44 protein-coding genes and 1 pseudogene (1 of these 45 only partly in view) are annotated in these 41,777 nt (G+C 71.8%); 18 read left to right on the top strand and 27 right to left on the bottom strand.

What is annotated here, in order from left to right; translation table 11 throughout:
* Nucleotides 1–116 precede the first annotated feature (116 nt).
* The 4 genes from ABT360_RS12300 to ABT360_RS12285 form a co-directional block, all read right to left on the bottom strand.
* Nucleotides 117–1,073 (bottom strand): chlorinating enzyme, encoded by a 957-nt coding sequence (locus tag ABT360_RS12300; RefSeq protein ID WP_344357303.1) that lies wholly within the window; start codon nucleotides 1,071–1,073, stop codon nucleotides 117–119.
* A gap of 253 nt (nucleotides 1,074–1,326) precedes the next feature.
* Entirely contained in the window at nucleotides 1,327–3,039 is a 1,713-nt protein-coding gene (locus ABT360_RS12295) for an amino acid adenylation domain-containing protein (protein ID WP_351814190.1), read from the bottom strand.
* A gap of 315 nt (nucleotides 3,040–3,354) precedes the next feature.
* Complete coding sequence (locus ABT360_RS12290; protein ID WP_351814188.1) at nucleotides 3,355–4,104, bottom strand: thioesterase II family protein; 750 nt, start codon at nucleotides 4,102–4,104, stop codon at nucleotides 3,355–3,357.
* Nucleotides 4,101–5,120, bottom strand: a complete 1,020-nt coding sequence (locus ABT360_RS12285) for a DMT family transporter (protein WP_351814186.1) — start codon at nucleotides 5,118–5,120, stop codon at nucleotides 4,101–4,103. Before ABT360_RS12285 ends, ABT360_RS12290 begins: the two co-directional genes overlap by 4 nt.
* 70 nt (nucleotides 5,121–5,190) lie before the next feature.
* Here ABT360_RS12285 and ABT360_RS12280 point away from each other — a divergent pair, with 70 nt between their 5' ends.
* On the top strand, nucleotides 5,191–5,691 hold the full coding sequence (locus ABT360_RS12280; protein WP_351814184.1) for an Lrp/AsnC family transcriptional regulator: 501 nt from the start codon (nucleotides 5,191–5,193) through the stop codon (nucleotides 5,689–5,691).
* A gap of 5 nt (nucleotides 5,692–5,696) precedes the next feature.
* Here the strand turns inward: ABT360_RS12280 and ABT360_RS12275 are convergent, their stop codons facing one another.
* Nucleotides 5,697–6,863: an acyl-CoA dehydrogenase family protein gene (locus ABT360_RS12275; protein ID WP_351814182.1), complete on the bottom strand. Its 1,167-nt coding sequence runs from the start codon at nucleotides 6,861–6,863 to the stop codon at nucleotides 5,697–5,699.
* An 83-nt stretch (nucleotides 6,864–6,946) separates the two neighbouring features.
* On the opposite strand from ABT360_RS12275, the gene ABT360_RS12270 reads away from it, so the two are divergent.
* Nucleotides 6,947–8,080 carry a thiolase C-terminal domain-containing protein gene (locus ABT360_RS12270; RefSeq protein ID WP_351814180.1) on the top strand — a complete coding sequence of 378 codons (1,134 nt, stop codon included), beginning with the start codon at nucleotides 6,947–6,949 and terminating at the stop codon, nucleotides 8,078–8,080.
* 95 nt (nucleotides 8,081–8,175) lie between these two features.
* Here ABT360_RS12270 and ABT360_RS12265 read toward each other — a convergent pair whose 3' ends face one another.
* Nucleotides 8,176–8,370 carry a hypothetical protein gene (locus tag ABT360_RS12265; RefSeq protein ID WP_351814178.1) on the bottom strand — a complete coding sequence of 65 codons (195 nt, stop codon included), beginning with the start codon at nucleotides 8,368–8,370 and terminating at the stop codon, nucleotides 8,176–8,178.
* Nucleotides 8,371–8,521: 151 nt separating this feature from the next.
* Here ABT360_RS12265 and ABT360_RS12260 point away from each other — a divergent pair, with 151 nt between their 5' ends.
* A complete protein-coding gene (locus ABT360_RS12260; RefSeq protein ID WP_351814176.1) occupies nucleotides 8,522–9,175 on the top strand; it encodes a pyridoxine/pyridoxamine 5'-phosphate oxidase in 654 nt (217 codons plus the stop codon).
* Nucleotides 9,176–9,402: 227 nt separating this feature from the next.
* Nucleotides 9,403–9,975: a hypothetical protein gene (locus ABT360_RS12255; RefSeq protein WP_351814174.1), complete on the top strand. Its 573-nt coding sequence runs from the start codon at nucleotides 9,403–9,405 to the stop codon at nucleotides 9,973–9,975.
* A gap of 109 nt (nucleotides 9,976–10,084) precedes the next feature.
* Here ABT360_RS12255 and ABT360_RS12250 read toward each other — a convergent pair whose 3' ends face one another.
* Together ABT360_RS12250 and ABT360_RS12245 are read right to left on the bottom strand one after the other, a co-directional pair.
* Nucleotides 10,085–10,354 (bottom strand): transcriptional regulator, encoded by a 270-nt coding sequence (locus tag ABT360_RS12250; protein ID WP_351814172.1) that lies wholly within the window; start codon nucleotides 10,352–10,354, stop codon nucleotides 10,085–10,087.
* A gap of 37 nt (nucleotides 10,355–10,391) precedes the next feature.
* The gene (locus ABT360_RS12245; protein WP_351814170.1) at nucleotides 10,392–10,805 is read right to left on the bottom strand and encodes a hypothetical protein; all 414 of its coding nucleotides are present in this window, start codon (nucleotides 10,803–10,805) and stop codon (nucleotides 10,392–10,394) included.
* A gap of 187 nt (nucleotides 10,806–10,992) precedes the next feature.
* Between ABT360_RS12245 and ABT360_RS12240 the strand changes: the two genes are divergently transcribed.
* The 3 genes from ABT360_RS12240 to ABT360_RS12230 are packed head-to-tail and all read left to right on the top strand — an operon-like array spanning nucleotide 10,993 to nucleotide 12,705.
* The gene (locus ABT360_RS12240; RefSeq protein WP_351814168.1) at nucleotides 10,993–11,655 is read left to right on the top strand and encodes a GOLPH3/VPS74 family protein; all 663 of its coding nucleotides are present in this window, start codon (nucleotides 10,993–10,995) and stop codon (nucleotides 11,653–11,655) included.
* Between the two features lie 21 nt (nucleotides 11,656–11,676).
* Nucleotides 11,677–11,982, top strand: a complete 306-nt coding sequence (locus tag ABT360_RS12235; RefSeq protein WP_351814166.1) for a hypothetical protein — start codon at nucleotides 11,677–11,679, stop codon at nucleotides 11,980–11,982.
* A gap of 57 nt (nucleotides 11,983–12,039) precedes the next feature.
* Nucleotides 12,040–12,705, top strand: coding sequence for a hypothetical protein (locus tag ABT360_RS12230; RefSeq protein ID WP_351814164.1), 666 nt, complete (start codon nucleotides 12,040–12,042; stop codon nucleotides 12,703–12,705).
* Nucleotides 12,706–12,715: 10 nt separating this feature from the next.
* On the opposite strand, the gene ABT360_RS12225 is transcribed toward ABT360_RS12230, so the two are convergent.
* Together ABT360_RS12225 and ABT360_RS12220 are read right to left on the bottom strand one after the other, a co-directional pair.
* Nucleotides 12,716–12,949, bottom strand: coding sequence for a DUF397 domain-containing protein (locus ABT360_RS12225; protein WP_351814162.1), 234 nt, complete (start codon nucleotides 12,947–12,949; stop codon nucleotides 12,716–12,718).
* Nucleotides 12,946–13,722 carry a helix-turn-helix domain-containing protein gene (locus ABT360_RS12220; RefSeq protein WP_351814160.1) on the bottom strand — a complete coding sequence of 259 codons (777 nt, stop codon included), beginning with the start codon at nucleotides 13,720–13,722 and terminating at the stop codon, nucleotides 12,946–12,948. Before ABT360_RS12220 ends, ABT360_RS12225 begins: the two co-directional genes overlap by 4 nt.
* A gap of 123 nt (nucleotides 13,723–13,845) precedes the next feature.
* Between ABT360_RS12220 and ABT360_RS12215 the strand changes: the two genes are divergently transcribed.
* A complete protein-coding gene (locus ABT360_RS12215; protein WP_351814158.1) occupies nucleotides 13,846–14,253 on the top strand; it encodes a hypothetical protein in 408 nt (135 codons plus the stop codon).
* A gap of 13 nt (nucleotides 14,254–14,266) precedes the next feature.
* Entirely contained in the window at nucleotides 14,267–14,698 is a 432-nt protein-coding gene (locus tag ABT360_RS12210) for a pyridoxamine 5'-phosphate oxidase family protein (protein WP_351814205.1), read from the top strand.
* 458 nt (nucleotides 14,699–15,156) lie between these two features.
* On the opposite strand, the gene ABT360_RS12205 is transcribed toward ABT360_RS12210, so the two are convergent.
* The 3 genes and pseudogenes from ABT360_RS12205 to ABT360_RS12195 all read right to left on the bottom strand — a co-directional run.
* Nucleotides 15,157–15,471 carry a chaplin gene (locus ABT360_RS12205; RefSeq protein WP_351814156.1) on the bottom strand — a complete coding sequence of 105 codons (315 nt, stop codon included), beginning with the start codon at nucleotides 15,469–15,471 and terminating at the stop codon, nucleotides 15,157–15,159.
* A gap of 390 nt (nucleotides 15,472–15,861) precedes the next feature.
* Nucleotides 15,862–16,335, bottom strand: a complete 474-nt coding sequence (locus tag ABT360_RS12200) for a Zn-ribbon domain-containing OB-fold protein (protein ID WP_351814154.1) — start codon at nucleotides 16,333–16,335, stop codon at nucleotides 15,862–15,864.
* 11 nt (nucleotides 16,336–16,346) lie between these two features.
* Nucleotides 16,347–16,421: pseudogene (locus ABT360_RS12195) on the bottom strand (DoxX family protein); the annotation flags it as partial.
* Between the two features lie 155 nt (nucleotides 16,422–16,576).
* Here ABT360_RS12195 and ABT360_RS12190 point away from each other — a divergent pair.
* The 3 genes from ABT360_RS12190 to ABT360_RS12180 are packed head-to-tail and all read left to right on the top strand — an operon-like array spanning nucleotide 16,577 to nucleotide 20,197.
* Nucleotides 16,577–18,799, top strand: coding sequence for an acetate--CoA ligase family protein (locus tag ABT360_RS12190; RefSeq protein ID WP_351814152.1), 2,223 nt, complete (start codon nucleotides 16,577–16,579; stop codon nucleotides 18,797–18,799).
* Nucleotides 18,800–18,807: 8 nt separating this feature from the next.
* A complete protein-coding gene (locus tag ABT360_RS12185) occupies nucleotides 18,808–19,587 on the top strand; it encodes an enoyl-CoA hydratase/isomerase family protein (RefSeq protein WP_351814203.1) in 780 nt (259 codons plus the stop codon).
* Nucleotides 19,588–19,606: 19 nt separating this feature from the next.
* Nucleotides 19,607–20,197 (top strand): flavin reductase family protein, encoded by a 591-nt coding sequence (locus ABT360_RS12180; RefSeq protein ID WP_351814201.1) that lies wholly within the window; start codon nucleotides 19,607–19,609, stop codon nucleotides 20,195–20,197.
* Nucleotides 20,198–20,350: 153 nt separating this feature from the next.
* On the opposite strand, the gene ABT360_RS12170 is transcribed toward ABT360_RS12180, so the two are convergent.
* The 4 genes from ABT360_RS12170 to ABT360_RS12155 form a co-directional block, all read right to left on the bottom strand.
* Nucleotides 20,351–21,628 carry an MFS transporter gene (locus ABT360_RS12170; protein ID WP_351814150.1) on the bottom strand — a complete coding sequence of 426 codons (1,278 nt, stop codon included), beginning with the start codon at nucleotides 21,626–21,628 and terminating at the stop codon, nucleotides 20,351–20,353.
* 114 nt (nucleotides 21,629–21,742) lie between these two features.
* Nucleotides 21,743–22,795 carry a Zn-dependent alcohol dehydrogenase gene (locus ABT360_RS12165; RefSeq protein ID WP_351814149.1) on the bottom strand — a complete coding sequence of 351 codons (1,053 nt, stop codon included), beginning with the start codon at nucleotides 22,793–22,795 and terminating at the stop codon, nucleotides 21,743–21,745.
* Nucleotides 22,792–23,928, bottom strand: coding sequence for an acyl-CoA dehydrogenase family protein (locus ABT360_RS12160; RefSeq protein WP_351814147.1), 1,137 nt, complete (start codon nucleotides 23,926–23,928; stop codon nucleotides 22,792–22,794). The genes ABT360_RS12165 and ABT360_RS12160 overlap by 4 nt, the downstream gene beginning before the upstream one ends.
* Before the next feature lie 7 nt (nucleotides 23,929–23,935).
* Complete coding sequence (locus ABT360_RS12155) at nucleotides 23,936–24,847, bottom strand: SDR family oxidoreductase (RefSeq protein ID WP_351814144.1); 912 nt, start codon at nucleotides 24,845–24,847, stop codon at nucleotides 23,936–23,938.
* 90 nt (nucleotides 24,848–24,937) lie between these two features.
* Between ABT360_RS12155 and ABT360_RS12150 the strand changes: the two genes are divergently transcribed.
* On the top strand, nucleotides 24,938–25,864 hold the full coding sequence (locus tag ABT360_RS12150) for a cyclase family protein (RefSeq protein ID WP_351814142.1): 927 nt from the start codon (nucleotides 24,938–24,940) through the stop codon (nucleotides 25,862–25,864).
* 259 nt (nucleotides 25,865–26,123) lie between these two features.
* On the opposite strand, the gene ABT360_RS12145 is transcribed toward ABT360_RS12150, so the two are convergent.
* From ABT360_RS12145 to ABT360_RS12130, 4 genes are all read right to left on the bottom strand, one after another.
* Nucleotides 26,124–26,597, bottom strand: coding sequence for an ATP-binding protein (locus tag ABT360_RS12145; protein WP_351814140.1), 474 nt, complete (start codon nucleotides 26,595–26,597; stop codon nucleotides 26,124–26,126).
* 377 nt (nucleotides 26,598–26,974) lie between these two features.
* On the bottom strand, nucleotides 26,975–27,883 hold the full coding sequence (locus ABT360_RS12140; protein ID WP_351814138.1) for an acyl-CoA dehydrogenase family protein: 909 nt from the start codon (nucleotides 27,881–27,883) through the stop codon (nucleotides 26,975–26,977).
* A 2-nt stretch (nucleotides 27,884–27,885) separates the two neighbouring features.
* On the bottom strand, nucleotides 27,886–29,019 hold the full coding sequence (locus ABT360_RS12135) for an acyl-CoA dehydrogenase family protein (RefSeq protein ID WP_351814136.1): 1,134 nt from the start codon (nucleotides 29,017–29,019) through the stop codon (nucleotides 27,886–27,888).
* The gene (locus tag ABT360_RS12130) at nucleotides 29,019–30,209 is read right to left on the bottom strand and encodes an amidohydrolase family protein (protein WP_351814134.1); all 1,191 of its coding nucleotides are present in this window, start codon (nucleotides 30,207–30,209) and stop codon (nucleotides 29,019–29,021) included. Before ABT360_RS12130 ends, ABT360_RS12135 begins: the two co-directional genes overlap by 1 nt.
* 133 nt (nucleotides 30,210–30,342) lie before the next feature.
* Between ABT360_RS12130 and ABT360_RS12125 the strand changes: the two genes are divergently transcribed.
* A complete protein-coding gene (locus tag ABT360_RS12125) occupies nucleotides 30,343–31,839 on the top strand; it encodes a class I adenylate-forming enzyme family protein (protein ID WP_351814132.1) in 1,497 nt (498 codons plus the stop codon).
* A gap of 3 nt (nucleotides 31,840–31,842) precedes the next feature.
* Here the strand turns inward: ABT360_RS12125 and ABT360_RS12120 are convergent, their stop codons facing one another.
* Together ABT360_RS12120 and ABT360_RS12115 are read right to left on the bottom strand one after the other, a co-directional pair.
* Nucleotides 31,843–32,361 (bottom strand): EF-hand domain-containing protein, encoded by a 519-nt coding sequence (locus ABT360_RS12120; RefSeq protein ID WP_351814130.1) that lies wholly within the window; start codon nucleotides 32,359–32,361, stop codon nucleotides 31,843–31,845.
* A 31-nt stretch (nucleotides 32,362–32,392) separates the two neighbouring features.
* Nucleotides 32,393–32,767, bottom strand: a complete 375-nt coding sequence (locus ABT360_RS12115) for an STAS domain-containing protein (protein ID WP_351814128.1) — start codon at nucleotides 32,765–32,767, stop codon at nucleotides 32,393–32,395.
* A gap of 217 nt (nucleotides 32,768–32,984) precedes the next feature.
* On the opposite strand from ABT360_RS12115, the gene ABT360_RS12110 reads away from it, so the two are divergent.
* Together ABT360_RS12110 and ABT360_RS12105 are read left to right on the top strand one after the other, a co-directional pair.
* A complete protein-coding gene (locus ABT360_RS12110) occupies nucleotides 32,985–33,548 on the top strand; it encodes a sigma-70 family RNA polymerase sigma factor (protein ID WP_351814126.1) in 564 nt (187 codons plus the stop codon).
* Nucleotides 33,545–34,765 (top strand): zf-HC2 domain-containing protein, encoded by a 1,221-nt coding sequence (locus tag ABT360_RS12105; protein ID WP_351814124.1) that lies wholly within the window; start codon nucleotides 33,545–33,547, stop codon nucleotides 34,763–34,765. Before ABT360_RS12110 ends, ABT360_RS12105 begins: the two co-directional genes overlap by 4 nt.
* 451 nt (nucleotides 34,766–35,216) lie before the next feature.
* Here the strand turns inward: ABT360_RS12105 and purU are convergent, their stop codons facing one another.
* Both purU and ABT360_RS12095 read right to left on the bottom strand, forming a co-directional pair.
* Nucleotides 35,217–36,068, bottom strand: a complete 852-nt coding sequence (gene purU, locus ABT360_RS12100; protein ID WP_351814121.1) for a formyltetrahydrofolate deformylase — start codon at nucleotides 36,066–36,068, stop codon at nucleotides 35,217–35,219.
* A gap of 46 nt (nucleotides 36,069–36,114) precedes the next feature.
* On the bottom strand, nucleotides 36,115–36,561 hold the full coding sequence (locus ABT360_RS12095) for an SCO4402 family protein (protein WP_351814199.1): 447 nt from the start codon (nucleotides 36,559–36,561) through the stop codon (nucleotides 36,115–36,117).
* Nucleotides 36,562–36,730: 169 nt separating this feature from the next.
* On the opposite strand from ABT360_RS12095, the gene ABT360_RS12090 reads away from it, so the two are divergent.
* Nucleotides 36,731–38,008 carry an ABC transporter substrate-binding protein gene (locus tag ABT360_RS12090; RefSeq protein WP_444852226.1) on the top strand — a complete coding sequence of 426 codons (1,278 nt, stop codon included), beginning with the start codon at nucleotides 36,731–36,733 and terminating at the stop codon, nucleotides 38,006–38,008.
* A gap of 15 nt (nucleotides 38,009–38,023) precedes the next feature.
* Here ABT360_RS12090 and ABT360_RS12085 read toward each other — a convergent pair whose 3' ends face one another.
* Together ABT360_RS12085 and ABT360_RS35385 are read right to left on the bottom strand one after the other, a co-directional pair.
* Nucleotides 38,024–39,373 (bottom strand): hypothetical protein, encoded by a 1,350-nt coding sequence (locus ABT360_RS12085; protein ID WP_351814118.1) that lies wholly within the window; start codon nucleotides 39,371–39,373, stop codon nucleotides 38,024–38,026.
* Between the two features lie 169 nt (nucleotides 39,374–39,542).
* Nucleotides 39,543–40,925: a transcriptional regulator gene (locus ABT360_RS35385; RefSeq protein WP_444852224.1), complete on the bottom strand. Its 1,383-nt coding sequence runs from the start codon at nucleotides 40,923–40,925 to the stop codon at nucleotides 39,543–39,545.
* A 368-nt stretch (nucleotides 40,926–41,293) separates the two neighbouring features.
* Between ABT360_RS35385 and ABT360_RS12075 the strand changes: the two genes are divergently transcribed.
* Nucleotides 41,294–41,777 carry the 5' portion of a bifunctional DNA primase/polymerase gene (locus tag ABT360_RS12075; protein ID WP_351814116.1) on the top strand. 194 nt of this gene lie beyond the right edge of the window, so 484 of the gene's 678 nt are visible here — the first part of the coding sequence; it begins with the start codon at nucleotides 41,294–41,296; its stop codon lies beyond the right edge, outside the window.

The following is a 41,777-nucleotide window of genomic DNA, read 5'->3' as shown; positions in this document are numbered from 1 at the left end:
GGTGCCGTGCATCGCAAGGCGGAGGAGGGAGCCACTGCGGAGCATTGGCGCGGCGACAACGCCGCGAGGTGCGGTGTCCAGGCGCCACGAGCCCAGCAAGATCCGAACGAGAGGCCCTAGTGGCCGGCGGGCGGCGCGAACTCCTCACCGCGGTTGTTCTGGGTGCGCAGCCGGTTGTGCCCGAAGCGGTCCTCGCCGGAGACCAGGACACTGCCGTACTTCTCGAGGTTGAAGTGGGCGCCGTGGGCGGTGAAGCCGTCCTGGTCGGGGTAGACCCGCACGTGGGTGGGCACGTAGCGGCCGGCGATGGCGAACCGCGTCTCGCGCTCGGTGGTGTTGGGCAGGGAGCCGTGGACGCAGTTGGCGGTGAAGATGACGGCCTCGCCCGGCTTCATCTCCAGTTCGACGACGTCCTCCTCGGCCGGCTTCCAGCCGGGCTCGATGGAGAAGTCGGAGAAGTCGTAACCGAAGAAGTCGGTGTCGACGGCCGTCACGTCGTAGTCGCCGTCGCGGCCCTGCTTGGTGTGCTTGCGCTCGTCGAAGTACCAGTTGCGGTGCGAGCCACGGACGAACCGCATGCACCCGGTGTCCTTCGTCGCCGGCGTGAACGTCGTCCACACCGTGATGTCGATGAAGGCGTTCCACTCGGACTCCGTCGGCAGCAGCTGCGGCTTGCCGTTGGCGTAGCTGTAGTCGCGCACCTGGTGCCACTCGGTGCCGCTGGAACCCGGGAACTTCGGGAAGAACTCGGTGCGCCACAGCAGGACGTCCGGACCGAGGATCGCCGTCAGGTACTTGATGATCGTCGGGTGCATGATGTGGCTGGACAGGTGCGAGATGTCGTAGTGACGGTCGTAGTTGACGCTGTTCGGGTAGAGCGCCTTGGACCGGTCCTGGTTCTGGATACGGATCTCGCGGATGATCTCCGCGGCCTCCTCGGGCTCGTAGAGCTTGATCGGGCCGACGAATCCGTTCTCGGTGAAGCTGCGGATGTCGTCCTTGATGTCGTCGGGGACGATCGCGTTTCCTGCCACCTGTGCGTGGGGCAGCGGGAGCGGAGCGGTTTCCGTCATGGTGAGAGCAACTTCCTTGAGTGGGTGGATGGATACGCGCGGTCACGCGGACCGTGCGTGGGGTACGGACCCGGGTCCGGAACCGGACGGGGTAAGGACCCGGAGTTGGTGGGTGCGGTTGGGGCTCTTTTGGCCTCCGCACGATGAACGGCACTTTGGCTATGGAGCCGAAATCCATTCGGCTACAAGGACCTGGTGCCGATAGTGGGGGTGACTGGTCGTCAGGTCGGCCGCGGGCGCACTGGCGCGCGGCTCATCCGGCGCGCCGCGCCAGCGCCCGCCGGTCGACCTTGCCGTTGGGGCTGAGGGGGAAGGCCGGCACCGCCACGAACGCCTTGGGCACCAGATGGCGCGGGTGGGCGGCCAGGAGCTCGGACCGCAGGGCGCGGCTGTCCAGTTCGGCGGGGCGGCCCCCGGCGCCCGGCTCCGGCAGCACGAAGGCCACCAGGTGGGCCTCCTCGCCGCCCGGCTCGCCGCCGGCGACCAGGGCGACCGCGTCCTGGACCCCGCGGCAGGAGCGCACCGCGTTCTCGACCTCTCCCAGGTCGATGCGCATACCGCGGATCTTGACCTGCGCGTCGACACGTCCGACGCACATCAGCTCGCCGTCGTCGCGGACATAACCCATGTCGCCGGTGCGGTAGAGCGCCACGTCCCGCCCGTCGCCGAGGCGTGCGGTGATGAACCTTTCCGCGTTCAGCGCGGGAGCGTTGAGATACCCGGCGCCTATGCCGGCGCCCGCGATGCATATCTCCCCGGTCTCCCCGGTCGCCACGCTCCGGAGTTCCTCGTCGAGGATGTACAGGTCAGTATTGTTCACCGGCCGGCCGATGGGAACACCCCGGACAGCATAATCGGGATAGTCCGTCAGCACATGGAAAGAGGAAACGTCCGTGCATTCGGCCACGCCGTAGACATTGACAATTTTCCCTGAGCTCGAGTAATTCTTGGCCCAGTTTTCCATACGGCTCACCGTGAACGGCTCGCCGCCGACGAATGCATGCTGAAGCGGGTCGAGGATTTTCCCGCCCGATTCCTCATCGCGCTGGAGAAGCAGATAGAGCGCGCTCGGCGCACAGTGCAGGGTGCGGATTTTCTGTTCCCTGATGATCCGGGAGGCCATCAGGACGTCGAAGCTGCGACTGGGCAGCAGATGCAGCGTCGCGCCCGAGAACAGCGGCGCCATGAGGCTTCGTTGACTGATGTCGAAGCCGAAGGAGCTGATCATCAGGTTGCTGGAGTCGGCGTCGAGGCCGAATTCGCCGGTGAGCCACTCCAGCAGGTTGTACCAGCCACGATGCCGTACGGCGGTGGCTTTGGGAGCACCGGTGGAACCCGACGTGAACACTACGTAGCAGACCGCGTCGACGTCGACGTCGACCTCGGGCGCCGTGGCCGGGAAGCCGTCCAGGTCCAGAGCGGCGATGTCCACGCGCTTGTCGGCGCAGTGCTCCACGAGGGACGTCGTCGCAGGTGAGACGGCGATCAGGTCGGCGTGGGCGAGCTGCTCCGTCATCAGCCGGAGCCGCTCTGCCGGGTAGGAGGGGTCGAGCGGCGCGTACCCGGCGCCGACCTTGAGTGCGGCGAGCAGGGTGAGCACGAGTTCCGCGGAACGGTCGAGGCACAGGCCCACGACCGAGCCGGGGCCCACACCACGGGCCAGCAGGAAGTGCGCCAGCCGGTTCGCCCGTTCGTTCAGCTCCCCGTAGGTGTAGGACACCTCGCCGCACACGAGCGCCGGCCGCTCCGGCCGGGCCTCGGCATGGGATTCGAACACCTGATGGACGGGGGTTGCGGGGGATGTCGTCAAGCGGCCCTGAAGTCGCATTGTCTTTCTCTCAGCTAGTTCCTGAAAAGGGATGAGCTCAGTGCAATGGATTCCAAGCCGGGCACTTGGTGTCGCCCTGCGTTCAAAGCTGATCACAGCCCAGAAGCGGGTGTCAATCAGTTCCGGTTCGCCGGGCAACCGGTTGCACTACGCTCCGTAATGGTCAATAGAGCCCTTGCTGTTGGCATAGGCCGTCGGCTGACACGCTGTGTGAAAAAGGCGCCCAGCGGGCCGCTGAAATCGTCCCGGCAACTCTCACATTTTGAGACCGGCCCGGCCGTGAAGGATCACACGGGACAGGAATGCGTCCGTCCGGCATGTTTCCGGGCATAGCCATGACGCAATACACCACATTGAATTCAGCCACGATTCATGACCGAAATCGGCCGGGCAGCGCCCTGGCGGCGGGCGCGTCCGCCGCCAGGGCGAACACGCGCCGGTGCCCCGCCGGCGTCAGGCCCGCAGGGCCTCCGCGATCCAGCCATGGACCCGCTCCGCCTGCTGGAACACGGCGAAGTGCCCCCCGCGGAGGGTGTGCCAGGTGAAGGCAGCCGTGGTCTGGTGCTCCCACGCCGCCGCCTGGTCCAGGTCGGCCCGTGGGTCCTCGTCGGCGGCGAAGACGGTTATCGGACAGTCCAGCGGGGGCTCGTGGACGTAGTGGTACGTCTCGTTCACCGCGAAGTCCGCGATCAGCAGGGGATGCAGCATGCGCAGCAGGCCCGGATCGGACAGGACCTGTTCCGGAGTGCCCCCGAGCCGGCGCAGCACGTCGGCCAGCTCCGGGACGGAGAGGCCGCGCAGCCGCGTCTGGTCCATGGGTATCTGTGGCGCCCGGCGGCCCGCGACGAACAGGTGGACCGGTGGTGGCGCGTGCATCCTGCGCAGCTGGCGGCACAGCTCGAAGGCCGACAGGGCCCCGGTGCTGTGGCCGAACACCGCGTACGGGGTGAGGGGTTCCTGGGACAGCGAAGCCGCCAGGTCGGCGACCAGGGGGCCGACCTGTGTCTCCGGCGGCTCCCGGCGCCGGGTCTCACGGCCCGGTGGCTGCACCGGGCACACCGCGATTTGGGAGGACATCCCCTCCCCCCAGGCGCGGTAGGACGACGCGCCCGCGCCCGCGTGCGGCAGGCACAGCAGTCGCAGTTCGGCGTCGGCCCCGGTGCCGAAGGGCAGCCACGGGTTCTTGGTGGCGGTCGGTCTCATCGCTCTCCCTGCGCAGTGGTGACCGCCGCGTTGCCGGGGTCGCCCACCGGCGCGGTCACGATCTCCGAGGCCGGCGGAGCGGTCCCGCCGGCCGCCGCCTTGTCCCTGCCCGGCAGGCTCACCACGAGGAGCCCCACCACCAGCAACGCGGTGGCGGCGATCATCGGCGCGGTGAACGGCTCGTGCAGGACGACGAGGGCCAGCACCGCCGCCGCCAGCGGCTGGGCGAGGCCCACGGACGCGGCCGTGCGTGCCGCCGTGTACTGAAGGCCCGCGACGAACGCCAGGTAGGGCAGCGCCGTGCCCACCACGGCCAGCCAGGCCACGATCGCCACACTGCGGGTGTCGCCCAGCGACCCGTAGTCCGCGCCGAGCAGGATCGGGGCGAGCATCACTCCGCCGATGGTGAGCGACGTACGCACCACGAACGTGCGCGGAACCCCCGTCTTGACCAGCGCTCCCGTGGTGGCGGAGTACCCGGCGTAACACGCGCCGCACAGCACCGCGAGCGCCACGCCGCCCATCCTGAGCGACTCGCCGCCGTCGAACGTCAGCAGGAAGACCCCGGCGACGGCCAGAGCGGTGCCCACGTACCAGCGCGACGAGGGCCGTTCACCACGGGACAGCCAGTCGATGACCGCCGCGCACAGCGGCGCGCTCGTCAGGACGGTCAGCGTGCCGAGGGCCGCGCCGGTCATCCGTACGGAGAAGAAGAAGAAGATCTGGAACGCCGCCGTGCAGACGCCGGCCAGGCAGATGATGCCCTTCTGCCGCCGGTTCAGGGCCCGCCACCCGGCGCCGCCCCGCTGGGACGCGAACAACAGGGTCAGGCAGAGAACGGCGGCACCCAGCGTCAGCCGCAGCGTGGCGATGGTCGCCGGGGACACGTCGGGCAGAAGCTGGCCGGCGATGCCCGTGGTGCTCCACATCAGAGCGGCCGCCAGCACCAGAAGGGGGCCGGTGTGCCGCCCTAATGAAGGCTCGGAGTGATCAACTTGCTCGTTGCTACTGTCCATGAGCCAGATGCTGACAGGAAGTTCGACGGTCGTACAGCGTGCCCGCAACACGTGCGCTAGGTTGGGCCTCATGCCGAATTTCGATGAGATCAACGAGCGCCTGACTGTCGAGTTGCAGAAGAATGCGCGCCGGAGCAACCGCGAACTGGCCAGAACGCTCGGCATCGCCGACTCCACCTGCCTCGAACGCGTGCGCAGCCTCCAGGACGAGGGGATCATCACCGGCTACCACGCGGAGGTGAACCTCGACGCACTGGACCGGGGACTGCGCGCGATACTCGCCGTACGGATCCACCCCAAGAGCCGCGACGCCGTGGAGTCCTTCCGCCAGTTCGTCCTCGGTCTGCCCGAGGTGCTCGACGTCTTCGTGGTGACCGGCAGCGACGACTTCCAGATCCTCGTCGCGGTGAAGGACCCCCAGCGGCTGGAGGACTTCGTCCTGGACCGCATCGCCCAGTACCCGGCCGTCGCCGACGTCCGCGCCTCGCTGGTCTACGAACACCTCCGGCGCCGGCCCGTCCAGCTCCTCAAGGATTCCAAGAACCGCCGGTCACCCGGCTACCCCGCCTGACGGCCCTACGCGGCGGCGAACACCCCCGCTGTTTCCGCCGCGTGGGCGCGCAGCCGGTGGACCGGGCCGAAGAGCAGTCCGTCGGCGGTAGCCCGCTTGAAGTACAGGTGCGCCTCGTGCTCCCAGGTGAAGCCGATGCCGCCGTGCAGCTGGATGCCCTCGGCGGTGACGGTGTGCTGCGCCTCCAGACACTGGGCGAGCGCCAGTGCCCCGGCGGCCGGGTCCCAGGCCGCGTAGTACGCCGCCGAACGCGCCGCCTGCACCCGCACGTACAGGTCGGCCAGCCGGTGCCTGACCGCCTGGAACGAGCCGATGGCCCGCCCGAACTGCTGCCGCTGCCGTACGTATGCGACGGTCCGCTCCAGCACCCGGCCCGCCGCCCCCGCCGCCTCCGCGGCGAGGGCGGCCGCCGCCTCGCACCCGGTCGCGGCGAGCGCGTCCGGCACGTCCGCCGCGTCTCCGTCCCCGCCCAGCAACTCGGCCTCGGTGTCGTGGAGTTCCACGCGGGCGAGGGGCCGTGTCTCGTCGAGCGCCGTCAGCCGGACGCGCACGAGGCCGGCCGCCTCCGCCCGTACGAGGAAGAGCAGCGTGCGGGCACGGGGGTAGCCCCCCGTGTGCGCGGCGACCAGCAGCAGGCCGGCGCTGTGCCCGTCCAGGACCTGCCCCACCTCCCCGTACAGCCGCCACGTCCCGCCGCCGGCCCGGCGGGCCTGCACACCCCCGGCCCGTCCGCCCCCGGCCCACTCACCGGCCCGGTTGTCGCCGGTCAGGGCGAGCGCCCGGGGCAGCGGCGCGGCGGCGAGCGTGGCGGTCAGGGACCCGTCCGCGATGCGCGGCAGCAGCTCCGACCGCTGCGCCCCGGTGCCGAGCCGGGTGATCAGCGGGACGGCGAGCACGGCGGTGGCGAGGAGCGGTGAGGGGGCCAGGGCGCGGCCGGTCTCCTCGGCGGCGAGGGCCAGTTCGGCGATGCCGCAGCCGACGCCTCCGTACGCCTCGGGCAGCGCGAGTCCCGGCAGCCCGAGCCGCTGCGACAGCAGGGCCCACAGGCCGGCGTCGTACCCGGCATCGGTCCCGGTCGCGGCCCTGACCTCGTCGATTCCGCAGTGCTTGGCGAGCAGTTCGCGCAGGGTGCGGCGGATCGCGTCCTGTTCGGCGGTGAAGGCGGCGTCCATGGGGCTCCCTTTCTGACGGGGCGTCATGCTAGGTGCCGTCGCCGTGGATGCCCAGAGCCGTTACCTGATGTACCGTCAGTTCCATGCGCCGTCGTTCCGTCGCCATCGTGGGTGTGTCCCTCTCCGACTGCGGGCGCGTCGACACGGCCACCCCCTACGCGCTCCACGCCCAGGCCGCCCGGCGGGCGCTCGCCGACTCGGGGCTCGACCGGTCCGTCGTCGACGGGCTCGCCTCGGCCGGGCTCGGCACGCTCGCCCCGATCGAGGTCGCCGAGTACCTGGGGCTGCGGCCCCGCTGGGTGGACTCCACCACCGTGGGCGGCGCGACCTGGGAGGTCATGGCCGCGCACGCCGCCGACGCCATCGCGGCCGGGCACGCCGACGCCGTCCTCCTCGTCTACGGCTCCACCGCCCGCGCCGACATCAGGGCCGGGCGCCGCACCTCGAACCTGTCGTTCGGCGCCCGCGGCCCGCTCCAGTTCGAGGTGCCGTACGGGCACACCCTCGTCGCCAAGTACGCGATGTCCGCGCGCCGCCACATGCACGAGTACGGCACCACCCTGGAACAGCTCGCGCAGGTGGCGGTCCAGGCCCGTGCGAACGCCGCGCAGAACCCGGAGGCGATGTTCCGCACGCCCCTCACCGTGGACGAGGTCCTCTCGGGCCCGGTGATCGCCGACCCCTTCACCAAGCTGCACTGCTGCATCCGCAGCGACGGCGGCTGCGCGGTGCTGCTGGCGGCCGAGGAGTACGTACCCGACACGGCGAAGGCCCCCGTGTGGATCCTCGGCACCGGCGAGCACGTCTCGCACACCACCATGTCGGAGTGGGACGACTTCACGGTCTCCCCGGCGGCGGTGAGCGGCCGCCTCGCCTTCGAGCGGGCGGGCGTGAGCCCTTCGGACCTGGACTTCGCGCAGGTCTACGACGCCTTCACCTACATGACCCTGGTGACCCTGGAGGACCTCGGCTTCTGCGCCAAGGGCGAGGGCGGCCCGTTCGTCGAGCGGGGCACCCTGCCCGTCAACACCGACGGCGGCGGCCTGTCCGCCTGCCACCCCGGCATGCGGGGCCTGTTCCTCCTGGTGGAGGCCACCCGGCAGCTGCGCGGCGAGGCACCCGGCCGCCAGGTCCCGGACGCCCGGCTGGGCGTGGTGTCCGGGACGGGCGGCTGGTTCTGCTCCTCGGGGACGGTGGTGCTGGGTCGGGAGCGGTAACGCCTGGTGGCGCTCGTGGGCCTACTCGATACGGCGCACGGGCTGCCCGGTGATGCGGGCGATGGTGTCGAAGTCGTTGTCCTGGTGGAGCACGGTCAGAATGTCTCACGCAGCAGCCTGTCCATGTCGTGAAAGGTGGCTCTGCCACCGGCGGCCCGCAGAAGCTCCTGACGTACCGGCTCGCACAGACCGACGAGCCCGGCGTTGACGACCGCGTCCCAGCTCGCACCTGCCTGGCCACGGTAGTAGCGGATCAGAGCACTGGTGTCAGCCAGATAGAGCTCGGTCATGCCGCCCGCTGCTCGCCTCCGTCGGTACCGGCCTGCGCGCCCTTCTCGATCACCGAGAAGTCGATCTCGCCGTCCGTGGTGCACACCACGTCACTCACCCGGACTCCACCCATCCGTGTGACACCGCACCCGGAAAGCGGATGATGTCTCGATGACCAGCTTCCACGAGACACTCCGCTCGCTGCGCGTATGGGACACCGAACTGCCCGCCTTCGACCCGGAATCCGCACCCGCCGCCCCCCTCCCGCTCTTCCACGACTGGTTCGTGGCGGCGGGCGAGGCCGGTCAGGTGGAGCCGCACACCATGTCGCTGGCCACCGTCGACGGGGACGGACGGCCCGATGTGCGGACCGTCATGCTGCACGACGCGGACGAGCGGGGCTGGCACTTCGCCTCCCACGCCACCAGCGCGAAGGGCCGCCAACTGGCCGTCGTCCCGCACGCGGCGCTCGGCTTCTACTGGCCGGTGCAGGGCCGCCAGGTGCGGGTGCGGGGCCAGGTCGTGTCGGGTACGCCCGAGGAAGCGTACGCCGACCTGCACGCCCGCTCGACGGGCGCGCTGGCCGCCGCTCTGGTCGGCCGGCAGAGCGAGGTCCTGGACTCCTTGGACGAGCTGGCGACAGCGAGCGAGGCCGCCTGGCAGCGCGCGCAGGCGGAACCGGACGCGGACGCGGAGACCTGGACGCTGTACGTCCTCGATCCGCGCGAGGTCGAGTTCTTCCAGGGCGACGAACGCCGCCGGCACCTGCGGCTGCGCTACCGGCGCAGCGAGGGCGGGTGGGAGCGGGAGCTGCTCTGGCCGTAACACTCGCCTCCGGGTCGCACGCGGTCGGCGCCCGGAACGCACGAACCTCAGATCTTCCTCAGATTTTCCTCGGTTCCCCCTTTCTCAGGTTCAAACCGACACGCTCCATATGTTTAAGTGATCTTCGCCCGCCGCGCGGGGGAACTCGGCACGAACGACCAACGTGCACGCGTGACGGGTGAATTGACAGGGACACAGCTCCCTTTCCTCTGACCAAGGAGCAAGTTGTGAAGACCTTCCGCCGTCGTGCGGCTCTCGTCTCTCTCGTCTGCGCGGCCGCCGTCACCTTCAGCGGTGTCAGCACGGCCCACGCAGCCGTTCAGGGTCCGGCCGTCGCCTCGATATCCGCGGAGGAGATCTCCCAGCAGCAGATCGACGAGCTGGCGAAGTATCTGGAGGCCATTTTCAGCGGTGAACTGACCGCCGCTGACGGCACGTTCGACCGCGCCGCCGCCGAGGCGAAGTTCGGCAAGGAGTTCGCGGACACCGTGGAAGCCCGGATCGCCGAGCAGCGGGCCGGTGCCGGCGACCCCAAGGCGTCGTCCGGCCTGCGCGCCGCCGCCGCGAGCAAGGACAGCTACGGCAAGTGCCTGCTCAAGGCCGTGGGGCTGGGCGGGCTCGGCGGTGCCACCTCCGCCATCATGAACAAGCTGTCGGAGAAGAAGTGGTCCGACGCCGCCCGGCTGATCACCAAGGAAGCGGCCAAGCGCGGCATCAAGATCGCCGTCAAGGGCGGAGTCGTGGGGCTCGCCGCCTCTCTCGCCGCCAGCGCCGTCTGGTGTGCCACCCCTTGGGCGTGAGGAAGCGAGCGCTTCGACGGCTGTGACCATGCCTGAGAACTGAGCGGGAATGACGGGGCGAGCTTTTCCGGCTCGCCCCGTCTCCATGACCGGTAAAGCGCTCGTCCCGTTACTCGAATTCCGCTTGTACGACCTTGCGGAGTTCTTCCAGGTATTCCTGGAACCGTTCCCGCCCGGAAGGCGAGAGGCGGACTCGGGTGACGGCGTGCCGCCGCTCACGGAACTTCGCGATCTCGACGAGGCTTTCCTTCTCCAGAATGCCCAGCTGCCGGGACAGTTCGGCGGTGGAGAGCTCCAGGGAGTTCTGGAGATCGGCGAAGTTGATCTGCTGAACGTGTCTGAGGGCGCCCAGAATGGCGAGGCGCGTGGGTGAATGCATCACCGTCGTCAGGCGCGTGCGTGGCTGCGGGGGCACGTCAGCGCCTCCAGCGCAGCACGAGGTAGCCGGCGAGAACGGCGGTCGGCACGGCGGCCGCGAGCAGGGCGCCCGGCAGTGCGACCGGGTTGTTCCAGAGCAGCCCGAGCCCGGGGATCGCCAGGGACACCGGGCCGAGGAAGGCGGTCCACTCCTCCGCCTTGGTGTGCGGCCTCCTGCCGGGGGCCCGGAGGTGGAACCAGCGCCAGCCGAGCAGGAGCCCCAGCGCGAGCAACAGGACCACGATGCCCACGACCAGCGGGATCTCCCTCGTGGCCGCCACCGCGAGCACGGCGAACAGCGCCAGGACCGACAGTGCGCCCAGAGCGCGCTCACCGGCAGACGCGGCCCGTGTGAGCACCGGGGCGTCCTCTATGGCACGCAGCTGCTCTGCGGAGTTCGCGTTCTCCCCCATGGTCACCCTTTCACGGTCGTCGCTTCGTACATCGTCACCTTACGCATGTGGTTTCCAAATGTGCAACTACTAGCGCATCGAGCAACTGGGAGCGGCCGGCGGCCGACCACCGGCACTCCTGGACGGGAACCCCGTGGGACGCTTGCGCGTCGACACGTATGACCGCACAACGTTCGGGGGGAATGGCATGACCGTCACGCTGGCCGAGGAAATCGCGCTGCTGTCGCTGGACGACGAGTCGGGGGCCGCGAAGGAGCGGTCGTCGGCCGGATGGGCCGTGGCGGGCGGCATCCTGCTGGAGCTGGCCATGGCGGACCGGGTCTCCGTGTCCGACGGCCGGCTGGCCGTGACCGATACGACGCCCACGGGCACCGCGCTGCTCGACGGGCGGCTGGCCCAACTCGACGAGTGGACGCGGCGCAAGAGCAGGCGCAAGGTCACCGAGTGGCTGTCCAAGGACCAGTCGAAGTCGGTGACCGCGACCGTGGAGGCCCTGTGCGAGCGGGGCCTCGTCGTCGAGGAGCAGAGCCGGGTGCTCGGCCTCTTCCCGGTGCGCCGCTATCCGGAGGCGGACGGCTCGGTGGAGCAGGAACTGCGCGCACGGCTGACGTCGGTCGTCGTGCACGGTACGGAGCCGGACGACCGTACGTCCGGGCTCGTCAGCCTGCTGCACGCCGCCAAGCTGCACCGGCTGGCGTTCCCGGACGTCCCGCACAAGCTGGTCGCGCCCCGCATGGCGAAGATCGCCGACGGCCAGTGGGCGGGCGACGGCGTCCGCGAGGCGATCCGGAACATGCAGGCCGCGATGGTGGCGGTCACCGTGGTCACCGCCACCACCGTCGTGCTCTGAGCGGCCTCGTACAGTTCAGCCATGTCCGTCAACATCACATTCACCCTCACCGTCACCGCCCTGAAGGACGAAGCCCAGGCCCGGGAGGTCGTGCGCTCGCTGGACGAGGTCATGGAGGACGAGCGCATCCAGGACCAGGTGAACTTGGGCGTCGCCTGGGACGAGGGGACGGCCTTCGTGTCGGGCGAGACCGACTTCCCGCTGAGCATCACCCGGTTCCACCTCTGGCAGCCGGAGTTCGAGAGCTATGTGAAGTACGCGGTCAATGAGGTCGCACCGGGAGCGAAGCTCACCCTCGACTGGGGCTACCCGGACCTCGAACGCTGACCGGCCCTGGGGTATGTTGAACGCGTTCAATCGAACGCGTTCACCAAGGAGTGGGCCATGGAGGCGGTGGGCACCCGAGTACACGGCCTCCAGCGCGCCCTCGCGGCCGGTGCGGTGATCGCCACCCTGCCGGTGCTGCTGTGGACGCTGACCAGCTACCTCCTCCCGCTGCACGTCCTGACGGCCATGTCCGTGGCGATCCCCCTGTTCCTGCCGCGCCGCCCCTCGACCTTCGCTCGCGCGAGCGTGATCGTGGCGCTGGGGCTCGTGGCGTTGGGGCTGCCGGGGTTCCTGTTCGGCATGTTCCTCTTCTGGCCGTCCGCGCTGCTGCTGCTCCTGGCCGCCTTCGCCGACCCGCGCCTGCGCCCCGTGAGCGCCAAGATCATGGGCACGGTCGGCGGACTGACGGCGGCATGGTTCCTCGCCGCCTTCGGGTCCTTCTTCTGGCACTTCTCCATCGCGCCCGCCCTCGCGGAGCCCCACACCTACCGCGCGGTCAGCGATCCCGACACCTTCTACGCCGAGCTCGGCAAGCACGACGAGCGGCTGAAGCGGCTCGGTGCCACCAGCGTGACGGGGGCCGCGTCGGAGGACCTGCTCTACCTGGAGGTCCGCTTCCCCGACGACTTCTCCGAGGCACGGCGGGCGACCCTGAAGCGCGAGATCGAGAAACTGCCGGGCATCAGCCGCGTCGACCTGTGCCCGGTACGCGACTGCGGCTGACGCCCCGCCGTCAGCGGCTCGCCACGAACGCCGCCCACGCGTCGGCCCCCACCGCGAAGGTGGGCCCGTCGGTGAGCTTGGAGTCGCGCACGTGGACGGCGTGGGGGCAGGCGGCGACCTCGACGCACGCGTCACCTTCGTTACCGCTGTAGCTGGACTTGCGCCAGTCGTAGGCGACTTCGACGCAGGCGCCGCCCTCATTGTTGCTGTAGCTGCTCTTGAACCAGACCAGGTCAGGGCTCATAACTTCGCCGCAATCCTCTCGATCAGTTCCACGGACTCCCAGGGCGTGAGGGCCTGGGCCCGCAGCGCACCGAAGAGGTCGTTGAGCCGGTTCACCTCTTCCGGTTTCGAGATCAAGGTAGCTCCACCCTGCCCCTCGGTGTACCCCAGATTGCGTCCTTCTCGGGTGCTCACCAGGTGCAGCAATCCGTTCAATCCCGCGTGCACGGACCGCTGCGTCGGCATCACCTGCACCGTCAGGTGGTTCCTCGTACGGACCGACTCCAGCAGGTGCAGGAGCTGCTCCTTGAGTACCGGTTCGCCGCCGATCGGTCGCTGGAACACCGACTCCTCGACCACGTAACTGACGATCGGCCGCGGCCTGCGGTCCAGCACCTCCTGCCGCTCAAGCCTCGCCTGCACGTGCCGGTCGATCTCGTCCGGCTCGTACACCGGCACCCGGGTCTCGTACAGCGCCCGCGCGTACGACGGGGTCTGCAACAAGCCAGGGACGAGCATGTTCTCGTACGCGCTGATGCTCGCCGCGTCCGCCTCCGTGCGCTTCCAGTTGAGGAACTTCGGCGAGTACTTCTCCTCCTCCATCAGCTCCACGCACGACCGCAGCACCCCCTGCGCGCCCAGCGCCGCGTCCGCGTCGACCAGGAACGCCGTCGTCGGGATGCGTTCCGCCCGCTCGTACGCGCCGACCAGCGACTCCGACATCAGGAGCCGGTCCGCGAGGTCCTTCTGGGTCAGGTCCGCCATGGCGCGGAACTTCTTGACCAACTCGCCCACGTGCCTCCGCGCCGGCGAGGGCTCACCACTCGATCCCACAACCGCCACCGTCCTTCCCACACCGCCCCGAAGTGGATCGTGTCCCCCTGGTCACGCTACGCAACCACCACGATCCTCGTAGCCATGACGAGCAACAAACTCCCCGATTGGGTCCCCGCGTCCGGCCTGCAACTCCGCCTCGCCGGGATCCACTTCGACGCCATCCGCGTACGCGGGGTCCGGGGCGAGGCCGTACTGCACCACCTGGCCGACGCCACCGACGGTCGCCCCGGCCCCGTCGTGCGGGAGGTCTCCGGTGGGCGGTGGACGTACTTCCTCATCCCGCCGGGCAGCAGCAAGGAGTACGACTGGCCGCCGGGCGCCACCTGCTTCGGGCCCTGCGCCCGGGACCAGTACGTGGGCATCCCGGCACCGCACGGCAACACGTATCCGCTGTCCTGGCGGTGCGGTCCGCCCGTCGAGGGCGAGTTCGTCGACCCCGGGCTGCTCCACGAGATCGTCACAGCGCAGCTGTGCCTACCGCCGGCCTGACCGGGCCGGCGTCCTGTCCGACGAGGCTCTCTCCGACCTGCTCGGGAGCCAGCAGTTCGGCACGCTCGCCACGATGAAGCGCAGTGGCCACCCCCACCTCACCACCATGATGTACAGCTGGGACCCCGAGGCCCGCATCGTGCGGTTCTCCACCACGGCGGACCGCGTCAAGGTCAAGCAGCTCCAGCGCGATCCCCACGCGGCCCTGCACGTGCCGGGGGGTGACGTGTGGTCCTTCGCCGTCGCCGAGGGCGAGGCCGAGCTCTCCGACGTCACGACCGTCCCCGGTGACGCGGTCGGCCGGGAGCTGCTCGGCATGATTCCCGAGGCCGCGCGGCCGGAGGACGCGGAGGCGTTCCTGAAGGGATTGGTCGCCGAGCGCGGGGTGGTCATCCGTTTGCGGGTGGGCAAGCTTTACGGGACCGCGCTGGACGTCAACGGCTGATGCCCGGTCACCGCAGCACCAGATGTGGATGAGGACCTGTCGTGGGGGATGTCCGAGCGCGTCTGTGAGCCAGGCCAGTTCCTCATCGGTGAGCCAACCATGCCCGGTTCGGATACAGGACCTCAATCCTTGAGCGACGTTTCGGCGCCACAACAGGGAGCCGCCACCGTGAGAGTCGAAAAACGGCGCGAACTCCGCACCGCAGTGCGGGCACGAGATCTTCCTCACCCGCCTCCCCGCGCCCGCCGGGGTCCGCTCCTCGCCCCACCGACCCGGCCCGGCACTCGCGGGCTTCGGCGGCGGTGAAGAAGAGGACCTGGGTCCGGACGACGCGTGGGGGTGCGAAGGCGGCACCGGACCGGGTTGTCGCCCGGTGGCTGTACCCCGGGCGCCTTCGCACCCCAGCCCCGAAGCCGCTGGAGGTCGCCATCGGCTTCAGGGCCACGCTGATTGTGCTGTCAGCGCATGTCGCCGTGCCCGCCGTGCTTACCGTCGTCACCGTGCTTGCCGTCGTCGTGGCCCTTCTTCGAGCCACCGTCGTTGATGCAGACGTTGCCGAACGCCGGGTTGAGCACACCCGGGATGTTGACCGTGTTGCCGCAGATGTTGATCGGAATGTGGATCGGCAGCTGGACGATGTTCCCGGACAGAACACCCGGGGATCCTACGGCCGCGGCGTCGGCAGTGGCGTCCGCGCTGGCCATGCCCGCACCGCCGATCAGGACGGTACCGGCGGTGGCGGCAACGGTGACCGCCCTCTTCATACGTGACATCGCGATCTCCTTGGAGACGAGATTCTGCCGCGACTTTGCGGCCTGGACCTCACCGACAACACCAGGAGCCACGCCGGGGTCACGCAGATACGGCCAACCCGGTGACCACGCGGCGCGCCGGACGCGGGATGCCCCCGGTTCTAGAGTCTCCCCGTGGACGTCAACAGTGGGGGAAGGTCTGCGACCAGCTCTTCAACCTTCACGAGTCGCCCGAGCGCGGCTTCTTCCGGGCCTCTGGCGCGGTCGAGGAACTCGCAGAGCGGTGCGCCGACTGGTTCGAGTGCGTGTTGAGCCGCCCGGTCGTCCGCGCCGAGTGGCCGGGTGAGGGCGGGCCGTACGTAGCCCGTTGGGAGTTTGCCGACACGGACGAGGCCCTGGTGATGACCGGCATCATCCCGACCGACGGCTCACCTCCGGCCCGCCGCCTCCCGATCCGTCCCTGATCCGCCGGACAGCACCAGCCGGGCGGAAGACCGGGATCGTGATCCGGTCGGCGCCCTCGCCCTCCGTGCGGAAGGCGACGGTCAGGGGCATGCCGATCCGGAGCTCGGCCTCAGCGCACTCGACGACCTCGGTCATCATGCGCGGGCCTTCGGCGAGGTCGACGACTGCCGCCGTGTAGGGCGTGCGGGCGCCGAAGGGCGGGAGGTCGTTGCGGTGGACGACGGACCAGGTGTAGAGCGTGGCGCGGCCGCTCGCCCGCTCCCAGGTGACGTCGTCCTCCCAGCAGTGCGGGCAGAACTCGCGCGGGTAGTGGTGGGCCCGCCCGCAGGCGCCGCACCGCCTGATGAGCAGGCGGCCCTCGGCGGCGGCGTCCCAGTAGGGGCGGGTGAAGGGGTCGATGTCCGGGACGCCCGCGTTCATGCGCCGAGCCTCTCCAGCCACCACAGGCCGAGACCGACACGGAGGACGGCGAGCCACTCGGCGCCGCTGAGCCAGACGGTCTGCATTCCGGGGCCCCTCCCGCTTAACCTGACGGTACGTCAGTTCAGCGGACCGCGGCAGCCGGCGCAAGGGGGCCGCCCTATTCCGGCCCGGTGACCGACTCGCTAATCTGACAGAGCGTCAGTTCTCAGTCCCCCCGACGAGCAGGAGCGGCGGAACGATGCTTGGATCGACCCACGGCACCTTCACCACCGACCTGCGTGCCCGGGTGGTGGCCTGCGGGCAGACCACCGGAGCCACCGTCCACGGCATCGCGGCGGCCGAGGGCGACGTGGACGTCAGCGGCCGCCCGCTGCACGCTCCCGTGCCCGATCTGGACCGGCTCTTCCGGCCCGACTCCGTCGCCGTCGTCGGGGCGTCCGACACCGAGGGCCGCCCCAACACCGGGATCACCCGGCAGCTGCTGCGCTGGGCCGAGCGGGTCGGCGCCCGGCTGTACCCGGTGCATCCCCGCCGCGCCTCGGTCTTCGGGGTCGGCTGCGTACCCTCCGTCACCGCCCTGCCCGAACCCGTCGACGTCGCCGTGCTGCTGGTCGCCGACCCGCTGCCGGTCGTCGAGGAACTGGGGGTGGCCAAGGCCAGGTTCGCCGTCGCCTTCGCGTCCGGGTTCGCCGAGACGGGCGAGGCGGGCGCCGCCGCGCAGGCCCGGCTCGCGGCCGCCGCCGAACGCACGGGGGTGCGGCTGCTGGGCCCCAACACCAACCTGAACGCCTTCGAGGAGTTCCGCGACGACCTCGACGGTCCCGCGATCGCCCTGATCACCCAGTCCGGCCACCAGGGCCGCCCCCTGTACGCCCTGCAAGAGCTGGGCGTACGCCTGTCCCACTGGGCGCCCACGGGCAACGAGGCCGACCTGGAGAGCGCCGACTTCCTCGCGTACTTCGCCGAACGGCCCGAGGTCGGGGCGATCGCCTGCTACCTGGAAGGGATCAAGGACGGACGCTCCTTCCTCCTCGCCGCCGACCGCGCGGCACGGCGCGGGGTGCCCGTCGTCGCCGTGAAGGTCGGCCGCACCCCCGCCGGGGCGCGGACCGCCGCGTCCCACACCGGGAAGCTGACCGGTGCGGACCAGGTGGTGGACGCGGCCATGCGGCAGTTCGGGATCACCAGGGTCGACGGCCTCGACGAGCTCCAGGACACCGCCACCCTGCTCGCGCGGGCCCGCCCGCCGGCCGCCGACGGCGTCGCGGTGTATGCGATCTCGGGCGGTACGGGCGCCCACTTCGCGGACCTGGCCACGGCGGCCGGGCTGCGGCTGCCGCGCCTGTCACCGGCCAAGCAGGACGAGCTCCACCAGTGGATACCCGACGACCTGAACGTCGCCAACCCCGTCGACAACGGCGGCCACCCGGTGGGGGACTGGCGCGGCCGGAAGATCATCGACGCGATCCTCGCCGACCCGGACGTCGGCGTCCTCATCTGCCCGATCACCGGTCCCTTCCCGCCGATGAGCGACAAGCTGGCCCAGGACCTGGTGGACGCGGCGGAACGCACGGACAAGCCGGTGTGCGTGGTCTGGGGGTCACCCGTCGGCACCGAGGCCGCGTACCGCGAGACGCTCCTCGGCTCCTCGCGCGTGGTGACGTTCCGGACGTTCGGCAACTGCGTCACCGCCGTCAAGGCGTACCTGGACCACCACCGGTTCACCCGGGCGTACCGCTCGCCCTTCGACGACGCGCCCCGCACACCCTCCCCCTCGTACCGCAAGGCACAGGCCCTGATGCACCCCGGCCACCGGATGAGCGAGCACGCGGCCAAGCAGCTCCTGCGGGCCTACGGCATCCGCGTACCGCGCGAGCAGCTGGTGACCAGCGCGGCTGCGGCAGTACGGGCGGCGAGCCAGGTCGGGTACCCCGTCGTGATGAAGGCGTCCGCCCCGCAGCTCGCCCACAAGACCGAACTGGGCCTGGTGAGGATCGGGCTGACGTCCGCCAGCCAGGTCCGCGACACCTACCGCGAGCTCATCGACATCGCCCGGTACGAGGAGGCCACGCTGGACGGCATCCTCGTCTGCCAGATGGTCGACCGGGGCGTCGAGATGGTGGTGGGCGTGACGCACGACGAGCTGTTCGGCCCCACGGTGACCGTCGGACTGGGCGGCGTCCTGGTGGAGGTCCTCTCGGACACGGCCGTACGCGTACCGCCCTTCGGCGAGGACCAGGCGCGCGCCATGCTCGGCGAACTGCGCGGGCGGGCCCTGCTGAACGGCGTACGGGGTGCGCCGCCGAGGGATGTGGACGCCCTGGTCGAGGTCGTGCTGCGGGTGCAGCGGATGGCGCTGGAACTGGGCGACCGGCTGTCGGAGCTGGACATCAACCCGCTGATGGTGCTGGAACGCGGGCAGGGCGCGGTGGCGCTGGACGCGATGGCGGTGTGCCGGTGACCAGGCAGATGCTCCACTCCACCGACGACGGCGTCTCCTGGGTCACCCTCAACCGCCCCGAGGCGATGAACGCCCTCGCTCCCGACCAGCGGGACCACCTCATCGCGCTGCTCGCCGACGCCTCCGCCGACCCCGGCGTACGCGCCGTCGTCCTCACCGCCACCGGCAGGGGCTTCTGCTCCGGTGCCGATCTGCGCGCAGCGGCGGCCACCGGCGCGGAGCGTGTCGCGGGCGATGTGGCCAGGACCGTCCGGCTCGGGGCCCAGCGCCTGATCGCCGCGGTGCTCGACTGCGAGAAGCCGGTGATCGCCGCCGTCAACGGAACGGCCGCCGGGATCGGCGCGCACCTGGCGTTCGCGTGCGACCTGGTCCTGGCGGCCGAATCGGCACGGTTCATCGAGGTGTTCGTACGCCGTGGCCTGGTCCCGGACGGCGGTGGGGCGTATCTGCTGCCGCGCCTGGTGGGGCCGCAGCGCGCGAAGGAGCTGATGTTCTTCGGCGACGCGCTGTCCGCCGAGGAGGCTCGCGGCATCGGCCTGGTCAACCGGGTCGTCCCGGACGGCGAGCTGGAGAAGACGGCCCGCACCTGGGCGGAACGCCTCGCGAAGGGCCCGACGCGGGCCATCGCGCTCACCAAGCAGCTGGTCAACGCCTCACTCGACACCGACCGCACCACCGCGTTCGCGGCCGAGGCGGCCGCGCAGGAGATCACCATGACGACGCACGACGCGAACGAGGGTGTGGCGAGCTTCGTGGAACGCCGCACACCCGCATACAGGGGGGACTGACGTGATGGGCCACGCCGGGATGGCGGCCACCGCCGTCCGCTACCTCAGGTCCGTCGGGGCCCCCACGGCCTCCGGTGCGCCCCCGCCCCCGCTGCTGCGGGCGGTACGGGACGACGAGCGGCTGGCCATGGACCCGGCCGAGTTCCGGCGCGTCCTGGGCCACTTCGCGACCGGCGTCACCGTCGTCACGGCGTACGACGCGGAGGGCCCCGCGGGCTTCGCGTGCCAGTCCTTCGCGTCCCTCTCGCTCGACCCGCCGCTGGTCGCCTTCATGGTGGCCCGTACGTCGGCGACATGGCCCCGGATCGCCCGCGCCGGCGCCTTCTGCGTGAACGTCCTGGGCGCGGACCAGGCCGCCTTGTGCCGGGCGTTCGCGGTGAGCGGCTCGACCGGGGCGGACAAGTTCGCGGGCGTCGCGTACGACCCGGCACCGGCGACGGGCTCACCGCGCCTGACGGGCGCGCCGGCCTGGATCGACTGCGTGGTCCACGCCGTCCACACGGGCGGCGACCACCTGATCGTGGTGGGCCGCGTGCAGGCCCTGGGCGCCGCGGACGACGGTGACCCGCTGCTGTTCCACCGGGGCAGGTTCGGCCGCCTCGTGCCCTGACCGGCTGCCGTCGCCGGATCCCGAGGGCCCCCGGCGCGGCGGCCGCGCACAGGGCGCCCGAGGCGTACCGGACCACCCGAGTCCACGGACCTGCCGGCCGTCCAGGTCGCACAGGACGCCGGGTTCGGCACCGCCCAGTGGATGCGCCGGCACCTACCGGCGGCGCTCGGCGTCCCGCCCACCGTCTGCCGCCGCACCTTCCGCGCCGCCGGCGGACGCCCCGACGGTGCCGGTGGGGACCCGCTCGTGGCCGCCCGGGACCGGAGCCGCTGACATCCGCCGCTCCCCCACCAGGCCCACGACGCTGAGCAGCAGCGTCAGCACGACGCCCACCAGGATGGCCGTCGAGGGGGCCACGACCCGCAGCAGCCCACCCGCCAGGGCCCCGCTCGCCGCGTAACCGGCGCCCACCACCGCGTAGTTCACCGAGTACGCGGCCGCCAGCTCGCTCGCCGGGAGGATCTGGCGCAACTGGAGGTTGCGGGCCAGGCTGATCGCCGCCTGGACGGCACCGGCCACCACCAGCACCGCGCCGATCGCCCAGGTCCACGGCACCAGCGCGACCAGCACCCCGCAGCCGCAGGTGCCGGGCAGCAGCACCAGGCACTGGCGCCCGGGCCGCCCCGGCCAGTTCCGCATCCCGTACACGAACGCCCCCGCCGCCGACCCGAGCGAGAACCCGGCCAGCAACGGCCCCGCCCAGCCGAGCCCGATGGACCGCTGCTCCAGCAGCGCGGGCAGGATCAGCTCGGCGAGCGCCAGCATGGCCATGCTGGCCGCGCCCAGCACGTACACCGGCCACGCGCCGATCAGCAACCGCATCCGGGACCCGCCGCCGTGGCCGTCGGCGCCCTCCTCCGCCGCCCAGCCGGCCGGCAGCGCCCACAGCCCGGCGGCACCGCCGCCCATCAGCACGGCGGCCAGCATCATCGGCGCGTAGGGGGCCACCCCCAGCGCCAGCCCGGTGCTCAGGGCGGGCGACGCGGCCCAGATGCCGGACATCAGGATCGTCTCCAGGCTCATCGCCCGTGTGACCGCGCCCGGCGGGACCATGCCGGTCAGCAGGGCGCGCAGCCCACCGGCCGCCGCCGCCGGCCCCGCCCCGGCGAGGAACGCCAGTGCGCCGAGCACCACCGGACCGGAGCCGTGGGCGAGCCAGAGCCCCGCGAACGACGCGCCACCGACCGCGAGTCCGGCCGCCAGTTGCGGCCGGGCGCGCTCGGGGCGCAGCCGCGTACCGAACAGGGGCGCGCCGAGGATCTCGCCGATCACGTACACGGCGGCGAGGACGGCTCCGAGGGTGTAGCCGCCGGGCCGCTCGCGCACCAGGAACACCAGCGCCAGGGGCGCCATCGCCACCGGCAGCCGGGCGGCGAGGGCGACGAGGCACCAGGTCAGTACGGGCCGGGTGACGATCTCGCGATACGACATGTACCTGACCGTAACCGCGCCCCCGCACCCCCGGTCCACCGAAATACGGTCCCTCGACGAGGGTCCGCGACGGGGCCCACCACGGGGGCCCACGACGGGGGCCCACGACGGGGGTTACGCGAACACGAGCACGCCCCGCGCCGCCCGCCCGTGGTGGGCGTCGTCGGCCGCCTTGGCGAAGTCCTCGACCGGGTACGTCTGCGTCACCAGTTCGTCGAGCAGCAGCCGCCCCTCGCGGTAGAGCCCGGCGTAGAGCGGGATGTCGTGCTGCGGCCGTGAACTGCCGTACCGGCAGCCGAGCACCGACTTGTCGAGGAACATCGAGGCGGGCGGGAACGCCGCCTCGTCGGCGGGCGCGGTCATGCCGAGCAGGACGGCCTGCCCGTGCCGGTCGAGGAGGTCGATCGCCTTCCGTACGAGCCCGACGTGGCCCACGCACTCGAAGACGTGGTCGGCGCCGCCGGGCAGTACCTCGCGCACGGCGTCGGCGGAGGTGACGAAGTGCGTCGCCCCGAACCGCCGCGCGAGCGGCTCCTTGTCCGCCCGCACGTCGACGGCGACGATCGGTGAGGCACCGGCGAGGCGGGCGCCCTGGAGCACATTGAGCCCGATGCCGCCCGTGCCGATGACGACGACCGTCTCACCGCGCCCGACCTTCGCCCGGTTCAGCACGGCCCCGACCCCGGTGAGCACCCCGCAGCCGATGAGCGCGGCGGAGTCCAGCGGAATGCCGGAGGGGATCCGTACCGCCTGCACCGCGCGGACCAGCGTCCGTTCCGCGAAGACCGAGGTGGACGCGAACTGGTGGACCGGACGCCCGCCCCTCGTGAACGGTGTCCCCGGCCGCCCGATCGACCGCCGGCACATCGTCGGCCGCCCCCGGTCGCAGTCGGCGCACGTTCCGCAGTTCGCCAGCGTCGACAACGCCACATGGTCACCGGGCACCACATGTGTCACCCCCGCCCCCACCGCCTCCACGATCCCGGCGCCTTCGTGCCCGAGCACCACCGGCACCGGGAACGGGATCGTCCCGTCGATCACCGACAGGTCGCTGTGGCACAGCCCGGCCGCCGCGATCCGCACCAGCACCTCGCCCGGCCCCGGATCCCGTACGACCAGGTCGTCGACGACCCGCGCCCGTTCACCGTCGAAGAGAACACCTCTCATGACGACCCCTTGGCATCTCTCGGCAGGCCGAGCACCCGCTCGGCGATGATGTCGCGCTGGATCTCGTCCGAGCCGCCGTAGATGGTGTCGGCCCGGCTGAACAGGAACGCCCGCTGCACGTCGTCGAGTTCGTACGCGCCCGGCGACCACGCCCCCGGCCCGGTCACGCCCGCCGCGCCCCGCACGGCCATCGCCAGCTCGCCCAGCCGCTGGTGCCACCGCCCCCACAGCAGCTTGGCCACGCTCGGCGCACCCGCGCCGGCCGGACCGCCCAGGGTCCGCAGCGCGTTCCACCGCATCACCCGCAGTTCGGCCCACTGCCGCACGAGGGCGCCCTTCAGTACGGGGTCGGCGACCGCCCCGTTCTCCACGGCCAGCCGCAGCACCCGCGCCAGCTCCGCCTCGAACCCGATCTGCTGGACGAGCGTCGACACGCCCCGCTCGACCGCGAGCAGCCCCATGGCCACCCGCCAGCCGTCCCCTTCCCTCCCCACCACACCGACGGCCTCCGCCCCGTCGAAGAAGACCTCGTTGAACTCGCTCGTCCCGGTCATCTGCCGGATGGGCCGCACCTCGACCCTGCCCGGCTGGTCCATGGGCACCAGCAGGAACGACAACCCGTGGTGGCGCCGTGAGCCCGCCTCCGTCCTGGCCAGCACGAAGCACCAGTCGGCGTCCCGGGCGAGCGACGTCCAGATCTTCTGGCCGGTGACCCGGTGCACGCCGCCGTCCCGCTCGGCCCGCGTCCGCACCCCCGCCAGGTCCGATCCGGCACCCGGCTCGCTGTAGCCCTGGCACCACAGCTCCTCGCCGCGCGCGATACCGGGGAGGAACCGGTTCTTCTGCTCCTCGTCCCCGTACGCGAGCAGGGTCGGTGCGAGGAGCTTCTCCCCGATGTGCCCGACCCGGCCGGGCGCCCCCACGCGCGCGTACTCCTCGGCCCAGACGACCTGCTGGGTGAGCGTGGCGCGCCGGTTGCCGTAGCCCTCCGCCTCCCACCCGAGTCCGACCCAGCCGTCCGCCCCGAGCTGCCGCTCCCAGGCGCGCCCGCCCTCGCCCCAGGGGTGCGCCTCCAGCCACTCCCGCGCGACGGCCCGGAAGTCCTCGTCCTCGTCCCCGAACGCGAAGTCCATCACGGGCCTACGCGTTCGGGCGGGACGTGGCGGCCGCCGCCCGGGTCATCTCCTCCAGCCGCTCCAGCAGCGGCATGGGGTCGGTGCCGACCGTCCCGGGCAGGAAGTCGGCGATCCGCTCGGGCGTCCAGGGCTCCTCCGCGTACGCCGCCCGCAGCTCACGCGGCTGCGCCCACACGGCGATCTTGGGTCCGGCGATCGTGTAGACCTGGCCGGTGATCCTCTCGGCGCGGGCGCGGTCGGAGAGCAGGTAGACGACGAGCGCGGCGACGTCCTCCGGGTCGCCGATCTCCTTGAGCTCCATGGGCACGTTCGCGGACATGCGGGTACGGGCGACGGGCGCGACGGCGTTGGCGGTGACGCCGTACTTGTGCAGGCCGAGGGCGGCGCTGCGGACGAGCGAGATGATGCCGCCCTTGGCGGCCGCGTAGTTGGCCTGGGCGACGGAGCCCTGGTGGTTGCCGCTGGTGAAGCCGATCAGCGTCCCGGCGCCCTGCCGGCGCATCACCGCGGAGGCGGCGCGGAAGACGGTGAAGGTGCCCTTGAGGTGGGTGGCGAGGACAGGGTCCCACTCCTCCTCGGACATGTTGAAGAGCATCCGTTCGCGGAGGATGCCGGCGACGCACACGGCTCCGTCGATCCGGCCGTACTCGGCGAGCGCGGTGTCCACGACGCACTGTCCGCCCGCCATGGTGGAGATGTCGTCGGCGACGGCGACGGCCCGGCCGCCCGCCGCGACGATCTCCTTGACGACGGCCGCCGCGACCTCCGAGGCGGGCTCCGCGCCCGCGACCGACACGCCGTAGTCGTTGACGACGACCCCGGCCCCTTCGGCGGCGCAGGCGAGGGCGACGGCCCGCCCGATGCCCCGCCCGGCGCCGGTCACGGCGACGACCTTGCCCGCCAAGAAGTTCCCCATGCCCGGCCCCTTCCCGCACTTCCCATATCTGACGGTGCGTTAGATTCTACGGCCCGTCAGACATGCCAGCACAAGACCCGGGAGGGCCCCATGTCACTGCCGGCCGCGTTCCACGAGATCGCCAAGCGCGTCAACAACTGGGGACGCTGGGGGGAGGACGACGAGCGGGGCACCCTCAACCTGATCACCGACACCGTCGTACGGGAGGCCGCCGGGGCCGTACGCAGCGGTCTGCGCGTCCCACTGGCGCTCCCGCTGCACCAGGACGGGGTCCAGACGGGTCTCATCCCGGGCCGGGTCAACCCGCTGCACGCCATGGTGCAGGTCAACCAGGAGCTGTTCGGCCCGGGCACGGTCGCGACCAGCGACGACATCGTCACCATGGGGTTGCAGGCGGGCACCCACTGGGACGCGCTCACCCACGCCTCGCACTCGGGCCGGATCTACAACGGCCGGCCCGCCACCTCCATCACCCCGCACGGCCGCAGCGCGTTCAGCGGCATCGACAAGGCGCGGCACGTCGTCTCCCGGGGGGTCCTGCTCGACGTGGCCCGCGCCAAGGGTGTCGAGCGGCTGCCGGGCGACCACGCGGTGACGCCGGAAGACCTGGACGAGGCGGCGGAGTTCGGCGGGGTGAGCGTCCGGGCGGGCGACGTCGTGCTCGTACGGACGGGTCAGGTGCAGGTGTACCTCGCGGGCGACAAGCACGCGTACGGCTATCCGTCGCCGGGCCTGTCGGTCCGTACGCCCGAGTGGTTCCACGCCCGCGATGTGGCGGCGGTGGCCAACGACACGCTCACCTTCGAGGTCTTCCCGCCCGAGAGGGAAGACCTGTGGCTGCCGGTGCACGCACTGCACCTGGTGGAGATGGGGATGCTCCAGGGCCAGAACTGGAACCTGGAGGAGCTGTCCACAGCCTGTGCGCAGGAACGGCGGTACGCCTTCCTGCTGGCCGCGATGCCCGAACCCTTCGTGGGCGGCACGGGAACCCCGGTGGCCCCGGTCGCGGTCCTCTGACGCCGGGGCGCCCCGCGGTGCGCGCCCGGCTCCACGTTCCTCTTGGGTGGCGGCGCACTCATGCGCACCCCGAGCACGGCACGGCGGCCGCCACCCGGCTCCGGCGGGCTCACCCCGAGGGCCCTGACAGAGCCGCCGCCGAGCCGCGACCCGCACTCGTCGAGGGCGTCAAGCCCTCGGCGTCCCCTCGCCACGAATCGCTGCTCCAAGGGTGATCAGACGGACACCGCCCGTCAACACCTATTCAGGGATACATCCGTTATGCCCTATTTGTGACGGCGCACGACGGCGCATATCCTCCCGACTCACGCACCACCCCCGTCACTACCGGCGCGCCCCGGTCCACTTCGCACCAGATGCTCTTGCCGGCGCCTTCCCGCTGCCACCCCCACCGGTCGGCGAGCCCGTCGACCAGCTCCAGACCACGCCCGTTGGTGTCGTCGCCGTCGGCGTGCCGGGGGCGCGGGGGCCGGGCGCTGGTGTCGGCGACCTCCACCCGTACCGTCCCCGACTCCGCCACTCCCGCGCCGAAGAGCATCCGCAACACGGCCGGACAGCCGGTGTGCACCACGGCGTTGGTGACGAGTTCCGAAATGAGCAGCACCAGCGTCTCGGCCAGTGGCTCGTCATCCCCTATCCCTGAACCGGCGAGCCGTGACCGCGCCCATCTTCGGGCACGGCCGACCTCTGCCGGGTCGGGGCCGATCTCCAACTGCACCTGAAGCACCTGCACCGCTCACACCATCCGAACCGGCGGACACAACGCCTCGCGTCTCACAGCGACCACAGCCTTCACAGTCGTCACTGAACGTGATTTCCCTATGGGACAGCATGGTTGACGTACAGTCACCGCAACAAGCGCTTCGGGCATATTCCAGCGCGAAGGAGTACGGGTGATGCATACTGTGCGACGCACGCTGCGGGTAGTCGAACAGGGTGGCGCACCACCCCACCGAGGGGCACGAACGGCGGGCACTCCCGGGCGCGGAGCCGCCGCAGGGGCACCACCGGGACGCACCGTACTCCGAACCACTCGCACCCCACGGAGAGTACCGGAGGCGGGCCCCGACTCCGGGCCGTAGCGGGTCTCCGGAACACAACAACCCGATATCAACGCTCCGTGACCGCCTCACCCGAAGGGCTGCCTCCGGGGGGACGGAGCGCCGCCGCGCACCTCTCCTCGGCCTCGGCCGTCCCCATCCACCGCCGCGCCCGCACCCACGCCCGCTTGAGGTGCAGGTGCACATCGGCCTCCCAGGTGAAGCCCATCCCGCCGTACACCTGGAGGCAGTCCCGGGCGCCGCGCACCGCCGCCTCGTCGGCCAGCAGCTTGGCGGCGGCGATGTCCACCGGGTCGGCGGTGACGGCGGCCGCGTACACCGCGCCGCGCGCCACCTCCACGCGCACCAGCATCTCCGCGCACAGGTGGGCCACCGCCTGGAAGGCGCCGACGGGGCGGCCGAACTGCTCGCGCTCGCGCGCGTACCGTGCCGCCATCTCCGTCGTACGGCCCGCGCTGCCGAGCTGCTCGGCGGCGGTGAGCAGCACGGCGACCGGGTCACCGTACGCGGCCCCGTCCGGTACCCGGTGCAGCGGCGTCAGGGGGTCGGCCGAGCGCACCGGCCGGGCCCCGCGCGCGCTTGAGCCCTGTACGGCGTCGGCGGCGTCCAGCCACTCCACCAGCGGCCCGTCCACGGCGGTGACGACCACGTCCCCCTCCGCCGCGCCCGCCACGTGCCCGGCCGCCAGGTGGGTGGCGACCAGCGGGCCGGGCAGCAGCACCCGCCCGGCCTCCTCGAAGGCCAGTACCGCCTCCGGCAGTCCGAGCCCGGCCCCGCCGTCCTCCTCCGGCAGCCGCAGCGCGAAGAACCCGGCCGCCCCCAGCTCCCGCCACAGGGCCCGGTCCAGTACGCCCGTGTCCACGGCCTTCCGCAGCGCGTCCCGCCCGAACCGCCCCTCCAGCAGCCCCCGCACGCCCCGCCGCAACGCCCGCCGGTCGTCGTCGAGTCGGAAATCCACGGTCACCGTCCCTTGGGCAGGCCGAGGATCCGCTCGGCGACGATGGAGCGCTGGATCTGCGAGGTCCCGGCGGCGATGGTGTACGAGAGCGACGACAGCCGGTCGTGGACCCACTCCCGGTCCAGGTCCAGCGCGTCGGCGCCCAGCACCTCGGCGGCCGTGTCGTACAGCTCCTGGCGGGCGTGCGAGTACCGCAGCTTGAACACCGATCCGCCCACCCCGGGTGCCGAGCCGGTCGCCTCCGCCTCGCTCACGTTCCACTGGATCAGCCGCCACAGGGCACGGAACTCGGCGTTGAGCCTCCCCAGTCGGCGCCGCAGCACGGGGTCGTCCCAGCGGCCGTTCTCGCGTGCCTCGCGCGCCAGTTCGCCGAGCACCCGCTGGCAGGCCACCACCTCACCGACGAACGCCGTACCGCGCTCGTACGACAGGGTGACCATGGTGACCCGCCAGCCGTCGTTCTCCTCGCCCACCCGGTTGGCGGTGGGCACGGGGACCTCGTCCAGGAACAGTTCGGCGAACTCCGCCGTCCCGGCGAGCGTGCGCAGCGGCCGGACGGTGACGCCGGGGGCGTCCATGGGCATGGCCAGCCAGGTGATGCCCCGGTGCCTGGGCGCGTCGGGGTCGGTGCGCACGAGCAGTTCGCACCAGTCGGCGACCTCGGCGTGGGAGGTCCACGTCTTGGAGCCGCTGACCAGGTACCGGTCACCGTCCCGGACCGCGCGGGTCCGCAAGGAGGCGAGGTCGGAGCCCGCGTCCGGTTCGCTGAAGCCCTGGCACCACACGTCCTCGCCCCTGAGGATCGGCGGCAGCCACCGCTCGCGCTGCTCGGCGGTGCCCTCGGCCGCGATGGTCGGCCCCGCGTGCAGCAGCCCGACGAAGTTGGCGCCCGCATAGGGCGCGCCGGCCAGCTCGGTCTCCTCCAGGAAGACCAGCCGCAAGGTGGGGGACGCCGCCCAGTGCAGGTCGCCGTACCCGGCGTCGTACAGCGTGCGCTGCCAGGCGGTGTCGTAGGCGCGGCGTCCCGGCCAGTCGGCGGGGTCGGGTTTCGGCGGCAGGCCGGGCAGCACGGCCGCGAGCCACTCCCGCAGCCGTGCCCGGAAGCGCTCTTCCTCCTCCGTGTACGCCAGGTCCATCAGACGAGGTCCAGGCCGAGCATCCGGATGGCGTTGCCGCGCATCAGCTTGTGGACGGTCTCGTCGTCCAGTCCCTTGACGTGGTCGAGGGCGACCTCCTTGGTGTGCGGGAAGGTGGAGTCGACGTGCGGGTAGTCCGTCTCGAAGGTGGCGTTGTCGCGGCCCACCACGTCCAGGGACGCGATGCCGTGCTTGTCGCGGAAGAAGCAGCAGAAGATCTGCCGGTAGTAGTACGTGGAAGGGGGCTCGGGGACCAGATCGCGGACACCGCCCCAGGCACGGTGCTCCTCCCATACGTCGTCGGCCCGCTCCAGCGCGTAGGGGATCCAGCCCATCTGCCCCTCGCTGTAGGCGAGTTTGAGCGCCGGAAACCTCACGAGGACGCCGGAGAACAGGAAGTCCGTCATCGAGGCCATGGCGTTGTTGAAGGACAGCGACGCCTGGACCGCGGGCGGGGCGTCGGGGGACGCGGCCGGCATCTGCGAGGAGGACCCGATGTGCATGTTGACGACCGTCCCGGTCTCCTCGCACACGGCGAAGAAGGGGTCCCAGTAGCCGGAGTGGATGGACGGCAGCCCGAGGCAGGTGGGGATCTCGCTGAAGGTGACCGCGCGTACGCCCCGGGCCGCGTTGCGGCGGATCTCGGCGACCGCGAGGCCGATGTCCCAGAGCGGGATCAGGCACAGCGGGATCAGCCGCCCGCCGCTGTCGCCGCACCACTCCTCCACCATCCAGTCGTTGTAGGCGCGGACGCAGGCCAGGGCGACCTCCTTGTCCTTCGCCTCGGCGAAGGTCTGTCCGCAGAAGCGGGGGAAGGTGGGGAAGCACAGGGAGCCCTCGACGTGGTTGAGGTCCATGTCCTTGAGCCGTTCGACCGGGTCCCAGCAGCCGCGCCGCATCTCCTGCCGGGTGATGCCTTCGAGGGTCATCTCGTCGCGGTCGAAGCCGACGGCGGCGATGTTGCGCTTGTACGGGAACTTCAGGTCCTCGTAGATCCACCAGTCGGTGGGCGGGCCGTCCGGGTCCATGGTGATCCGGTACTTCCCGCCGACGTACGCCAGCTCGCCGATCCCGGCGGTCAGCGGCTTGGGGCCGCGGTCGCGGTACTTGGCCGGGAGCCAGGTCTCGAAGAGGTGCGCCGGCTCGATGACATGGTCGTCGACGCTGATGATCCGAGGCAGTTCCGTCATGACGCCTCCGTTTTCTGACGCTCCGTCAGCTCTATGGGACGCAGGCTAGCCCCGCACCCCTGGACCGACAAGGCGCACCGCCCTACGCTCCCCCCAGCAATCTGACGTTCCGTCAGTTAAGGAGGAGCGAACCGTGACGGACACCGCGCACGCCCTGGGCGCCTCGCGCACCCTGTGGGAGCTCGTCGACCGCCGCGCCCGCCTCACCCCCGACCGGCCCGCCCTCCTCCAGGACGACCGCACCCTCACCTTCGGCGCCCTGCGCGACCGCGCCGAGCGGACCGCGGCCGGGCTGTGGGACAGGGGCGTACGGCCCGGCACCGTCGTCGCCTGGCAACTGCCCACCCGTATCGAAACCGTCGTCCTGACCGTCGCCCTGGCGCGCCTCGGCGCCGTGCAGTCCCCGGTCATCCCGTTCTACCGGGACCGGGAAGTGGGTTTCGCACTGCGCGAGTCCACGGCGGACTTCTTCGCCGTACCGGGCACATGGCGCGGCCACGACCACACCGCCATGGCGCACCGCCTCGGCGCGCACGGCGTCTTCGAGGCGTACGAGACCCTCCCCGACGCCGACCCGGCGACGCTGCCCGTCCCGCCGCCCGCCTCGGGGACGGACGTACGCTGGATCTACTGGACGTCCGGTACGACGTCCGACCCCAAAGGCGTCCTGCACACCGACCGTTCCCTGATCGCGGGCGGTTCCTGCCTCGCCCACGCCCTGCGCCTCACCCCGGACGACGTCGGGTCGATCGCCTTCCCCTTCGCGCACGTAGGCGGCCTGGACTACCTCGTGATGGTCCTGCTGTACGGCTTCCCGGCCGTCCTCTTCGAGACGTTCGCCCTGCCGGACGCCCTGGAGACCTACCGCGCGCACGGCGTGACCACGGCCGGCGGCTCCACCGCCTTCTACGCGATGTTCCTCGCCGAACAGCGCAAACAGCCGGGGAGCAAGCTCATCCCCACGCTGCGGCTGCTCGCGGGCGGCGGCGCGCCCAAGCCGCCGGAGCTCTACCACGAGGTCGTCCAGGAGATGGGCTGCCGCCTCACCCACGGCTACGGCATGACCGAGGTCCCGATGATCACGATGGGGTCCCCGGACGACACCGACGAGAACCTCGCCGGCACGGAGGGACGCCCGCCGGAGGGGATGGAGATACGGATCGTCGACGGCGAGGTGCGGCTGCGCGGCGAGGCGGTGTGCCGGGGCTATCTGGACCCGGCGCAGACCGCCGAGGCGTTCGACGACGACGGCTTCCTCAGGACCGGGGACCTGGGGCACCTCACGGACTCCGGGCACCTGGTGCTCACCGGACGTGTCAAGGACGTCATCATCCGCAAGGGCGAGAACATTTCGGCCAAGGAGATCGAGGACCTGCTGCACCGGCACCCCTCGGTCCGGGACGCGGCCGTGATCGGGCTGCCGGACCCGGAACGCGGGGAACGGGTGTGCGCGGTCGTCGAGGCCACCGGTGAGCTGACGCTCGGCGCCCTCACCGCGTTCCTGCGCGGCGAGGGCCTGGCGGTGCACAAACTGCCGGAGCGACTGGAGGTCGTGGACGCCCTGCCCCGCAACGACACCTTGCGCAAGGTGCTCAAGTACCGGCTGCGCGAGCGCTACTCCGGTACGTGAGGATCACGGCTCCTGGGTCATGAAGTACCGGGCGAAGGCCGTGACGGCCTCCTCCTCGTCGATCAGCCCGCTGCGGTCGAGGTCCAGCGACTCGGCCGCGAGCGCGGCGGTGTGCGACTCGACACCCAGCACCCGCAGGGCCCGCTCCACCTCCGCCGTCCCGGCCTTGCCGTCACCGTCCTTGTCGGCCACGTCGAGCAGGGCGCGCACGAAGGGACGGGCGATCTCGGCGAACCGGTCCGGGTTGTCGCGCAGCCGCTTCACGGCGCCGCTGACGAACTCGCCCCGGGTCACCCGCTGGTCGCCGTCGACGTCCGCGATCCCGGCCATGCCCTGCCAGAAGGCCTCCGCGCCGCTCGCCAGCGCCTGCCCCTTGGCCGAACGGAACGACGTTCCGAACTCCTCCAGCAGCCGGCCGGCCGCGGTCGTGAAGTCCTCACGGGAGATATAGCCGTTGCCGTCCTGGTCGAAGGCGTCGAACCGGGAGGCGATCCGGCGCTGGTACAACTCCTCTGCGTCCATGCCGGGAGCGTACGACGCGAAGAGGTCGCCGTCACGCCGAGAGCTGCTCGTCCTCCTCGCCGGTGGCAGAGGCGACGTCCGCGTACACCGCGAACAGCCGCCGTACGCCGAGGGCCGCCAGGACCCGGTTGACGTGCGAGCCCTCGACGGCGCCCTGGGCGGGGAGTATCAGCCGCAGCCTGCCCCGGCAGGAGTGCAGCAGCCGGCGGGAGGCGATCAGCACGCCGACGCCGCTGGAGTCGCAGAACAGCACCTGGGACAGGTCGAGGACGACGTCGTGCCTGCCCTCCGCGACCGCGTCGTGCACACACCTGCGGACAACGGGTGAGGAGACCAGGTCGAGTTCCCCCTGGACGCTGAGCACGGTCCAGGCGCCGTGCTCGGCTTCGTCCACCGTGAGCGTCACACGCCTACCCTTCGCCGATCCACCGGGGCCACCGAACCGGAAGCGATGCTTCCTTTGGGCGGCTGCTGCCCCGTCGTCCCCCCATGAAACACGATGCACCCGTAGTGACGACTTCCTTACCATCCGGGACCGGCACGAGGGGCACTTGGCACAAAGAGGGGCGCGTTGTCGGTGGGGCGCATTACATTCGACAGGAGTCGGGTCGGGAGGGCTCCGAATGGCGAAGGACACACCACCGCGCTGGGACCGCAAGATGCAGCAGCGACTGGCGCGCGGCGAGGCGGCCGCCCTCGGCGAGCTGTACGACCGGTTCGCCTCCCTCGTGCACAACACGGCGCACCGCGTCCTGGACGACGAGTCGGCCGCCGACCAGGTCACCCGTGAGGTCTTCGGGTACGTATGGGAGAACCCGGACGCCTACGACCCCAGGCGCGAGGGCTCCATGCGCTCCTGGATAGCGAAGCTGACCCGCCGCCAGGCCGTGCACCGGCTGCGCCAGGCGGAGGCCAAGGCGTTCGCGGAGCGGGGCGGCGGCTCCACCGAGGAGCTGGAGCAGAAGGTGCGGCGCGCGGCCGTGTCCGCCCGCGCGGACTTCATCGTCCAGTCCATGCCCGCGCCACTGCGCGCCGCACTGGAACTGGCCTATTTCCAGCGCCGGGACTACCGTCAGACCGCCGCGGACCTGGGCGTGACCGAGGACGAGGCGCGGCGCCGGCTGCGGCTCGGGCTCCAGCTGCTGGCCACCGCGAACAGCCGGCCACTGGACGGGCGGGCGCTGTGACCGGGCCGCTGGACGGCGGTGGCCACGACGACGGCCAGGAGGAGGTGGGCGGCGTGCCGCGCATACCGTCCCCGAGACGGGCCGCCGACGACTACGAGGCGCTGCCCGCGGCCGAGGGCGCGCCGCCGCCCCTGCCGCACAAGGTCCTCCAGTCGCTGCTGGGCGCCTGGGCGCTGTCCGCCTGCTCGCCCGAGGAGACGACCGCCGTCGAGGAGCACCTGACCGAGTGCGCCCCGTGCGCGGAGGAGGCCCTGCGGCTGCGCGACGCGGTCGGGCTGCTGCACCACGAGCGCGACCTGGACCTCGACCCGCTGCTGCGCTCCCGGGTACTGGAGAACTGCCTGGGCCGCCGCCCCGCGCGGATCCCCGTGCCCGAGTGGGCCGGGCCGTACGACGCGGAGACCGCCCGGCTGGACGCGCTGCTGCGGGACATCGGCGACTCCGAGTGGCACGCGCCGGTGCGGCTCAGGTGGTTCGAGCGCGGCCGGTCGGTCAGCCGCCGGACCACCGTCGCGGGGGTGATCGGCCACCTCCAGGCGGTCGACAGCCTCGTCGCGACGGCGATCGGCCTGGACGACTCGCTGTCGCCGAAGACGCCGGCCGAGCGCACCGAGGCGTACTGGCAGGGCGCGCACCACCCGCCCACCAGAGCGGTCCGCGAACCGTGGCGCGACCAGGCGCACACCCTGATCCGCACGGTGTCCTTCGCGGGCCGCGGCGTATCCGAACTGTCCGTGTCGTACGGCGACTTCTCCCTGCCGCTGCGCGACGCGCTGCTCGACCGCGCCTTCGAATGCTGGGTGCACGCGGACGACATCGCCAACGCCGTCGACTACCCGTACGAGCCGCCCAGCGGCGCCCACCTGCACTGCATGATCGACCTGGCGGCCCGCTTACTGCCGACCGCCCTCGCCGACCGCCGCCGCGCGGGCCTCGCCGCCCCGGCCCGCCACCTCGTGACGGCCGGCGCGCCGGGCCGCTCGCTCCACCTGGAGGTGGAGGGCTCGGGCGGCGGCGACTGGTACATCGCCCTGGACTCCCCCGCGGCCATCGGCTCGCCGGACCGCAAGGTCGCCCAGGTCGCCCTGGACGGAGTGGAGTTCTGCCAGCTGGTGGCGGGCCACATCGCCCCGGAGGAAGCCGCCGCGGGCCAGGACGGCGACCGCGAGGCCATCCGCGACGTCCTGTTCGCCGCGGCCTCCCTGAGCCGCCTGTAGTCCCGGTCCCCCGGGGGCTGTCGTTACGCGGGGGCTGACGCCCCCACACCCCGGGGGCGGGGCGGTTTCGCGGGGCTCGCGCCCCCACGCCCCGGTGCGGCAGCTTCGCGCCGCGGGCGGGGGCACACCGGATCCCGTGGTGGGCATTCGTCCCGCTTGGGGGTCCCCCCAGGACGCAGTCCTAGGGAGAGGGACGGGTGGGTACAACGGGCCGGGTCAGTGCCGCTTCCCACCGCGCGCGTACACCGTTGTGGGCATTCGTCCCGCCTGGGGCGGGACGGGTGGGCACAACGGGGCGGGGCGGTGCCCCTGCGGGGTTGCCACCTGGGGCGTCGAGGCTCCCGGGCCGCGGCAGCTCCGCGCCGCAAGGGCGGTGCCCTCAGGGCGACCGGACCGGACGGGCACCCTCGGGTGGGCCCCGGGGGGCCGGGGTTCGTGGGGGCGGGAGCCCTTACGTGAAGACGACCGTGCGGCGGCCGTTGAGGAGGATGCGGCGTTCCGCGTGCCACTTGACCGCACGGGCCAGCGCCTGGCACTCGACGTCGCGGCCGACGGCGACCAGCTGCTCCGGGGTGACCTCGTGGCCGACCCGCTCGACCTCCTGCTCGATGATCGGGCCCTCGTCGAGGTCGGCCGTCACATAGTGGGCCGTCGCGCCGATCAGCTTCACGCCCCGCGCGTGCGCCTGGTGGTAGGGCTTGGCGCCCTTGAAGCTCGGCAGGAACGAGTGGTGGATGTTGATGACCTTGCCGCTCAACTGCTTGCACAGGTCGTCCGACAGGACCTGCATGTAGCGGGCCAGCACCACCAGCTCGACGTTCTCCGCGCGCACCAGCTCCAGCAGCTCGGCCTCCGCCTGCGGCTTGGTGTCCTTGGTGACCGGAATGTGGTGGAACGGGACGTCGTACGAGGCGACCAGCTCGGCGAAGTCGGTGTGGTTGGAGACGACCGCCACGATGTCGACCGGCAGCGCGCCGATCCGGGTGCGGAACAGCAGGTCGTTCAGGCAGTGGCCGAACTTCGACACCATCAGCACGACCCGCATGCGCTCATCGGCGCGGTGGATCTGCCAGTCCATCTCGAAGGAGTCCCCGACGGCCGCGAAGCTCGCGCGCAGCTTGTCCACCGTGACCGGAGCCTCGGCCGAGAAGTGGACCCGCATGAAGAACAGGCCGGTGTCCCGGTCCCCGAACTGCTGACTGTCCTCGATGTTGCAGCCGGTGATGAAGAGGTAACTCGAAACGGCGTGCACGATGCCCTGCTTGTCCGGGCAGGAGAGCGTGAGGACGTACTGGTCGGTCATCCTGGCAGGATGCCACATCCGCGCGGGGCGTCCCGACGGCGGTCCGTCACGCGGACCTCGTCATGATCCGCAGCACGTCCAGCGAGCGCGGCGGCGCGTCCGGGTCCTCGCCGTCGTTGACGGCCAGCCGTACGTGCGCCTCACGGGCCGCCCGTACCGCCTCCGGCCAGCCGTGGTGGCCCATGTAGGCGGAGACGGGGGCGTCCGGGCCGACCTGATGCATGATCCGCAGCACCCGCAGGACCGCGACGTCGACCAGGGCGGCCTCGCCCGAGTCCCGGAATATGGTCCCCACGTACTTCTCGGCCGACCAGTTGTCCAGCCAGGTGTCCTCGACCAGCCGGTAGACGGCGTCGGTGACGTCCCCGTACCCCTCCAGGCCCGCCAGCCAGCACTCCTGGTGGAAGACGGGGTCGGAGAGCATGTGCAGCGCCGAGCGCACGTTGGCGCGCCAGCGCCACCACGGGATGTCTGTGAGCGGCATGCCGCCCATGGTGAAGGAGCGACGGCCGCGACGGGAAGAGTTCACGGAAGCTGACACGTTTCGATCGTACGTTCCCCAGAAGAGCACGGGGACGGGCCCCCGCAATTCACCTCGACGTCACTCAGCGTTGAACCGACCTCACTCCCGCGTTACCCATGAGGCGGAATTGTGCATGACCATGACCGGTAACGGCAGGCGACGCTCCACCTCCACCCTCTCCCGCATCAGGGCTGCGGCGGCAGTCGGCTCGGCGTGCCTCCTGGCCGGGTGCGGGGTCCTCCCTGGAGTCACGGGGGGCTCCAGGGAGCCCATCACCGTCATGACCTGGGCACCCGAGGGCACCCTGGCGACCAATATGCCCGGCATGCCCGCCATGGGGCAGGCCTATGCCCGCTGGATCAACTCCCGGGGCGGTGTCAACGGCCGCGAACTGCGGGTGCTCACCTGCAACGTGGGCAACGATGCCGCGACAGCCGCCGCGTGCGCCCGGAGCGCGGTCCAGGAGGGCGTGGTCGCGGTCGTCGGCTCGTACAGCCAGCACGGCCGCGCCTTCATGTCCCCGCTGGAGGCCGCGGGCATCCCGTACATCGGTGGCTACGGCATCACGGACGACGAGTTCAGGAGCTCGGTCTCCTACCCGGTCAACGGCGGCCAGGCCGCGCTGCTGGCCGGCAACGGCATCCAGCTCGCGGACGCGTGCGACCGCGTCTCCCTCGTCCGGCCCGACTCGGTCACCGGCGCCGACCTGCCCTACATCCTCAACGCGGGCCTCGCCCAAGGGCACCACCGGACCGCGGCCGACATCCCGGCCGCCGACGACGCCGGCGAGTACACCGACGAGGCCCGGCAGTCCCGCGACCAGGCCGGCGCCGACGGCGACGGCGGCTGCGTCACCGCCGCGCTCGGGGAGCACACCGCGAACTTCTTCGACTCCTTCCGCCGGCTCCCGCCCGACGGCCGGGACATCGAGGTCTCCTCGGTCCTCGGCAGCGTCGACCAGCCGCTCATCGACCGCACCGGCGGGGCGAACGGCCCCTTCGAAGGGGCCTACATCACCGGCTGGTACCCGGAGGCGGGCGACGAGCGCTGGAACACGATGAAGCAGGTCCTCCAGGAGCACGCCTTCGCCGACAACCGGATCGACCCGGCCGACGCGGGCGTGCAGACGACCTGGATCGCGTACACCGTCCTCACGAAGGTCGTCGAGTCCCTCGGGGACGAGGAGATCACCCCGGGCCTGATCGGCCACGCGCTCACCCGCGGGGCACGGGTGGACACCGGGGGCCTCACCCCGCCGCTGCGCTGGCGCTACGAGGACATGCTCGGCACCCCCCGCACGCCGCGGATAGTGAACCACCAGGTCACGTTCCAAGTCGTGCGCAAGGGACGGCTGGTGGCGCAGAAGGAAGGCTTCGTGGACGTCGGCCCGACGCTCCGCCAGGCCGCCGCCCACTAGCCGGTCACCAGCCGGTCACAGCTGGGCCGGCTGGCGCGGGGTCAGGCCGTACGTGGCCGCGATGCCGTTCCAGAGGGCGGAGGCCTGCGTCTTCGCGGCCGTCGCCTCACCGCTGGCCCGGTTGCCCTGGGCGAACTCGCCGGTGCTGCGCGCCTTGCCGCCCTTGCAGCCCTTCTTGCCCTTGACCTCGGCCGCCCAGGCCGCGTAGTGGTCGTCGGCGGAGGCGGACGCCTGCCAGGCCTTGGTCAGCGCGGCGCTCAGCGCGGCGTGGTTCGGGAGCTTGTCGACGGTCAGGCCCTGGAGCCGGGTCACCAGGTCACGGCGCTGCCCGGCGGCACCGCGCAGGTCGGTCGCGGCCTGGTCGAGACCCTGGCACTTCTTGATGTTCTCGACGGACCGGATCACCGTGTCACGGCTGTTGTTGCTGTCCGCGAGGAGCTTGTCGAGAGCCTCCGCCTGCGCCCTGGCCGGGTCGGGGGCGGCCTGCGAAGCGCCCGCGCCGGGCGTCGGGGAACTGGCGGCGGCGACACCGGCCTTGTCGGCCGGCGCCTTCTTGTCGTCCTCACCGCCGCTGAGGAGAGCGCCGGCACCGAGCCCCAGGACGGCGCAGCCGACGACGACCGCGGCGATCAGCGGCAGCTTCGACGACCGGCGCGGCGCGGGCTCCTGGTACGCATCCTGGTACTGCTGCGCGGGCTGCGGTGCCTGGGGCGCCTGGTACGGCCCACGGGCCTGCTGGTACGGCGCCTGGGCCCCGACCGGGGGCATGTGCTGCGTCGCCGCCGCGTCGTCGCGGAACAGGCTGTCGAACTCCGCGGGGGGCTGCCGGTCGCCGGGCGCTCCGGGACGTATCCCGTAGGGCGCGCCGGACGGCTGGGGCGGGACGGGCGCGATGTACTGCGTGGCGTCGGCGTCCTGGGCCGCCGGCCGGGTACCGAGGAACTGCGTCGACTCGGCCGGGCTCTCGGCGGGCGCGGGCATCGGCATGGGCATCGGCCCGGCGCCCGGTGCCGCGACCGGCGGGAGGTACTGGGTGGCGTCCGCGTCGGCGGCCCCCGGCGGGACCTCGGGCGGCAGCGGCTGGGCCACGGTCCCGTACGCCTGCCCCTGCGGGTACTGCGGCTGGTGCTGCTGGTGCTGCTGGTACGCCCCGGGCTGCTGGTCGTACGTCCCCGGCTGCTGCGGCGGCAGGGGCTGCTCCCGGCCGTCCGGCGGACCCCATTGGCCGCCCCACGGCCGGCCCTCGGCCGGCCCGGCGGCGGCCGCGCCCCAGGTCTCACCGCCCTCGGCGGGCAGCACGACACCCTCGTGCGCGGGCCGCGCCGCCGGAAGGTGCGGCTCCTGACCCTGTCCGCTCTGCGTCACCGGGACTCCTACGTGTGAACGGGTAAACCTGTAAACCTACGGAAGCGTCGGCTCACGCTACCGGGTGACACAGAGCCCGCGCACACGTGTGTGGCGGCAGTAACAAGAACCTCCCTCACGACGCTGTTAAGGCGGCGCCCCGGCCGCCCCGCCGCGCGCCCGCCGCGCCCTACGCGGCCTGGAGCTCCAGCCGCGCACCGAACTCGCGGACCGCGGGCTCGTCCGCGTACGGCTCCAGACGCTGCTGAAGGTCTTCCAGGTACTCGGCGCCCCTCGACGACCGCAGCGTGCCGAGCAGTTCGGCCGCGCGCGTGCCCGTGTGGCAGGCGGCCTCCACCTCCCGCTGCTGGACCTGCGCCGTGGCCAGCAGGACCAGGCCGATCGCCCGCCGCCGGGCCCGCGCCTCGGGGTGGCCGTCCAGCGCCTCGTTCGCCGCCCGCGCCGCGTCCTCCGGCCGCCCCAGGTCCCGGTAGCAGTGGGCCAGTTCGTCGGCCAGGTACGCCCGGTCGAAGTGGGCGATCCACGCCGGGTCGTCCCCCGACCCCGGCTCGCTCCGGTCCATCGCGGCCACCGCCCGCGCCGCCACCTCCTGGCAGGTGCGCACATCGCCGAGCAGGGCGTGCCCGCGCGCCTCGGCCGCCAGGAACATCGCCTCCGCCCGCGGCGGAACGTGCCCCCGCGCCCCCTCCTGCGCCGCCCGCGCCAGCTGGGCGATCTCCCGCGGGTTTCCCAGCTGGGCCGCCAGGTGGCTCATGGACGCGGCCAGCACGTACCCGCCGTACCCGCGGTCCCCGGCCGCCTGCGCGAGCCGCAGCGCCTGGATGTAGTACCGCTGCGCCAGACCGGGCTGCCCGGTGTCCACCGCCATGTACCCGGCGAGCTCCGTCAACCGCGCGACCGCCGCGAACAGTTGCCGGCCCACGGCGTCCCGGTACGACCCGGACAGCAGCCCCGACACCACGCTGTTCAGGTAGTGCACCACCACGGGCCGCACGTGCCCGCTGCCGAACCGGTGGTCCAGCTCCACCAGCGCGGCCGTCATCGCCCGTACCGCCTCGACGTCCGCCGTCCCGACCCGCGCCCCGGCCTGCCGGCCCACCTGCGGGTCGGCGGCCGTGATCAGCCAGTCCCGGCTGGGCTCCACCAGCGCGGAGGCGGCCACCGTCGAGCCGGTCAGGAAATCCCGCCGGCCCACGTCGCTGCGCCACAGCTCGCAGACCTGCTCGATGGCGCCGAACACGGTCGGCGAGAACTGCAGGCCCACGCCGGACGCCAGGTTCTTGCCGTTGGCCATGCCGATCTCGTCGATCGTCACCGTGCGCCCCAGCTTGCGGCCGAGGGCCTCGGCGATGATCCCGGGGGCCCGCCCGCGCGGCTGCTGGCCGCGCAGCCAGCGCGCCACCGACGTCTTGTCGTACCGCAGATCGAGCCCGCGCTCCTGCCCGACCATGTTGACGCGGCGGGCGAGCCCGGCGTTCGAGCACCCTGCCTCCTGGATGAGAGCCTGCAGCCGTTCGTTCGGCTGACGGGCGACGAGCGGCCTCGCTGCCATGACTACCCCCTGTTGCCGCGGTGATCAGTCCCGCTGATCACTGCCCGGCTGATATACGGAGAATGCAGAAGTTGACCTGCGAATACTGACGAAAGCAATGAAGCGCGAAGAAGGGCACGCACAGTTACGGAAGTGGGCGGAAGGCAGGGGAAGGGCGGGTCGTGCCCCAAGTGCCGCCGAAGGCCCATACATCACGCAATAGCGGGAGAGCTGTCACCTCCTCCGACTGTGGCTACCCGCCCGCCGCTCCCGGTCCCCATGCGCGCCCCCGTCCGTGCATCCATGCGCCCCGGATGGCGAATCGATGCTCCTCGGCCTCCCTTCCCGCGCCCCGTAACCCCGGATGGGGTGGGGAGTTGAGTTGTTTCGTGGAAGAGACCATCGGAGTCACGGAAGCGGCACAGATCCCCAAGCAGCGAGGCGAGCAGCTGCTGGACAGCGCCGTGCGGTATGCGGAAGAGCGGCACTGGGACGTGTTCCCCGGCACCTGGCTGGAGGCGGTCGACGGCACGGAACGGTGCTCGTGCGGCGACACCGCGTGCCCCGCGGCGGGGGCGCACCCGGCCCGGCCGGACTGGGCGACGCAGGCGACGGGCAGCGCCGTGGTGGCGCGCCGGCTGTGGGGGAAGCAGCCGCGGGCGTCGATCCTGCTGCCGACGGGCCGTACCTTCGACGCCCTGGACGTCCCGGAGTCGGCGGGTTTCCTGGCGCTGGCGCGGATGGAGCGGATGGACCTGACGCTCGGCCCGGTCACCTGCACCCCGGACCGCCGGATGATGTTCTTCGTCCTGCCGGGGGCCGCCGCCAAGGTGCCGGACCTGGTGCGCAAGCTCGGCTGGTCGCCGAGCGGGA

Origin of the sequence: Streptomyces sp. NPDC000229 (assembly GCF_040300825.1) — a bacterium.
Classification (GTDB): Bacteria; Actinomycetota; Actinomycetes; order Streptomycetales; family Streptomycetaceae; genus Streptomyces.
This window is presented reverse-complemented; position numbering and strand designations above follow the sequence as displayed.

What these genes read in the sequence shown, in the direction of transcription:
- ABT360_RS12185 (WP_351814203.1), top strand. Translation starts at nt 18,808, where the DNA reads ATGCTCCACTCCACCGACGACGGCGTCTCCTGGGTCACCCTCAACCGC.
- ABT360_RS12280 (WP_351814184.1), top strand. Translation starts at nt 5,191, where the DNA reads ATGCCGAATTTCGATGAGATCAACGAGCGCCTGACTGTCGAGTTGCAG.
- ABT360_RS12150 (WP_351814142.1), top strand. Translation starts at nt 24,938, where the DNA reads ATGTCACTGCCGGCCGCGTTCCACGAGATCGCCAAGCGCGTCAACAAC.
- ABT360_RS12165 (WP_351814149.1), bottom strand. Translation starts at nt 22,795, where the DNA reads ATGAGAGGTGTTCTCTTCGACGGTGAACGGGCGCGGGTCGTCGACGAC.
- ABT360_RS12190 (WP_351814152.1), top strand. Translation starts at nt 16,577, where the DNA reads ATGCTTGGATCGACCCACGGCACCTTCACCACCGACCTGCGTGCCCGG.
- ABT360_RS12240 (WP_351814168.1), top strand. Translation starts at nt 10,993, where the DNA reads ATGACCGTCACGCTGGCCGAGGAAATCGCGCTGCTGTCGCTGGACGAC.
- ABT360_RS12265 (WP_351814178.1), bottom strand. Translation starts at nt 8,370, where the DNA reads ATGACCGAGCTCTATCTGGCTGACACCAGTGCTCTGATCCGCTACTAC.
- ABT360_RS12230 (WP_351814164.1), top strand. Translation starts at nt 12,040, where the DNA reads ATGGAGGCGGTGGGCACCCGAGTACACGGCCTCCAGCGCGCCCTCGCG.
- ABT360_RS12160 (WP_351814147.1), bottom strand. Translation starts at nt 23,928, where the DNA reads ATGGACTTCGCGTTCGGGGACGAGGACGAGGACTTCCGGGCCGTCGCG.
- ABT360_RS12135 (WP_351814136.1), bottom strand. Translation starts at nt 29,019, where the DNA reads ATGGACCTGGCGTACACGGAGGAGGAAGAGCGCTTCCGGGCACGGCTG.
- ABT360_RS12275 (WP_351814182.1), bottom strand. Translation starts at nt 6,863, where the DNA reads ATGGACGCCGCCTTCACCGCCGAACAGGACGCGATCCGCCGCACCCTG.
- ABT360_RS12130 (WP_351814134.1), bottom strand. Translation starts at nt 30,209, where the DNA reads ATGACGGAACTGCCTCGGATCATCAGCGTCGACGACCATGTCATCGAG.
- ABT360_RS12245 (WP_351814170.1), bottom strand. Translation starts at nt 10,805, where the DNA reads ATGGGGGAGAACGCGAACTCCGCAGAGCAGCTGCGTGCCATAGAGGAC.
- ABT360_RS35385 (WP_444852224.1), bottom strand. Translation starts at nt 40,925, where the DNA reads ATGGCAGCGAGGCCGCTCGTCGCCCGTCAGCCGAACGAACGGCTGCAG.
- ABT360_RS12250 (WP_351814172.1), bottom strand. Translation starts at nt 10,354, where the DNA reads ATGCATTCACCCACGCGCCTCGCCATTCTGGGCGCCCTCAGACACGTT.
- ABT360_RS12200 (WP_351814154.1), bottom strand. Translation starts at nt 16,335, where the DNA reads ATGAACGCGGGCGTCCCGGACATCGACCCCTTCACCCGCCCCTACTGG.
- ABT360_RS12155 (WP_351814144.1), bottom strand. Translation starts at nt 24,847, where the DNA reads ATGGGGAACTTCTTGGCGGGCAAGGTCGTCGCCGTGACCGGCGCCGGG.
- ABT360_RS12235 (WP_351814166.1), top strand. Translation starts at nt 11,677, where the DNA reads ATGTCCGTCAACATCACATTCACCCTCACCGTCACCGCCCTGAAGGAC.
- ABT360_RS12225 (WP_351814162.1), bottom strand. Translation starts at nt 12,949, where the DNA reads ATGAGCCCTGACCTGGTCTGGTTCAAGAGCAGCTACAGCAACAATGAG.
- ABT360_RS12170 (WP_351814150.1), bottom strand. Translation starts at nt 21,628, where the DNA reads ATGTCGTATCGCGAGATCGTCACCCGGCCCGTACTGACCTGGTGCCTC.
- ABT360_RS12090 (WP_444852226.1), top strand. Translation starts at nt 36,731, where the DNA reads ATGACCGGTAACGGCAGGCGACGCTCCACCTCCACCCTCTCCCGCATC.
- ABT360_RS12285 (WP_351814186.1), bottom strand. Translation starts at nt 5,120, where the DNA reads ATGGACAGTAGCAACGAGCAAGTTGATCACTCCGAGCCTTCATTAGGG.
- ABT360_RS12180 (WP_351814201.1), top strand. Translation starts at nt 19,607, where the DNA reads ATGGCGGCCACCGCCGTCCGCTACCTCAGGTCCGTCGGGGCCCCCACG.
- ABT360_RS12270 (WP_351814180.1), top strand. Translation starts at nt 6,947, where the DNA reads ATGCGCCGTCGTTCCGTCGCCATCGTGGGTGTGTCCCTCTCCGACTGC.
- purU (WP_351814121.1), bottom strand. Translation starts at nt 36,068, where the DNA reads ATGACCGACCAGTACGTCCTCACGCTCTCCTGCCCGGACAAGCAGGGC.
- ABT360_RS12110 (WP_351814126.1), top strand. Translation starts at nt 32,985, where the DNA reads ATGGCGAAGGACACACCACCGCGCTGGGACCGCAAGATGCAGCAGCGA.
- ABT360_RS12120 (WP_351814130.1), bottom strand. Translation starts at nt 32,361, where the DNA reads ATGGACGCAGAGGAGTTGTACCAGCGCCGGATCGCCTCCCGGTTCGAC.
- ABT360_RS12300 (WP_344357303.1), bottom strand. Translation starts at nt 1,073, where the DNA reads ATGACGGAAACCGCTCCGCTCCCGCTGCCCCACGCACAGGTGGCAGGA.
- ABT360_RS12215 (WP_351814158.1), top strand. Translation starts at nt 13,846, where the DNA reads ATGACGAGCAACAAACTCCCCGATTGGGTCCCCGCGTCCGGCCTGCAA.
- ABT360_RS12290 (WP_351814188.1), bottom strand. Translation starts at nt 4,104, where the DNA reads ATGAGACCGACCGCCACCAAGAACCCGTGGCTGCCCTTCGGCACCGGG.
- ABT360_RS12205 (WP_351814156.1), bottom strand. Translation starts at nt 15,471, where the DNA reads ATGTCACGTATGAAGAGGGCGGTCACCGTTGCCGCCACCGCCGGTACC.
- ABT360_RS12095 (WP_351814199.1), bottom strand. Translation starts at nt 36,561, where the DNA reads ATGGGCGGCATGCCGCTCACAGACATCCCGTGGTGGCGCTGGCGCGCC.
- ABT360_RS12260 (WP_351814176.1), top strand. Translation starts at nt 8,522, where the DNA reads ATGACCAGCTTCCACGAGACACTCCGCTCGCTGCGCGTATGGGACACC.